A 54,818-nucleotide genomic window follows, 5' to 3' on the forward strand; every position below is an offset into this window, starting at 1 on the left:
ATCACGATTTGCTTGCCCGCCGCGATCGCCGCGCGCGCATGGCGGATGCCGACGGCGGGATTGCCGGTCGCTTCCACCACCACATCCATCGCGCCGCCGGCGATGGCACGTGCGCCGTCATCGGTGAAGACGGTGGCCGCGATTCGCTCGGCGCTCCAGCCCACGGTCCGGCAGGCCTCGCGCGCGCGGTCGCGGTCGATGTCGATGATGATCGGCACCTCCAGCCCCGGCGTATGCGGCACCTGCGCCAGAAACATCGAGCCGAATTTACCGGCGCCGATCAGCGCGACACGGACAGGCTTGCCGGCGGATGCGCGGGCCTGGAGGAGACGGAAGAGGTTCATGGCAATGTCCTGCGAAACTGTCGTGTCCCGGACGCGGTGCGGCGCGAAGTGCCGCTCCGCAGAGCCGGGACCCAGAAAGAAAACTATCCATATGGCATGGGCCCCGGCTCAGCAGCGCACCGCTTGCGCGCTGCGCTGCATCCGGGGCACGAGACCTATCTACTCCGCCGCCTGCCGCGGCGCTCGCGCAAGCCGCACCAGCGCATCGTCATCCACCGTCTTGATTGGCGCGAAATCGCGATGCGCGATGTACTCCGGCCGCGTCGGGGTGCGGATGTAGTTCGAGACCGCGTTCAGCGTCAGGTACACGATCTTGCGCGGGTAGGGCGTGATGTTGCCGCTTGAGCCGTGCACGAGATTGCCGTGGAACATCAGCATGCCGCCGGGCTTGCCGGTTGGCGCGACGATGCCGCCTTGCTTGACCAGCCGCGTCACCGTGTCCTCGTCGAGCGTCCACAACGGGTACGACGTGGTGGAAAGGTCATGCGAGGCCTGGAGATCGCCGGCGTTCTGGCTGCGCGGCACCAGCATCAGGGGCCCGTTGATCGGCATCACCTCGTCGAGGAAGATCGCGATGTTCATCGCGCGCGGCTCCGGCATGCCGTCGTCGCGCTTCCAGGTGCCGTAATCCTGGTGCCACTGCCAGACGTCGCCCGTAAAAGCCGATTTGGCGTTGATCTTGAACTGGTGCATGTAGACCGGCTCGCCGAACAGCTGCTCGACGGGATCGATCATGCGCGGATGCGCGCCCAAGATGCCGAAGGCCTCGTTGTAGAGATGCGCGGCAAAGGCCGTGCGCGGCGCGCCGCTCTTCTCGCGCCAGACCTCCGGCCGGTTGGCGTCGTAGATGCCGACCGCCTCGCGCGCGAGGAGGTCGACCTCCTCTTGCGCAAACAGTTCGGGCAGGAACAGCCAGCCCTCGCGGTGGAAGAAGTCCAATTGCTCCTGAGACAGTTTCATGGGTGGTCCTCCTTGGCTTGTTTTGTTTTTCTCGTCGTGGCCGGCGCGCGTGATCGCTATGCCGCCACCTCGTCCGTCTCCCTCAACCTTTCCTCGGTCATCCGTCCGGCCGTCTGCGCATGCGCCAGCGCCGCGCGTTCGGCCGCATTCGCGTCGCCAGCGAGAATGTGCGCGGCAATGTCAGCGTGCTCGGCCCAGGCGCTGCCGCGATAATCGAGCTCGGAGAGCACGGTCGCCATCGAGCGGCGCATATGCGGCCATTGCGGCGTGATCGTCTCCTCGATCACGGGGTTGCCGGCGAGCTGATAGATGGCGCGATGAAATTCGACGTCGAGCGCGATCAGATCAGTGAGCGTCGTCTTGCGATCGATGCGGCGTCCGGCTGCGAGCGCCGCCTCAAGCCGCGCGCGTCCGGCTGCGTCGGTTGCGGCACGCATCGCGGCAAGCCGGGCTGCGAGCGCGTCGATGGCGCCGCGCACCTCATAGAGCTGGCGGATGCGGGCGGGATCGAGCTGGGTGACTTCAAAGCCGCGCTTGCCGCTCTCGGCGACGAGACCCTGCCGGTGCAACAGATGCAGTGCATGCGATACCGGCTGGCGCGAGACGCCGAGCTTGTCGGCAAGCTCGTTCTGCCGGATGCGCTGGCCGGGTTGCAGCGTGCGATCGGAGATCGCCTCCAGGATCCGGGCATAGACCTGGTCGATCAGGTTCGGGAGCGGGTCGAGAGGGATCACGCCGATGGCTCCGAAAATGGAATACGGAATTCCGTATTCGAAACTACGGTCACGCGTCGGAAGCGTCAAGCGCTACCCAGGTACCTCCGAGGGTATCGTGGTTTGAACCGGCTAAGCTATTGATGTTGCTTAGGCCGGCTACTGTGCATGGGGTTGTTTTCGCGAAATAGAGCTGGGCCTACTTCTTCTTGCCCTGCTCGATCAGCATCCGGCTCATCAGATAGAGCCGCGGCACGATCGAGTTGGTGTCGATGAACTCGTCGCGCGCGTGATAGCCGAAGCCGGCGAGACCAAAGCTTTCGACCACGACGGCCTTGCCGCTGCGGTTGGCGTAGCCCGCGTCGGTGGCACCACCGGTCATCTCGACGATGTCGAGCTTGCGGTCGATCTCGGCGTAGATCGCTTGCCCTTCCTGCGCCAGCGTACGGCCGCGATCGCTCGCAACGAAGGGCGGGCGCCCCGGCGTGATCGTCACCGTCGTCTCGGTGTCGGCGACCAGCTTTTCCTTCACCTTCGCTTCGAGTGCGGCCTGCAATTTGGCGACGCCATCGGGAATGGTGAGGCGGATGTCGGCGCCGGCTTCGGCCTTCTCCGGAATCTGGTTGCGCACCGTGCCGGCCTGCGCCGTGGTCCAGTTCAGCTGCGTGCCCGGAATGGATTTTGCGACGTCCCGGGTCTGCACCAGTTGATGCGCGAGCTCGATCAGCGCGTTGCGGCCGAGATCGGGAGCGGCGCCGGCGTGCGAGGCGCGTCCCTTCACTTCGATCTTTCCAGTCGCGGTGCCGCTCGCGCCGAGCAGCAGCCCGTCGTTCTTGGCGATTGGCGCCGCGACAGTCGGCTCGCAGGACAGGACGACGTCATGCTGGTCGGCCAACTGCGAGATGATCTCGCCCGATCCGATCGAGCCGACTTCCTCGTCCGGATTGAAGGACACGGTCAGCTGCGCGTAGTCCTGCCAGCCAGCGTCCTTGAGCATCTTCAGCGCGTGCAGCACCACCGCGATGCCGCCCTTGTCGTCGGCTATGCCGGGGCCATAGATGCGATCGCCGTCGACATGATACGGCTCGGTAGTCAGGATGCCGCGCTGATAGACCGTGTCCATATGCGCGATCAGCATCAGCTTTCGCGTGCCGCTTCCCTTGAACGTCGCGATCACCATGTCGGCGCCCGCGCCTGCGGTCGTCTTGCGCCGCTCCGTGCTGGCACCCAGCGCCTTCAGCCGTGCTTCGGTGAAGTCGGCCATCTTCTTCAGGCCCTCGACGTCGCCGCTGCCGCTCTCGATCATCACCATGTCGTGCAGCGTCTCGATCAGCGGCGCCTTCTCCTGCTCGGCCGCGGCCTTCAGCTTGTCGTCGGCCGCCGCAAACGCCGTCGTATTGACGGCAGCGAGGCCGAACAGAGAGAAAGCGAGCAGGGGAACGAGGCGGAATGTCATCGAGGTCTCCTTTACTCTGCGAGAAAACTGTGCACGGTCTCGCTGTACTCCAGCGGCGCCTGCTCGAACATCCAGTGCCCGGCATTCGGGATCACCGCCGTCTTGCTGCCGGCGATGTGCGCGGCCAGCACGCGCCACATCACCGCCAGGCTACCAGTGGTGGCGCCGCCGCCGATCAGCAGCGTCGGTGTCCTGATCGCCTGCGCATCAGCAAGCGTGTAGGGCCTGCGTTGCTCGTTGATCTGGCCGAGGAAGGTCAGCGTGTTGTCGCGCAGTTGCTGTTTTGCTGCCGCCGGCACGCGCCGCCACGAGCCGTCGCCCTCGATGCCCTCGTAGAAGATCTGCAGCGCGCCCTCGATGTCGCCGGCGCGGATCATCTCGACCGAGCGCGTCGTCTTCGCGGCGAGCGGCGGACGTGCAGGCGTGCCTTCGGGCACGCGCAGGCTGGCATCGAGATCGCCGCCCGGCTCGGCCAGCACCAGCTTTCGCAACAGATCGGGCCGCGCCTGCGCGACCCGAAACGCGATGTGCCCGCCACGCGAATGGCCCATGAGATCGACCGGGCCGGGCTTGATCTGCTCGATGAACGCGATCGTGTCAGCGACGTGCTGCGCCATCTTGTAGTCCTCGCCGACGGCGTCCCAATGCTCGGGAAAGAAGTGCCGCAGGCTGACCGAGATCACCCGATGGTTCTTCGATAGCGGGCCGAGCACCGAATACCAGGTGCGGAAATCCCCGAGCGTGCCATGCACGCAGACCAGCGGATGGCCCTGTCCGACCTCGAGATAGGCCATGTCGTAACCGTTGACGCGAAAGCTCTGCATGATCAGCTCGCCAGGAAATCCAGAACCACTTCGGAATATTTTTGCGGCGCCTGCTCGAACATCGGATGCGTCGCGTTCGGGATGACCGCCGTCTTGGAGTAGGGCACATGCGCGGCCAGCGCATGCAGCACCTTGGGCAGCAGGCCCTTGGTTCGCGCGCCCAGGATGAACAGCGTCGGCATCTTGATCGATTCCGCATCCGCTTTCGAGAAAGGCGGGCGGTTGTCGCGAACCTGACCGATCAGGGTGGTGGCGTTGTCACGTAGATTCTGCTTCACCATCGCCGGCAGCCGCGGCCAGGTGCCGGGTCCTTCCAGCGTGTCGACGAAGACGGCGAGGCCGCCATCGACATCGCCGGCTGCGATCTTCTCGGCCGAGGCCGTGAAGCGAGCCAGCAGCGGCGAGGGGCCGCCGGCATAGTCCGGGTCGAGGCTCGCATCGAGCTCGCCGCCGGGTTCCGCCAGGACCAACCGCCGCAACAGGTCTGGCCGCTGCTGCGCGACGCGGAAGCAGATGTGGCCGCCGCGGGAATGGCCCATCAGATCGACCGGCCCGAGGTCGAGCTTCTCGATAAAGGCGATGACGTCACTGACATGCTGGGCAATCGAATAGGTGTCGCCGACGCCGTCCCAGCGGTCAGGAAAGAAGTGCCTCAGGCTAGGAACGATCATCCGGTGCCGCTGCGTCAGCGGCCCGAGCACGCAGCCCCAGACGCGGAAGTCAGAGAGCGAGCCGTGCACGCAGACCAGCGGCGGGCGGTCTCTGTCCTCGCCCACGTCGAGATAGGGCATATCGTATCCGTTGACGTGGAGGCTTTGCATTCTGGGCTCGCGGAAAGGGGGCGGAACTCCTGTGCAAGATTCCCGGAAACCGGGTGGATCGCAACTATTTCCAAGCCTAGATTTAGGCCGAGATCACAATGGGGGCATGCGACGAAAGCGCAACCCAGGAACCAAGCCATGACCGACCAGCATTTTGCCCTGTTCGACACCAGGATCGGCCTTTGCGCCATCGCCTGGGGCCCGCGCGGCATCAACGGCACGCAACTCCCGATGGGCGGCGAGGAAAAGATCCGCACCCGCATCAGCCAGCGCCACGCTGACGCCAGCGAGGCAGAGCCGACCCCTGACGTGCAGCAGGTGATCGACCGCATCGTCAAACTGCTCGCGGGTGAACCGGATGACCTCACAGACATCCCGCTCGATCTGGATGGCGTGCCCGACTTCAACCGCGGCGTCTACGAGATCGCCCGCGCCATTCCGCCCGGCAAGACCATGACCTATGGCGACATTGCCAAGCGTCTCGGCGGCGTCCAGCTGTCGCGCGATGTCGGCCAGGCGCTCGGGCACAACCCGTGCCCGATCGTCGTGCCCTGCCACCGCGTGCTCGCGGCCGGCAACAAGCCTGGCGGCTTCTCGGCCAATGGCGGCGTGGTGACCAAGCTGAAGATGCTCGAGATCGAAGGCGCGCTGGTGAATCACACGCCGAGCTTGTTTGATTGAGGCGCTAAATCTTTGCCGCCGTCTTCGGCCAATATCGATCCCTCAGATGCCGCTTCACCAGCTTGCCCGTGGGCGTGCGCGGCAGCTCGGCTTCGAAATCGATCGAGCGCGGGCATTTGATGGCGGAGAGTCGCGTCTTGCAGTAGGCGATCAGGTCGGCCTCGAGCGCCTTGCCTGCGCGCTTTATGTCGTGCGGCTGCACCACCGCCTTCACCTCCTCGCCCATCTCCTCATTCGGCACGCCGAACACGGCGACGTCGGCGATATCAGGGTGGGCGATGAGCACGTCCTCGGTCTCCTGCGGGTAGATGTTCACGCCACCCGAGATGATCATGTAGGACTTGCGGTCGGTGAGGAAGAGGAAGCCGTCCTTGTCGAGATAGCCGACATCACCGAGCGTCGACCAGCCCTTGGCGTTATGGGCTTTCTTCGTCTTCTCGGGATCGTTGTGATAGGTGAACGCGGGCGCATCGGCGAAATAGACCGTGCCGATCTCGCCGGTTGGCTGATCCTCGTCGTTCTCATCCAGAATCTTGATCTTGCCGACCACGGCGCGGCCAACGCTGCCGCGATGCTCCAGCCATTGCTGCGAATTGCAGACGGTGACGCCGTTGCCCTCCGAACCCGCGTAATACTCGATCAGGATCGGTCCCCACCACTCGATCATCTTTGCTTTGACGTCGACCGGGCAGGGCGCAGCTGCGTGGATCGCGCCTTTCAGTGTCGAGACGTTGTACTTGGCACGGACCTCGTCCGGTAGCTTGAGCATGCGCACGAACATGGTCGGCACGAGCTGGGATTGCGTGACCTTGTACTTCTCGACCAGCTTCAAGAAGTCTTCGGCGTCAAAATGCTCCATGATGATGGAGGTGCCGCCGAGCACGATCGCCATCATGTTGAAGCGCAGCGGTGCCGCGTGATAGAGCGGCGCCGGAGAGAGGTAAGTGCTTTCGGTGTTCATGCCGCACATGTCGGCGCAGAGCACGCGCAGGAACGCGTTCGGCACGTCGATCTTGTTGCCCTCGAACGCCTTCTTGATGCCCTTCGGCCGGCCGGTCGTGCCCGATGAATACAGCATGTCGTAGCCGGCGACCTCGTCGGCGATCGGTGTCATCGGCTGTGCGGCCGCTTCCTTGTCATAGGAGCGGAAGCCGGGCAGGGGCTCGTCGACCATGTAGAAGATCGGCTCGCCCGCCGCACCCTTGACCAGGTCCTTGATCTGGTCGGCGCATTTCGGCGTGGTGATCACGACCTTGGCGCCGCAATCGCCGATGATGTAGTCGATCTCGTCCTGTTTCAGGTAGCGGCTGATCGCGGTGTAATAGAGTCCGCTGCGTTGCGCCGCCCAGCAGATCTCCATGAAGGCGAGGCGGTTTTCCATCAGCAGCGCGATGTGGTCGCCGGCCTTCAGGCCGAGCGAGCGGAACAGGTTTGCGCCCTGGTTCGAGAGCTCGTCGAGCTCGCGATAGCTGATTGCCTTGCCGGTCCCTGCCATCTGGTAGGCGATTTTGCTCGGCGTGGTGCGGGCGTAGATGGAGGGGTGAGTCATGGGCGCAGGTCTCTCAACAAGAAAGGTGTCATCCCGGCGAAGGCCGGGATCCATAGCCACAGGCCTCGGTTGTTGAAACGAGATGGGGCTTCAGCGCGGCATAACCACAGCCTTCTGTGGTTATGGGTCCCGGATCGGCGCGCGCTTTAGGCGCGCTTGTCCGGGACGACACCATCTGTGTGGAACAAGGCTTACAGCCGCTCCACGATCGTCACGTTGGCCATGCCGCCGCCTTCGCACATGGTCTGCAGGCCATAGCGCTTGCCGCGCTGGTGCAGGGCGTGGACCAGCGTCGTCATCAGCTTGGTGCCGGAGCCGCCGAGCGGATGGCCGAGCGCGATCGCGCCGCCGTTGACGTTGAGCCGGGCCGGATCGGCGCCGGTGGTCTTCAGCCACCCGGTCGGCACCGAGGCGAAAGCCTCGTTGACCTCGAACAGGTCGATGTCGTCGATCTTCATGCCGGCCTTCTCCAGCGCACGCTTGGTGGCGTGCAGCGGCGCATCGAGCATGATGACGGGATCGCCGCCGGTCATGGTCATGTGGTGGATGCGCGCCAGCGGTGTGAGGCCAAGCTGCTTGAGGCCGCGCTCGTTCACGACCATCACGCCGGAGGCGCCGTCGCAGATCTGGCTGGCGCTCGCCGCGGTGAGCTTGCCGTTCTCGGCGATCAGCTTGACGCCCTTGATGCCGTCGAGCGTGGCATCGAAGCGGATGCCTTCGTCGATGTGATGGGTGTCCTTGGAACCGTCGGCTCTGACGATCTCGAGCGGCACGATCTCCTTCTTGAAGTGACCGGCCTGGGTGGCGGCAATCGCGCGCTGATGGCTGTTGTAGGAATATTCGTCGAGATCATCCTTCGACAGGCCGTACTTCTCGGCCATCATCTCCGCGCCGGTGAACTGGCTGAACACGATGTTCGGATATTTGTGCTCGATGCCCGGGCTCTTGTAATTGCCGAACCCGTTCTTGGCCGGAAGCTGCGACGACAGGCCCATCGGCACGCGCGTCATCGATTCCACACCGGCCGCGATCACCACGTCCATCGTGCCGGACATCACGGCTTGCGCGGCAAAATGCAGTGCCTGCTGCGAGGAGCCGCACTGACGGTCGATCGAAGTGCCCGGCACGCTCTCCGGCAGCTTCGAGGCCATGATCGCGTTGCGCGCGACGTTGTTGGACTGCTCACCAACCTGCATCACGCAGCCCATGATCACGTCCTCGACCACGGCGGGATCGACCTTGGTGCGGTCAACCAGCTCGTCGAGCACTTTTGCGGCGAGATCGGCCGGATGCCAGCCGGCGAGGCGGCCCCCCTTGCGCCCGCCCGCGGTACGCGCAGCGGCGACGATATAAGCCTCGGCCATTTCGGTCTCTCCCATGATTGTTCTGAATTGGGTTGTCGGGGGCGGATTTAATGGGCGAGATATCGTTTAGTCAATCGATCAATTAACTCTTGTGGGGAGGCGCTGCTTGGGCTTATCTGCGGCCCGCCTCAAGCGGCGAGAACAAGGGATCTCCGTGACTACCAGCGTACCGAACAGGCTCCCCAGCGGAAAGAATTCCACGGCAGAGAAATTGCTCGTGGCCGCAAGCGAGCTGATGATCGAACGCTCCTCGATCGAGATCTCGCTCTCCGACATCGCGCAGAAGTCGGGCGCCAATGCCGCGCTGGTCAAATATCATTTCGGCAACAAAGACGGCCTGTTGCTGGCGCTGCTCGCGCGGGATGCCGCGACAGAAATGTCTAATCTGGAATATCTGCTGGCACAGCAGATCACCTCGACGGCGAAGCTGAAGCTGCATATCGCCGGCATCATCCGCGCCTATCACCGGTTCCCCTACATGAACCGGTTGATCCACTATCTTCTGCATGAGAGCGTTGCCGGCTCCGCCGACGAAGTCTCGAAATTCTTTGTCGCGCCGCTGCTCGACTTTCATCGCCGCCTGCTCGCTGAGGGCGTCAGCCGCGGTGAGTTCCGCGCCACCGATCCGGTGCTGTTCTACACCAGCCTGATCGGCGCCTGCGATCACCTGTTCTTCGGCCGGCACGCGATGTCTCGCGCGACCGGCGTCGGTCCGGTCACCGATGACGTCTGCCGGCAATACATCAAGCACATGGAAACGCTGATCTGCGGTGGCATCCTCACGCAAGCCGAGGAAGCCGCCGCGGCCGGATAATCCGGCCGAGACGTTCAAGTCTAGAGAAGAAACGCCCAAGGAAAGGTAGCCTGTCATGGAATTGAAAGACGTAGCCGTTCTCATCACCGGTGGTGGTTCGGGTCTTGGTGAAGCGACCGCGCGCGCCATGGCCGCCAAGGGCGCCAAGATCGGCGTGATCGACCAGAACAAGGACAACGCCGAGAAGGTCGCCACTGAGGTGAAGGGCGTGGCGCTCCATGCCGACGTCACCAGCGAAGAGCAGATCAAGGCGGCGATCGCCAAGGCGGAAGCCGCGCATGGCGTCGCCCGCGTGCTGATGAATTGCGCCGGCATCGGCGGCTCGCAGCGCATCGTCGGCCGCGACGGCGTCTATCCGCTGGAGAAGTTCGCGCGCATCATCAACGTCAACCTGATCGGCACGTTCAATTGCCTGCGCCTGTTCGCCGAGCGCCTCGTCACGATCGAGCCGATCGGTGAAGAGCGCGGCGTCATCATCAACACCGCCTCGGTTGCCGCTTACGAAGGCCAGATCGGCCAGATTGCTTATTCGGCCTCGAAGGGCGGCGTTGTCGGCCTCACGCTGCCGGCCGCGCGCGATCTCGCCAGCCAGAAGATCCGCGTCAACACCATCGCGCCCGGCCTGTTCTTCACGCCGCTGCTGATGGGTCTGAACGAGGAAGCCCGCAAGAGCTTAGGGGCCCAGGTGCCGCATCCCTCGCGCCTCGGCGACGCCAAGGAATACGGCGCGCTCGCCGTGCACATGGTCGAGAACCCGATGCTCAACGGCGAGACCATCCGTCTCGACGGCGCCATTCGTATGGCTCCGCGGTAGGGCCTCTTCCCTTCTCCCCTTGTGGGAGAAGGTGGCGCGAAGCGCCGGATGAGGGGTTCTCTCCGCGGAGACAGACCCTCACCCAAGTGAGTATGTGGCTAGCGATGTACATGCCCTCTCCCACAAGGGGAGAGGGCGCAGCAATCGGCGCCGCGACTGGCGGCAAGCACGAGGCCCCATGTCCCAACCGCTGCTGATCGAGCATGACGACGGCGTCGACCGGGTGACGCTCAATCGTCCTGACAGTCTCAACGCGCTCGATCCCGCGCTGATCGATGCGCTCAACGCCTATTTCCAGGGTCTCCAGCGCAACCGCGACACGCGCGTCGTCGTGTTGAAAGGGGCGGGCAAGAATTTCTGCGCCGGCCTCGACCTCAAGGCGGCGATGGCGCGTCGTGCCGGGCAGCAGGAGCCGCCCGGGGTCACCGAGTCCCTGGACTCGCAGCGGCGCATCGCCGACATCGTGATGCTGATGCGGCGCTGTCCGCAGCCGATCCTGTCGCTGGTGCAGGGCGCGGCGGCCGGCGGCGGCTTTGCGCTGGCGCTGGCCTCCGATATCCGCATCGCAACGAAGTCGGCGCGCATGAACTGCGCTTTCATCAAGCTTGGCCTTGGCGGTTGCGACATCGGCACCAGCTACTTCCTGCCGCGCCTCGTCGGAGTTTCCGTCGCTTCCGAGCTGATCCTGACAGGGCGCTTCATCGGCGCCGAGCGCGCGCTTGCGGTCGGGCTCGTCTCGGAGGTCGTGGATGACGACAAGCTCGATGCGGCGGCCGAACCCTACGTCGACGCGATGATGACGGCCTCGCCGGTTGGGCTGCGCCTGTCAAAGGAATGTCTCAACATGAGCGTCGATGCAGGATCACTGGAAGCTGTTATCGCGATGGAGGACCGCAACCAGGTCCTGTGCAGCCGCTCCGAGGAATTTTCGGAAGGCATCAGGGCCTTCCTTGAGAAGCGAAAGCCTGTCTATATCAAGCGCTGAAACAACGAAGATCCGCAAAGGACAATAATTCCGGGAGACGCAAAATGAGTGGAAGCGCGGCGGCGGTGATGGCGAAGCCCGCCTTTCGCAAGGTGGGGTGGCTCGCGCGCGATATCAATGTCGAGCGCCGCGCCGACGGCACGGTGGTGCTGAAGTCGCGCATTCCGCTGCAGGCTTACGAGAAGCATCTTCCGGCCTCGCTCGCGAAATGGGCGAAGGAGGCGCCGGAGCGGATCTGGCTCGCGCAGCGCGGCGGTCCGAACCGCGAATGGCGCAAGGTGTCTTATGGCGAAGCCAAGCGCACCGTGGATGCGCTGACGCAGGCGCTACTCAATCTCAGGCTCGAAGGGCGTCCGGTCACGATCCTCTCCGGCAATTCAATCGAGCATGCGCTGATGACGCAGGCCGCGATGCAGGCGCGCGTCCCGGCGGCACCGGTGTCGCCGGCCTATTCCCTGATGAGCCACGATCACGTCAAGCTGAGGTACCTGTTCGACCTGATCAAACCGGCCGTGGTGATGGTACAGGACGGTCCGACCTTCGAGAAGGCGCTGAAAGCGCTCGACCTCACTGGCGTCACTGTCGTTCACGTCGTGCGGCCCTGCGAGGGCATCAAGAGCGTCAGCTTCGGTGAGCTTGCAGCCACGCCGGTGACGCCTGATGTCGAGGCATCAATCGCGAAGATTACGCCCGACACCGTCGGCAAGCTGCTGTTCACGTCAGGCTCGACCGGCATGCCCAAGGCCGTCATCAACACGCAAGAGATGATGTGCGCCAATGCTGCGATGATGATGCAGGTGCGGCCGCGCACGCCCGGCGGTCCGCTCGCCACAGTGCTGGACTGGATGCCCTGGAATCACACCATGGGCGGCAATGCCGCGTTCCACCCGGTGCTGGTGGATGGCGGCACGCTCTATATCGACGACGGCCGGCCGATGCCGGGGCAGTTGGAAGAGACCATCAAGAACCTGCGCGAAATCTCGCCGACCTATTACGCCAACGTGCCGGCCGGCTACGCAGCGCTCGCGGCTGCCATGGAAAAGGACGATGCGCTGTGCCGGTCCTTCTTCAAGAACCTCTCGATCATGGCCTATGGTGGCGCGCGGCTGCCCGACGACCTCTACGACCGCATGCAGGCGCTCGCCGTGAAGACCACCGGCGAGCGCATCGTGTTCTACACCGGCTGGGGCTCGACCGAGACCGCGCCGACCTCGACCGGCACCTATTGGGATACCGAGCGCGTCGGCCTGATCGGCCTGCCGTTCCCCGGTGTCGAACTGAAGATGGTGCCGTGCGGCTCGAAATATGAGCTGCGCCTGCGCGGCGTCAACGTCACGCCCGGCTATTTTGGCCAGCCTGACCTCACGAAGAAAATGTTCGACGAGGAAGGCTTTTACTGCATCGGCGATGCCGGCATTTTCGTCGATGAAGCCGATCCTGTGAAGGGCATTATCTTTGCGGGGCGTGTGGTGGAAGACTTCAAGCTCACCAGCGGCACTTTCGTTCATGTCGGTTCGCTCCGTACCGACACGATCGCGGCCGCGACGCCCGTCGTGCATGACGCGCTGGTGGCCGGACAGGATCAATGCTCGATCGGCCTGCTGGCATGGCCGAACCTGCACGCCTGCCGCCAGCTCGTCGGCAATCCCGATCTAAGCTTCGAGGACGCGGTGAAGCACCCCGAGGTGATTGCCTGCTTCAGGCGCGGGCTCGAAGCACACAACACGGAATGTAGGGGCGCCAGCAGCCGCATCATCGCGCGCGCGATGCTGATGGCCGAGCCGCCCTCGATCGACGGCAACGAGCTCACCGACAAGGGCTACATCAACCAGCGCGCCGGCCTCGAGCGCCGCGCGGCGTTGGTCGAGCGGCTCTACGCGGACAGACCGGATCAGGATGTGATCGTGCTGCGATGAATCAAGACTCTCTCCAATCGTCATTCCGGGGCGCGCGTAGCGCGAACCCGGAATCCATCGGGCCGCAAGCGCGTGGCGAAATGGATTCCGGGCTCGCGACTTCGTCGCGCCCCGGAATGACAGCAAGACAAAGGTAGCCCGCCATGAACTTCGATTTCTCTGACGACCAGAAGCAGCTCCGCGACCAGGCGCGCAAATTCCTCGCAGAAAAATGCTCGCCCAAGGCGGTGCGCGTCGTGCTCGACGGCAAGGCGCCCTATGACAAGGAGCTCTGGAAGGGCCTCGCCGAGATGGGCTTTCTCGGTGTCGCGATCCCCGAAGAGTTCGGCGGTGCGGGCGCGGGTCATCTCGAGCTTTGCGTGATTGCGGAGGAGATGGGCCGAGCCAACGCGCCGGTGCCGTTCTCTTCGACGGTGTACCTTGCCGCCGAAGCGCTGCTGATTGCAGGCAGTGACGCGCAAAAGAAGAAATGGCTCCCCGCGATCGCCTCGGGCGACGCGATCGGCACGCTTGCGCTGTTCGAGGGCAAGGGCAATCCGGCGCCGAAGAACGTCAAGCTGACCGCTGCGAATGGCGTGCTCAACGGCGTCAAGAAGCCGGTGGCCGATGGTGCCATCGCCGACTTCGCGGTGGTTGCTGCGCGGACGGGCACGAGCGGGCGCGAAAGCGACATCTCGCTGTTCCTGGTCGACCTCAAGGCCGATGGTGTCGAGGTGAAGAGCCTGACCAATCTCGATCCGACCCGTGGGCAGGCCGAGATCGCTTTCAGGGATTGCAAGGCGGAGCCGCTCGGTGCCGCCGGCGAAGGCTGGAGCATTTTGACTCAGGTGCTCGACCGCGCCGCGGTGCTCTGTGCCTTCGAGCAGGTCGGTGGTTCCGACCGCGCGCTGGAGATGGGCCGCGACTACGCACTCGACCGGATCGCTTTCGGCCGCCAGATCGGCTCGTTCCAGGCCGTGAAGCACATGCTGGCCGACATGTATGTCTCCGCGACGCTGGCGCGCTCCAACAGCTACTATGGCGCCTGGGCACTGTCGACGAATGCGTCGGAATTGCCGGAAGCCGCCGCCGCCGCGCGCATCAGCGCAACCCAAGCGTTTCAGCACTGCGCCAAGAACAATATCCAGGTTCATGGCGGCATGGGTTTCACCTGGGAGTTCGACTGCCACATGTACTACCGCCGCGCCAATGCGATGGCGCTTGGCCTCGGCAGCCTCACCTATTGGGAAGATCAGCTGATCGACCGCATGCGCAAGAAGAACGCTGCGTGAGTCGCCGCACGTGTCCCGGACGCGATGCGGCGCCACCAGCGCGTTTACGCGCGTCTGAGACGCGCTATGGTGCCGCTTCGCAGAGCCGGGACCCAGGGGCCGCAATGGGCCCCGGATCTGCAGCGCACCACTTCGTGCTGCGCAGCGTCCGGGGAAAGAACCGAGAGATGAGACCATGAACTTCGACGACACCCCGCAGGAAGCCGAATTCCGCAGCGTGGCCCGCGCCTGGATCGGCGCCAACGCGCCCAGGCAATACGAGGAGGAGCTGCGCAAATCCTCGCTCGGCCGCACCCAGCTCAAGAACGCTGACATCCTCGAGGTCGCAAAGACCTGGCAGAAGAAGAAGGCCGATGCCGGCTGGGCGTGCCTGCATTGGCCGAAGGAATATGGCGGCCGCGGCTCGTCGCCGATCGAGCGCGTGATCTGGCAGCAGGAAGAGGGCGCGTTCGGCAAGCTCTCTCACATGTTCATCATCGGCCACGGCATGTGCGGGCCGACCATGATGGCGTTCGCGCGCGAGGAGCATAAGCGCAGCTATCTGCCGCCACTCGCTTCCGGCGAGAAGGTCTGGTGCCAGCTGTTCTCCGAACCGGCCGGCGGCTCGGACGTCGCAGGGCTCCGCACGCGCGCGGAGAAGGATGGTGACGACTGGGTCATCAACGGCCAGAAGATCTGGACGTCGGGCGCGCATTATTCCGATTACGGCATCCTGCTCACCCGCACCGATCCGACGGTGCCCAAGCACAAGGGCCTCACCATGTTCTTCCTGGACATGAAGAGCCCGGGCGTCGAGGTGCGGCCGATCAAGCAGGCGAGCGGCGCCTCCGACTTCAACGAGGTCTATTTTACCAATGTGCGCATCCCCGATCACCAGCGCCTCGGCGAGGTCGGCGACGGCTGGAACGTCTCGCTGACCACGCTGATGAACGAGCGCATGTCGATCGGCGCTGGCGTGTCGACCGGCTTTCCGGAGCTGTTCGAGTATTGCTCGAGCCTGATGCTCGATGACGGCCCTGCGATCGAGGATCGCGCGGTGCGTTCGAAGCTCGCGAACTGGGCAGTGAAGGCGAGTGGCCTGCGCTACACCAGCATGCGCGCGATCTCGGCGTTGTCGAAGGGGGAGCGGCCGGGTCCGGAAAACTCCATCGGCAAGCTGGTGGCGGGCTCGATGATCCAGGACGTCGCAACCTACGCGCTGGATCTGCAAGGCGCGAGCGGCGTGGTGAGCGGTCCGGAGGATGCCGAAGTCGCCGGCCGTTTCCAGGCGATGCTGCTGCGTGCGCCGGGCACGCGCGTGGAAGGCGGCACCGACGAGATCATGCGCAACATCATCGCCGAGCGGGTCTTGGGCCTGCCCGGCGATATCCGTGTCGACAAGGACGTGCCGTTCAACAAGATCCCGACCAAGGGAAGAGGGTAGAGGTCCGCCATGAATTTCGACGATACCCCGCAGGAAGCCGCATTCCGCGAGACCGCGCGCAAATGGGTCGCCGCCAACGCGCCGAAGGAGTTCGAGCAGGAGCTGTCAAAATCCTCGCTCGGCCGCATCAGGCTTGCCAAGCACGACATGGTCGAGGTCGGCAAGGCCTGGCAGCAGAAGAAGGCCGAGGGCGGCTGGGCCTGCCTGCACTGGCCGAAGGAATATGGCGGCCGTGGCGCCACGCCGATCGAGCGTGTGATCTGGCAGCAGGAAGAGGGCGTCTACGGCAAGCTGACGCAGCCGTTCCAGATCGGCGAGGGCATGTGCGGCCCGACCGTGATGGCCTGGGGCAGCGAGGATGCCAAGCGCCGGTACTTGCCGAAGCTCGCTTCGGGCGAGGAGATCTGGTGCCAGCTGTTCTCCGAGCCGTCGGCTGGCTCCGACGTTGCTGGCCTGCGCACGCGCGCGGAGAAGAAGGGCGACAATTGGGTCGTCAACGGCCAGAAGATCTGGACCTCGGGCGCGCATTATTCCGACTACGGCCTGTTGATCGCGCGCACCGATCCCAACGTGCCCAAGCACAAGGGCCTCACCATGTTCTTCCTGGACATGAAGAGCCCTGGCGTCGAGGTGCGCCCGATCAAGCAGGCCAACGGCATGCAGGAGTTCAACGAGGTCTATTTCACCGACGTCGTGATTCCCGACAGCCAGCGGCTCGGCGCCGTCGGAGAGGGCTGGAGCGTGTCGCTGACCACGCTGATGAACGAGCGCATGTCGATCGGCTCGCGGCTCGCGACCGGCGTCCCCGAACTGTTCGAGTTCTGCTCCAATCTGATGCTGGAGGATGGGCTTGCCATCGACGATCCCGCCGTGCGCTCAAAACTTGCGAGCTGGGCGGTGAAGTCGAGCGGGCTGAAATATACCAGCTATCGCGCGATCTCGGCGTTGTCGAAGGGCGAGCGGCCCGGTCCTGAAAACTCCATCGGCAAGCTGGTGTCGGGCATGATGCTGCAGGATATCGCGACTTACGCGATGGACCTCCAGGGCGCGGCCGGCGTTCTCACGGGGGCGGACGAGGAGACGGTGCACGGCCAGTTCCAGCAGATGCTGCTGTCCTCGCCCTCGATGCGCATTGCCGGCGGCACCGACGAGATCTTGCGCAACATCATCGCCGAGCGGGTGCTGGGGCTGCCGGGCGACATTCGCGTCGACAAGGATGTGCCGTATAACAAGATCCCGACCAAGGGACGGTGATTTTGGATTGTGGAATCGTAGGGTGGGTTAGCCCCGCGGATTGCGCGAAGCGCAAACCGCTAGGCGTAACCCACCTCTTTGGTTTCCGCAGAGACAGAAGTGGTGGGTTACGCCTTCGGCTAACTCACCCTACGAAGCAAGAGCGCGAGCTGATTCATGGACGCAAAAGTAAATCAAGCCGACCGCATCGGCGTGCTCGAAGAGCTCCTCAACGAGCGCTACTCCGTCCGCGCCTTTCTTCCCAAGGACGTCGATCGCGCCACCATCGAGCATGTGCTGACCACCGCGCAGCGCACCGCGTCCTGGTGCAACAGCCAGCCCTGGCAGGTCATCATCGCCAGCGGCGAGGCCAAGGAGCGCTTCCGCCAGTTGATCTACAAGGAGGCCTCAGGCGGCCTCGGCGACGACTATGATTTCACGCCGCCGCGCGAATATGTCGGCGTCTATCTCGAACGCCGCCGCGAGAGCGGCTTTCAGCTCTACAACACGCTCGGCATCGCCCGCGGCGACAAGATGGCCTACGCAAAGCAGGCGCTGGAGAATTATAATTTCTTCGGCGCGCCGCATGTCGCGATCATTCACACCAACGAGCCGCTCGGCATCTACGGCGCGATCGATTGTGGGGCCTACGTGTCGAACTTCATGCTCGCAGCGCAAGCACTCGGGCTCGGCACGATTCCGCAGGCAGCACTTGCGCGCCATTCCGGCCTGATCCGCCGCCACTTCAATCTGCCGGACGATCGCCGTGTCGTCTGCGGCATCTCGTTCGGCTATGCCGACGACGCCCACAAGGTCAACAGCTACCGCACCTCGCGCGCGAGCCTCGCCGATACGGTGACGTTCGCTGAGGAGTGATCAGACGCATGCGAAAACGGCCGCGCGAACGGCCGCCTTCACAGCTGTCGCCTTTGGTCGATTGACGCGCTATCCGCTGCTGCCGCCGATCACGGCGCGCACGGTCTCGTCGGGCCCGAAGTCCTCGGCGCCATCGACATAAAGCAGCGCGGCGAGCTTCGAGCGTGCGCGGTTGACGCGGCTCTTGATGGTGCCGACCGCACAGCCGCAGATCGAGGCCGCATCCTCATAGGAGAAGCCGGAGGCGCCGACCAGGATCAAGGCTTCACGCTGGTCCTGCGGAAGCTTCTCGAGCGCGGCGCGGAACTCTTCGAACTCGAGGTGGGCGTTCTGCGAGGGCTGCGTCTTCAGCGTCTTGGCATAATTGCCCTCGGCATCCTCCACCTCCCGGCGCCGCTTGCGATAGTCGGAGCGGAACAGGTTGCGCAGGATCGTGAACAGCCATGCCGGCAGGTTGGAGCCGGGCTGGAACGAGTCGATGTTGGCGAGTGCGCGCAACAGCGTTTCTTGCACCAAATCATCGGCGCGGTCGGCATTGCCGCTGAGCGAGATCGCGAACGCGCGAAGGCTCGGCACGGCCGCAAGGATGTCGTCACGCAGGGAGTTCGTGAGAGGCATTAATCCCTCCCATTGTTGTCGTTGGAGCCCCCAGCCCCATTCTCGTTCTGGGATCCACTTCCCGGCGCATCAAGCTTTTTGATGAGCTCCGCGAACCGGTCCGGAACCCCCTGCCGCACGACGTCGTCGTACATGGCGCGCAGTTGATGCCCGATCCGGGATTGGATCTCCGGAGTGAGGCCTCCCTTGCCGGGGGTCGTGCTTTTGCTGGCTTGAGACTTGAGATCTTTCATGACCTGTTCCACGTTTCCCCGAGTTAAGTGACTGCAAAATAGAGAAGTTTTCTCAACCGGGAGCCGTTCCCTGGATGAGTTCAATTCCAGGTTCGACAAAAAGTTCCCAGGTCAGGGGAACTTTTCTTGTCCTGAAGCGTAATCAGCCCCAGTAGGGGAACCCGGGCCTCCCCTCGCGGTTCCTTATTTTTGCGGTTGGCCCGAAATGAATGGAGTCGGGATGTCCCGTTCGCAGCTTGTTGCTGAGCACTTGCCGTTGTTGCGCCGGTATGCGCGCGCCCTGACGGGCAGCCAGGCCTCCGGTGACGCCTATGTCGCAGCCATGTTGGAAGCCATGCTGGGGGATCCGTCGGTGCTCGACGAGAGCCACGGGCCGCGCGCCGGCCTGTTCCGGCTGTTCACCCAGATCTGGAATTCGGTCTCGGTCAATGACGATTCCGAGGTGGCGACGCTGCCGATGCCGCCGGAGCGGCGGCTGTCCAACATCACGCCGCTGCCGCGGCAGGCGTTCCTGCTGCTCTCGCTCGAAGGATTTTCGGAAGAGGAAGTCGCCTATGTTCTCGCGACCGATGTCGCCGAGACGCGCCGGCTGGCTGATGCCGCCGGCCGCGAGATGGCGGCCGAGATCGCGACCGACGTCCTGATCATCGAGGACGAGACCTTCATCGCCATGGACCTCGAGAGCCTGGTGAAGAATCTCGGCCACAACGTCGTCGGCGTCGCGCGCACCCATGCCGATGCGGTGGCGCTGGCCAAGAACAGGCGGCCGGGCCTCATCCTCGCCGACATCCAGCTCGCCGATGGCTCGTCGGGCCTGGATGCCGTCAACGAACTGCTCCGCACCTTCGAGGTGCCGGTGGTGTTCATCACCGCCTATCCGGAGCGTTTCCTCACCGGCGAGCGTCCGGAGCCGGCGTTCCTGATCTCAAAGCCGTTCCAGCCCGCGATGGTGTCGGCGGTGGCGAGCCAGGCGCTGTTCTTCCAGCGCAACTCGCGCAACCGCACGCCGAAGGCGCCGGCGGCGTAAGAGGCGCCGGGGCAAGCCATCTGGCGATGACGATCTGATCCGGCGTGCTCCAAGGCACGCCGGATTTTTTTGCGCTCCGGCCGCGCTTGACGGCCATCGCGTTCGCCGCTCATACCTCGCGCATCGCCCCGAACCGGAGACGTGACCATGGACCAGCAACTCCTCGACCGCCTCGCCATCCGCGACCTCGTCGAGAACTGGGCGGTGTGGCGCGACGCCGGTGACTGGGAGCGCTTTGCCACCGTCTGGCACGAAGAGGGCTGGATGTCCGCGACCTGGTTTCAGGGGCCGGCGCGGGATTTCATGCGCGTCAGCCAGGAGGGCTTTGCCAAGGGCGTGCGCATCCTGCATTTCCTCGGCGGCACCAGCATCGATCTTGCGGGCGAGCGGGCCATCGCGCAAACCAAGATGACGATTTCGCAGCGGGCCCAGGTGCATGACGTGCTCTGCGACGTCGTCTGCACTGGGCGGTTCTACGATTTCCTGGAGAAGCGGCAGGGCAAATGGGGCATCGTCCGCCGCCAGCCGATCTACGAGAAGGACCGGATCGATCCGGTCGATCCTGCCGCGACGCTCCGCCTCGACCAGCAGGCGCTGGCCGCGCTGCCCGAGGGCTATCGCCATCTCGCCTACATGCAGGAGCTGATCGGCTACAAGGTCAAGCGCGACATGCCTGGCCTGATCGGCCCCGAGGTCGAGAAGCTCTATGGCGAGGGGCGGGACTGGCTTGCAGGGAAGGCCAAATAGTCTGCGAGCAAAAGTGAGCCCCAGACAAAAGTAAGGCGCGACTGGCATCACCACAGTCGCGCCCTACGTCGCCGGCTTATGGGGCAGGGGGGAATAGCCGGCTGTTGAGACGACTCCCGGGCGCGGGAGTCGTTCCAGGCGGTCTGCAAAATTTTTCGCCGGCACCCCGCCGTTTCCGCACACGGTTAAGTGATCTTAACGTCTGGGAAACTCTGCTCCTCCCCTTGCGTTGTTCCCGCGATCGCCATGGGGCGAGGGACCGACAGCCATGCCACAGATTCAGAAGGTATTTTTTGGTGCCGTCGCACTCGCCGCGACGCTTGGCGCCGTTCAGGTTGGCGCCGTGCAACTGGCCTCGGGCCAAGATCTGGCCGACCGCTGGCAGGCGCTCGCCGACCAGCCGGGCCAAACCTCAGGGCGCAATGTCGCAACTCATAACGTCAATCGCGCCAGCAAGTCCGACCGGCTCACTGAGCTGAAGCCGGCGGCGGTTCCCACCCGCACCGTCTCGATGCGGCTGAACGATCTGGCCGACACGTCCGTGCTGCTCCGGGTCCCCGCAGTCATCGAGACGGGCAACGCCAAGCCCGCGCCCACGCTGCTGAAGCCGGGCCGCAAGCCGACAGTCGCCTGCGAGCCGATGGTCAGCTCCCTGACCGAGGTCGCCAAGCTGCTGCAGCCCGGCCGTTGCGTGACCTGATCGGCCTCGTAACGCATGCAAAACCGCCCTCCCGCCGAAGGGCGGTTTTGCGCGTGCACTTGATCCGCTATCCCATCGCGTTATATCCCGGGTTTCTCCATTTCCGATTGACCGGGTAAACGCATGACGACGTCCGATACGGCCACGCATACGCAGCCTTTCCAGGCCGAGGTTTCCGAGCTGCTGCACCTGATGGTGCACTCCGTCTATTCGGAGACCGACATCTTCCTGCGCGAGCTGGTCTCCAACGCCTCGGATGCCTGCGACAAGTTGCGCTATGAGGCGATCGCTAATCCGGCCCTGCTGGGCGAGGACGACGCGCTCAAGATCCGGATCATCCCGAACAAGACGGCGGGGACGCTGACGATTGCCGACAACGGCATCGGCATGGAGCGGCAGGAGCTGATCGATCATCTCGGCACCATCGCCCGCTCCGGCACCAAGGCCTTCGTGTCGAAGCTGAGGGAGGCCAAGGACGGCCTCGGCCTGATCGGCCAGTTCGGCGTCGGCTTCTATTCCGCCTTCATGGTCGCCGAGAAGATCGTCGTCGTCAGCCGCCGTGCCGGCGAGAGCGATGTCTGGACCTGGACGTCATCGGGCGGCTCTGGCTTCGAGATCGCACGCGCAGGCGACGAAGAGGCGGCCCGTGTGGCGCGCGGCACCGAGATCGTCCTGCACCTGAAGGACGATGCGAAGAAATATCTCGAGACCTACGAGATCGAGCGCATCATCAGCGCCTATTCCGACAACATCCTCTTCCCGATCGAGCTCGTCCCGGAAGAAGGTGAGCCGCGTCAGATCAATTCGGCGAGCGCGCTGTGGCAGCGCTCGAAATCCGAGCTCTCCGCGGAAGACTACAAGAAGGCCTATCAGCAGATCGCGTCCGCCTTCGACGATCCCGCGATGACGTTGCATTATCGCGCCGAGGGCCGCTACTCCTACGCCGTGCTGCTGTTCGCACCGTCGACCAAGCCGTTCGACCTGTTCGAGCCGAACCGCAAGGGCCGGGTCAAGCTTTATGTCCGCCGCGTCTTCATCACCGACGATGCGGATCTCTTGCCGGGCTATCTCCGCTTCATCCGCGGCGTCGTCGACAGCGAGGATCTCCCGCTCAACATCTCGCGCGAGATGCTCCAGAACAACCCGCAGCTGGCGCAGATCCGCAAAGCCGTGGCGACCCGCGTCGTCAACGAGCTCGAAGGCCTCGCCGAGAAGGATGCGGAGAATTTCGCAAAGATCTGGGACGCCTTCGGCGCGGTGCTGAAAGAGGGCATCTACGAGGATTTCGAGCGCCGCGAGAAGCTGCTCGCGCTGTCGCGCTTCACTACCACCACGGGCGAGAAGCGCTCGCTGAAAGAGGTGATTGCCGATTTCAAGCCGAACCAGACCGAGATCTATTATCTTGTCGGCGACAGCATCGAGCGGCTGAAATCCAATCCGCGGCTCGAGGCGGCCACCGCGCGCGGCATCGAGGTGCTGCTGCTGTCCGATCCGGTCGATGCCTTTTGGACCTCGATGCCGACAGAGTTCGAGGGCAAGCCGCTGAAGTCTCTGAGCCAGGGCGACCTCAATCTCGAGCTGATCCCGCGCGTCGACGAGAAGGACGAGGCGAAGAAGGACAAGCCCGAGGCGGACGAGGCCGCCACCATCGCGGTGATCAAGGCGGCGCTCGGCGAGCGCGTCAGCGACGTCAAGGCCTCGACCCGCCTCACCAGCTCCGCCTCCTGCCTCGTCGCCGACAGCCAGGGTCCGAGCCGCGAGCTCGAGCGCATCCTGGCACAGCAGAACCGCGGCATGCGCACCAAGCCGATCCTCGAGATCAACCTGCGCCACCCCATGGTCACGGCGATCACCAGGGCGCAGGCCGGCTCGAAGACGGTCGACGATCTCAGCCTTCTCCTGCTCGAACAGGCGCAGATTCTGGATGGCGAGCTGCCGGAGGATCCGGCCGCGTTTGCCGCGAGGCTGAACCGGATGGTGTTGCAGGGGCTGGGCGGCTAGCGCCACGGCGCGCTCACCTTGCCGTCATTGTCCCTAGGAACAGTCGCCTCCGGCGTGGCGTTGTGCCATAGGAGGCCGTCGGCATCAGATCCGCCGATGCCGCCAATTCGAGGAAATGTCCGATGCGCCTGCCTCTCCTGACCCTCACCGCCATTGCCGCGCTGTTCGTGGCGGCAGATGCCAGCGCCCAGACCTATGATCCGAACTACCCGGTGTGCATGCACGTCTACACGGGCGGCGGCGGCGGGTTTGGCGGTGGCGGTGGCAGCTATTTCGACTGCAGCTTCACGTCGCTGGAGCAGTGCCGCGCCACGGCATCGGGCCGCGCGGCCAGTTGCGACGTCAATCCCTATTACGCTTTCGATAAGCCGCCAGCCTCGCCACGCAAGCGTCACAAGCAGGTGTACTGACGGTCTGTGATGCGGTTTTCAGCGGCCGTCCCGACGCGCCGATGGCTCGGCCTCGTCTCGACGGTCGGGACATTGCTTGCGGCTACGCCGTCGCAAGCCCAGACTTTCGACCCCAGTTTTCCCGTCTGCATGCACGTCTATACCGGGTCGAGCGACGGCGGTGGTGGGGGCTGGTATGATTGCTCCTTCACGTCGCTGCCGCAGTGCCGTGCGACGGCGTCCGGTCGGCCGGCGACCTGCGACCCCAATCCGTATTATCGCGCGAACGTTGCACCGCCGCTTCATCTGCGAAGGCAGAACGTCCACTAGCTCCTTATGATCCGCCGCGCGATACTTCCGCCGGCGCGCGTGGCTTGCGCCCGCGGGAGAGGTTATTCCTTCTTGATCCCCGACAGCTCTACGACCTTGCGCCAGCGCTCGGTCTCGGCGGTCAGCATGCCGCCGAACTCGCCGGCATTGCCGTGCAGCGGGATCGCGCCGAGCTCGGCGATGCGGGCCTTGATCTCGGCGTCGGACAAAGCCGTGTCGACCTCGCGATTGAGCAGGTCGACGATCTCGCGCGGTGTGTCGTAGGGAGCACCGACGCCGTAGAACGAGGATGTCTCGTAGCCGGGAAGCGTGTCAGCGATCGGTGGCACGTCAGGCAAGATCTCCGAGCGTTCACGCGTGGTGACTCCGAGCGCGCGCAGCTTGCCGGCGCGCACCAGCTCGAAGGACGAGGTGACGTTGTCGAACATGCCCTGGATCTGGCCGCTCATCACATCGGTCAGGCCCGGTGCGGAGCCGCGATAGGGCACGTGGGTGAACTGGACGCCGGCCATCGACTTGAACAGCTCGCCGGAGAGATGCAGCGACGTGCCGATGCCGGACGAGGCGATCGACATCTTGCCGGGATTGGCCTTGGCGTAGGCGGTGAAGTCGGCGACGCTCTTCACCGGCAAATCGTTGTTGACGACCAGCACCAGCGGAATCCGCGCGACGCCGGCGACGGGTGCGATGCCCTTGGCGAAGTCATAGGGCAGCGCCGGATCGAACGAGGCGTTGATCGCGTTCGCCGTCGAGGTCAGCAGCAGCGTGTAGCCATCCGGCGCGGACGTGATCACCGCCTGCGTGCCGATATTGCTGCCGGCGCCGGGCTTGTTCTCGACCACGAAGGTCTGGCCGAGCCGGTCGGACAGCCGCTGGCAGATCAAGCGTGACAGCACGTCGGTGGCGCCGCCCGGTGCATAGGGCACCACCCATTTCACGCTGCGCGACGGATAAGACGGGTTGCCGATCGCGAAGGCGCGCGGAGCGATGAGTGTGGCCGCGGTACCGGCGGCGGTCTGAAGGAAATGTCGCTTGGTGATCATCGTGGCCTCCAGTTCATCTCTCGCGGGCGAGGGGACGCGCACAGCACGCCCGAATGACTGGATTTGCTATCGCAAGAATCGCGCCAGCCCGCACGACGTTCCCGTCGGCTTGGTAAAGGATGATCGCAGTTAATCGAGAGCTAACCGAGTTTTACCTTGTCTCTTAACACCTGGGCAGGGCGCGCGAGCTAAGCTGCCGGAAACAAGCAGATACCCGCCCAAAAGAATGAACGGCATGACCACCGGCGTCATCGAGCAACCCCGAGCGCGCGCACCCTCGGCCTCAAAGATCTGGCTGAAGGCGATCGAGCTGACTGCGCGGATCGACACGCTGCCGGGCCGCCTGTTCGCCGACGCCGTCGACGATTGGGCACGTCGTCAGCCCGACCGCGTCGCGCTGGTCACGGACAACGCAAGCCTCGACTATGACGGTCTGTCGAGGCGCATCAACCGCTATGCGCGCTGGGCGCTCTCGGTCGGCGTCGCCAAGGGCGACACTGTCGGCCTGATCATGCCGAACAGCATCGACTATGTCGCGGCCTGGCTCGGCATCAGCCGCGTCGGCGGCGTGGTGGCGCTGATCAATACCAAGCTTGTCGGGCGGTCTCTCGCGCATTGCGTCGATGTCGCAAAGCCCTCGCACATCATCGTCGCGCATGACCTCTCGGAGACGCTGGAGAGCGCAACGCCGTATCTGGCGACCGACGCCAAGATATGGACGCATGGTGATGCCCGCAGCGAGCGCGCGATCGATGTTGCGCTTGCCGCGCTCGAAGACGGGGCGCTGTCTCCGGAGGAGCACGGCGACGTCACCATCGATGACCGTGCGCTGCTGATCTACACGTCCGGCACCACCGGCCTGCCGAAGGCCGCCAGCATCAGCCATCGCCGCATCCTCAATTGGGGTTTCTGGTTCGCCGGCCTCACCGGCGCGACGCCGCAGGATCGACTCTATGATTGCCTGCCGCTGTTCCACTCGGTCGGCGGCATTGTTGCGCCGTGCAGCATGCTCGCCGCCGGTGGCTCGGTGGTGATCGCGGAAAAGTTCTCGGCCTCGAGTTTCTGGCCCGACGTCGTGCGTCACGACTGCACGCTGTTCCAGTATATCGGCGAGCTCTGCCGCTACCTGCTCAAGGCGCCGCCGTCCGAATACGAGAACCGTCACCGGCTGCGGCTTGCCTGCGGCAACGGCCTGCGCGGCGACATCTGGGATGATTTCCAGGGGCGCTTTGCCATTCCCCGCATCCTCGAATTCTACGCCGCGACCGAAGGCAATTTCTCGCTGTTCAACGTCGAGGGACAGCCGGGCGCCATCGGCCGCATCCCGCCGCTGCTCGCTCACCGTTTTCCCGCAAGCCTCGTCAGGCTCGATCCCGATAGCGGCGCGCCGCTGCGCAATGACGAAGGTCTCTGCGTCGCCTGCACGCGCGGGGAAGCCGGCGAAGCTATCGGCCGCATCGGCACGGCCGACCAGGGCGGTGGCCGCTTCGAGGGCTACACCGATGCCGGCGAGACCGAGAAGAAGATTTTGCGCGATGTCTTCGCCAAGGGTGATGCCTGGTTTCGCACCGGCGATCTGATGCGGCTCGATGACAAGGGCTTCTTCCACTTCGTCGATCGCATCGGCGATACTTATCGTTGGAAGGGCGAGAACGTCGCGACCTCGGAAGTCAACGACGCCGTGCGCGATTTCACTGGCGTGGTCGATGCCACCACTTATGGCGTCAGCATTCCAGGCACTGATGGCCGCGCCGGCATGAGCGCGATCGTCGTCAACGAGGGCTTTGATATCACCGCGCTGCCTGCGCATCTGGCGCAGCGGCTGCCGGCCTATGCCCGCCCCGTCTTCATCCGCATCTCGCGCGAGCTCGATGCGACCGAGACGTTCAAGCAGAAGAAGGGCGAGCTCGCGCGAGAAGGTTTTGCCCCGGCCGCGATTAGCGATCCGCTGTTCATGCTCGAGCCGAAATCCGGTGCTTATGTTGCGCTGAATGGGAAGACGTATGAGCAGATCCTGGGCGGCACGATCCGGCTGTAGGGGAGCCAAAATCCGGAGATAGGTCCAATTTTATCTGAATTGTCCAAGAGGCCATTTACCTCTGTCCGGTAAACAGACGGGCAAGGGAGGCGGTCATCAAGAGCCGCCGCAAGAAACACGATCGATTAACTAAGTATGAGGCGAGCGAGCAATGTCGGTACGATCCAAAGTCATTGAAGCGATCCAGCAGATTGCCAAAGAGCAGCACGTCACGCTTCCTGCGCTCTCGGACGATCTGTCCCTTCACGAGACGGGCTTTGACTCGCTCGCTTTCGCGATCCTGGTCGCGCGTCTCGAGGACGATACCGGCGTCGATCCGTTCACCATTTCCGAGGACGCAGCGTTCCCCGCCACCGTGGGTGATTTCGTGCGGGCCTACGAAAATGTCCCCGCGTGAGATCTTTGCGCTCCGTGACCACCTTGGCGCGGAGCTGACCGGCCGCACCCTGTCGGATGCGCACCATGTGGTGTCGCTGACCGATATCCTGTCGCAGACCGTCCTCGGCGGCCGCCTGCGCGAGCTGTCCGGCCGCGCGGTCTTGCTGAAACTGTCGGACCAGCTCCGGTCGGGCCTCGTCATGATCGAGCTCGACGGTATCGCCCGTCGCATGTTGCTGTGTCCGCCGGATCTTAATCCTGCGCATCTCGACGCGCTGATCGCCGATGCCGGGATCGATGCCGTCGTCACCGACGAGCCTGATCGCTGGGCCGTGACCGGTGTGTCGCTGGTCGTTACCGCACAATTGCCGCTTCAAGCCACGGCGCCTGCGCAGACCGAGCGCGCGACCGAATGGCTGATGCTCACTTCGGGCACATCGGGCGTACCGAAAATCGCCGGCCATACGCTGGAAGCACTCACCGGCGCCATCGTTGCCGAAGGCCCCGCCAAGGGACCCGCGCCGGTCTGGGCCACTTTCTACGACATCCGCCGCTATGGCGGCCTGCAGATATTCCTTCGCGCCATTCTCTCTGGCGGCTCGATGGTGCTGTCGGACCCGCACGAGGCGCTCGCCGGTCACGTCGCCCGGCTGAACGCGCGCGGGGTCTCCCACATCTCCGGCACGCCCTCGCACTGGCGCAAGCTTCTGATGAGTGGCTCCGCCGCGCAGTTCGCGCCGGGCTACGTCCGCCTCTCCGGCGAGATCGCCGACCAGGCGGTGCTCGACGGCCTGAAGGCGGCATTCCCCAATTCCTCCGTCGGCCATGCCTACGCCTCGACCGAGGCCGGCGTCGGCTTCGCCGTCAATGACGGGCTCGAAGGTTTTCCGGCGAACTATGTCGGCAACCGTAACGGCGTCGAGATGAAGGTCGTCGATGGCTCGCTGCGCATCCGTTCGACGCGCACGGCACACGCCTATATCGGCCGCGACGCGGCCGCACTCACCGACGGCGACGGGTTCGTCGACAGTGGCGATATCGTCGAACTGCGCGGCGACCGCTATTATTTCGTCGGCCGCCGCGGCGGCATCATCAATATCGGCGGGCTGAAAGTCCACCCGGAAGAGATCGAGGCTGCGATCAACCGTCATCCCGACGTGCGGATGTCGCGGGCGAAATCGCGGAAGAGCCCGATCACCGGCGGCATCGTCGTCGCCGACGTGATCCTCGCCGACGGCACCGATCAGGCACGCGCGAAGGAAATTCGCGACCAGATCCTGGATCAGTGCCGCGCGCAGCTGGCGTCCCACAAGGTGCCGGCGGTGATCCGCTTCGTCGAGGCGCTCGATGTCACCCCGGCCGGAAAACTGGCGCGTACCGATGCATAATGTCCTCGTCACCGGCGGCAGCCGCGGCATTGGCCTTGCGATCGGCAAGCGGCTGGTCAGCGCCGGCTACAACGTGATCGCGGCCGCGCGGCGCGAGAGCGACGAGCTCAAGGCCGCGATCGCCGTCTCCGAGGGCCGTCTGCATTTCCGCGCTTGCGATCTCGCCGTGATCGACGCGATCCCCGCCTTCGCAAAGCTCGTGCGCGATGAATTCGGCCCGACCTACGGCCTCGTCAACAATGCCGGCCTCGGCACCGAAGGCCTGCTCGCGACCATGCACAATTCCGAGATCGAGGCGCTGGTGCAGCTCAACGTGCTGTCGCCGATCATCCTCACCAAATATGTCGCGCGCCAGATGATGGCGGATGGCGCCGGCCGCATCATCAACATCTCATCGATCATCGCGACGACAGGCTATAACGGCCTCTCGGTCTATGGCGCGACCAAGGCCGCCGCCACCGGCTTCACCCGCTCGCTCGCGCGCGAGGTCGGCAAGCTCGGCATCACCGTGAACGCGATCGCGCCCGGCTTCATCGACACCGAGCTCACGCATAATCTCTCCGACGACGGCCGCAAGCGCATCGCAAGCCGTAGCGCGCTGCGCCGCCTGCCCGAGACCGATGACGTCGCGCGCATGGTGGAATATCTGCTCGGCGAGGGCGGCCGTAACGTCACCGGCACTGTGTTCACGATCGACGCCGGGAATACGGCCTAAGACGGAACTCTGCCGTCATAATCGGGTTGATCCGGCACAATGACATCACGCCGGATTTGGTCGTAAGATGCCTCGTGCTCGATTGGGTTACGTCAATCGAACTGCCCTAAACGACAGGGAGCAGTCCATGGCTTCTCAAAATATGGCCTGTCAAAATATGGCCACGCCAAACATCACCGTTGCGGGTCCCGGCCAATCGCCCGTGGAGCCATCGCCCGCGAAACTGGACGATGCCCGCTGTCCGCCGATGTCGCATCAAAACTCCGGCAGTCACGGCCACGAAATGTATCCGCAGCAATTCGTGCGGCTGATCGGCTGTCATGATGCCGCTCTCGAAGCTTTGCGCAAGCGTGAGAGCGAGAAGCTGCACTAGCGCAGGTCGGCGCTCACGTCTGATGCTTCGGCAGATCAATCCGCTGGTGCAAGAATTCCGGCGGCCCTTCGGTCAGGCGGCGAATGCGGCGCGCGCGTTCCTCCGCCGACAACTCCGGATCTAGCAGCCTATCGATCTGGTGGACCGCCAGCTCTTCGATCCTGGCGGCGTCCGATGCGGCGGTGCGCGCCGATGCTGTCGAAGTCGCGGGCGCAATCTTCAGTCCCAGTTCCACCAACCTGCATATCGCATCTGAGCGAGAAATTTGGTGAGCTTCAGCCCAGGCATCGACGGTCGCGGTGAGCCCTGCTGGCATTTTCACCGCGCTGATCGGGTCGAGCCCCGTACAGCGGCGCGGCGAAGACGTCTGGTCCTTGCTGAAGTCAGACACGTCGATCATCCTGTGCAACGATGTCAGAGCAAGCCTAGGAGCAATTTGCGCGATGTTGTTTGATGCCGATCAATGACTACGTGCGGCATTGCGGCGCGGAGCGACCTTGTTGTCCGGCGCCATTTCGGCCAATGATCGGGGCCTCGAAGGGACGCCCCGGCGAACCCCGATCGATCCTGCCACGTATCTCGTTCGGACGTGCTTCCCAACCATCCGGCATCACCCGATGATCTCAGGCGAATCCTTTTACGGCAGCATCCCTGTCTTCCGCGGCTTCACCAGCCTGATGGAGCCAAAGCTCTATTCGCCGCTGCCGGAGGACTGGAGTATCGGCGTCGCCGACATCGTCGATTCCACCAAGGCGATCGCGGCGCAGCGCTACAAGGCGGTCAACATGGCCGGCGCCGCCGTGATCGCGGCGGTGACGAATGCGCTGGAGGGCCGCGAATTTCCCTTCGTGTTCGGTGGCGACGGCGCCAGTTTTGCAGTCGCGCCGGCCGATCTCGATGCGGCACGCGAAGCTTTGGCTGCGACGGCGACCTGGGTGCGGGAAGACCTCGATCTCAAAATGCGCGTCGCGCTGGTGCCGGTGAGCGCCATCCGTGCGAAAGGTCTCGACGTGCGCGTCGCGCGCTTCGGCCCGTCGGCCAATCTGTCCTATGCGATGTTCTCCGGCGGCGGGCTTGCCTGGGCCGACGCTGCGATGAAGCGCGGCGAGTTCGCCGTCGCCGAGGCGCCCTCAGGCACGCAGCCCGATCTCTCCGGCCTGTCCTGCCGCTTCGAGGTGATACCGGCCTCGCGCGGGCTGATCCTGTCGGTGCTGGTGATGCCGGTAAGCGGCGCCGACCCGCAGGCCTTCCGCAAGGTGATCGAGGACATCATCCATCTGGTCGAGCGCAGTCCGGATTCCGGCCGTCCCGTGCCAGCGCAGGGCCCGCCGCTGAAATGGCCACCGCAAGGCCTGGACTACGAGGCGCGGGCGATCCGTGGCGGGTCGTTGTTCAAGCGCCGCGCCGGCCTGCTCGCCTATACGTTTTTCGCCTATGTCCTGATGCGCTTCGACATCAAGGTCGGCGGCTTCCTGCCGAAGGTCTACAAGCGCCAGGTGGTCGAGAATTCCGACTTCCGCAAATATGACGACGGCCTGCGCATGATCCTCGACTGCACGCCGGAGCTCGAGCGTGCATTGAGCGATCGTCTCGCGACTGCCGCGCGCGAGGGCGTCGTGCGCTATGGGCTCTATCAGCAGGATGCCGCGATGATGACCTGCTTCACGCCCTCGGCGCTGCGCAGCGACCACGTGCACTTCATCGACGGCGCGCGGGGCGGCTACGCCTCGGCGGCGACGGCGCTAAAGGCGATGGTGGCGGCCGCGACCTAACGTCCCGAGCGCGTCCAGGTCTCGCCGCCGCAGAGCGCGCCGACGCAGCCTTCGACGCGCAGCGTCTCTGCCCCCGTCACCGAGACGCTGCTCGCATAGGTGCTGCCGTCATCGGCGTTGTAGATCTCGCCCGACCATTTGCTCGGCCCTGCGGGCTGCATGCCGGAGAACAGCGGCAGGCCGATCATCGGGCGCTTGGCGAGCGCGGGGTTGGGATTCTTGCTGTCGGTTGCCGGCTGGCCGGTCGCGGTGTCGTGGGGCTCGCGCAGCCAGACGATGACGCCGCAGATGCCGCCGCCGCATTTGCTGATCTTCACGCGGGCATCGCCAGCCTGGGTGAGCCAGGTCCCGCTCGCGTCGGCACTTTGCGCCTGCGCGGCCGTCGCGCCGGACAGCGCAGCCAGGAGGACGGAGAGAATGGCGAATCGACGGGACATGGAAGGGCCTCGGAATGGAGGCGTTTCCATAGCAGCAATTCAGGATCGTGCAACGCCTGATGGAATCAAAATCCTGCGCTCGTTTGTCCCGGCGAAGCTCTCACCAGGGCAGGCCGCAAAGGTCAATGGTGCCGAGCGTCGGCGCGCGGACGATGTTGAAGACATAGGGCGCCATGTAGTCGAAGCGGATCCGCCCCTCCGGCTGCTCGCAATAGACCTCACCCTTGAAGGACAGCCAGCTGCGCGCCTCGTAGAACGCGGCATTGTGCGGCTCGCAGAACAGTATCGCGAAGCGAACCGCCTCGTTGGCGCGTATGGTATGCACCGCCGCGTCGATCGCCATGGTGGCATAGCCGCGGCCCCGGCGATCCTCACGCGTACAGACGCCGCCGATGCCGCCGACATGCACCTTCTGTCCATTCCAGGTGATGGTGCGGAAATAGATGCCGACATGGCAGACGAGGCCGTCCTCAGGCGTCTCGATCAGCACGCGCAGATCGGCATGGGCCCATGTGACGTGCCCCCAGGGCAGCTTCTCGACGATCTGCGGACCCCAGACCGCCTGATGCAGCGGCTTTGCGATCGGCCACGAGGCGTCGCCGTTCAGAATGTCGATTTCGATGCTCATGGCTTTCGCAGCTCTGCTCCGTGACGCATTCGTTCTGCCATAAGCGCTTCAAAGGCAATGATATTTTTCGGGGGTCTGAAAGTTGTGCAAATGGGCCATGCCGTCGCAATCGCGCCTTTTCGCAAATTGGCGGTATTTAACGGCGCAGGAACCTTCTATAAGGGGTGACCGTTAAAACGTTCCCCACCAGTTGCGGACAAGAACCCATGACATTCACGCTGCCCCCCCTCCCTTACGCCTATGACGCCCTCGGCCAGTTCATGTCGAAGGAGACGCTGGAATTCCACCACGACAAGCATCATCAGGCCTACGTCACCAACGGCAACAACGCGCTCAAGGGGACCGAATGGGAAGGCAAGTCCCTTGAGGAGATCGTCAAGGGCTCGTTCGGCAAGAACCCCGCGGTGTTCAACAACGCCGGCCAGCATTACAACCACATCCACTTCTGGAGCTGGATGAAGCCCAATGGCGGCGGCACCAAGCTGCCCGGCAAGCTCGAGAAGAAGATCAACGAGGACCTCGGCGGCTTCGAGAAGTTCAAGACGGACTTCCAGGCGGCCGGCGTCGGCCAGTTCGGCTCCGGCTGGGCCTGGCTCCAGGTCAAGAACGGCAAGCTCGAAATCGCCAAGACCCCGAACGGCGAGAATCCGCTGGTGCACGGCGCGACCCCGATCCTCGGCGTCGACGTCTGGGAGCACTCCTACTACATCGACTATCGCAACCGCCGTCCCGACTATCTCAAGGCGTTCGTCGAGAACCTCGTGAACTGGGAATACGTCGAGGCCCTGTTCGACAAGGTCTGAGTTAGCCTCATCGGAACAACGAAAGGCGGTCGCTCAAGCGGCCGCCTTTTTGCTGTGCGGAATTGATTGAATCAGTCCTGCACGGTGCGCGTATCGGCCTGTGATCCTACCGTTTGCATCGCTTCGGCGTCGCCCTTAATCAGGATGGGCCTCCCATCTGATCGACCCGCACCCATTGTCAGAGCCTTCCCCGAAAAGTCCTGCGCCTGTCGAGGACGCAGAGTCCGAGCCGCGGCCGGGACGTGTCCGCAAGCCGATCGGCTGGTCGACCATTATCATCGCGGCGCTGGTGGTGGTGAGCGCAGCGCTGGTCTGGCGGCGTGACGGCGCTGACGGCGTTCTCGACATTCTCACCCACGACCTCTCGCTGTTCGGCGGCATCCTGCCGCGCGTGCTGGCGGGCTGCCTGCTCGGCGCCTTCATCTCGGAGATCCTGCCGCACGAAAAAGTCTCGCGCTCGCTCGGGCCGAAATCCGGCCTGAAGGGCCTTTTGATCGGCACGGCCTTCGGCGCGATCCTGCCCGGCGGTCCCTTCACCGCCTATCCCGTGGCGAGCGCGCTGCTCGCGGTCGGCGCCGATTTCGGCGCCACCATCGCCATGGTCGTGAGCTGGACCCTGATCGGCTATGGCCGGGCGGTCGCCTGGGAAATCCCGATCATGGGCACCGACTTCACGCTGTGGCGGATCGTGATCTCGCTGCCGCTGCCGGTACTCGCCGGCGCGCTCGGCCGCTTCGTCTATGTCCGGGTCTATCCGAAGCGCGACAGCGACGAGGACGCGGCATGAGCGCCGCACTTCTCATCGACATCCTGCTGTGGGGCTCGGTGTTCGGCGTCGGCCTGATCGCCTTCCGCCGCGGCCCTCCGGTGTTCAAGGCCTCGCTGCGCGAAGGCTCGATGGACTTCATCAACATCGTGCCGCGGATTGCGCTCGGCGTGATCGGTTCCGGCTACATCGCCGCCATCATCCCGCAGGAGGTGATCACCGGCTGGCTCGGGCCGGACAGTGGCTGGCTTGGGGTTGTAACCGCCGTGGTCGCCGGCGCCGCGACGCCCGGCGGCCCCGTGATCGGCTTTTCCATCGGCACGGTGGCCCTGAAGTCGGGCGGCGGGGTGCCCCAGGTGGTCGCCTATGTCGTGGCCTGGGCCCTGTTTGCCTTCCAGCGGGTGATTTTGTGGGAAATCCCGTTCATGCCGGCCCGGTTCGTCTGGTTCCGCTGCGCGGTTTCGGTGCCGTTCCCGTTCGTGGCGGCCGCCATCGCGATGGTGATCGGCAAGCCCTGACCCGGCCGTGGACAGGGGTAATGTTATAATATAACGTCTTAGGCATGGTTCCCGCCGCATCCCACGCCCACCATCACGACCATACCCATAACCACGCCCATGCGCATGGGCATGACCACAGCCACGCCCATGTCCACGATGCGACCTCGCCGCATCCGGCGCAGGCGGCGCCCTGGTCGATCCTGCGTATGACCATGGCCTCGCGCCTGTCGGCCGCATTGGCCGTGTGCGCCGTGCTCTGGGGCGTCGTCTGGCTGGCGATGAGGTGACCATGGCAGCGCTTCACTTTCACAACGTCACGCTCGGCTATGACCGCCATCCGGCCGTGCATCACCTCAACGGTGAGGTTGCCTCCGGCGCGCTGGTTGCCGTGATCGGTCCCAACGGCGCCGGCAAGTCGACGCTGCTGCGCGGCATCGTCGGCATTCTCCGGCCGCTCGACGGCAGCATCCATCTCGGCGGGCTCGATAGCCGCGACATCGCCTATCTGCCGCAGAGCGCGGACATCGACCGCAGCTTTCCGATCTCGGTGTTCGATTTCGTCAGCACCGGACTGTGGCGCGGGACAGGCCTGTTCGGCGGCATCGGCAAGGCCGCGCGCGACAAGATCCTGCGCGCGATCGCTTCGGTCGGTCTCAACGGTTTCGAGAACCGTCCGATCGGCACGCTCTCGGGTGGGCAGATGCAGCGCGTGCTGTTCGCGCGCGTGCTGCTCCAGGATGCGCGCCTGATCGTGCTCGACGAGCCCTTCAACGCCATCGACAGCAAGACCACGGTCGACCTGCTGGCGCTGGTGAAGCACTGGCATGGCGAAGGCCGCACCGTGCTCGCCGCGTTGCACGACATGGAGATGGTGCGCACCCATTTCAGTGAGACGCTGGTGCTGGCCCGCGGCCCCGTGGCCTGGGGACCGACAGCGGAGGTGCTGACGCCCGAAAACCTGCTGGTCGCGATGCGGATGTGCGAAGCCTTCGACGACAGTGCGGCGGCCTGCGCGGCCGATGATGCCCGCTCGCGGGCGGCGTGATCCCAGATGCTCTATGACGCGCTGATCGGTCCGTTCACCGAATTCGAGTTCATGCGGCGCGCGCTTGCTGCGGTGATCGCGCTGTCGCTGGCGGGCGCGCCGATCGGCGTGTTCCTGATGCTGCGGCGGATGAGCCTCGTCGGTGACGCAATGGCGCATGCGATCCTGCCGGGCGCCGCCGTTGGCTTCCTGCTCTCCGGCCTCAATCTGTTCGCGATGACCGCCGGTGGCCTGATCGCCGGCTTTGCCGTCGCAATCCTGGCCGGCGTGGTCGCGCGCTCGACCGGGCTAAAGGAGGATGCCTCGCTCGCAACCTTCTATCTGGCCTCGCTGGCGCTCGGCGTCACCATCGTCTCGATCAAGGGCACCAATATCGACCTGCTGCACGTGCTGTTCGGCAACATCCTCGCGATGGACGATCAAACCCTGCTAGTGGTCGCCTTCAATGCCACGGTCACGCTGCTGGTGCTGGCCGTGATCTATCGCCCCCTGGTGATCGAGAGCGTCGATCCCTTGTTTCTACGAACGGTGAGCCGCGCCGGAGGGCCTGCGCATCTCGCCTTCCTCGCGCTCGTCGTCATCAACCTCGTCAACGGCTTTCAGGCGCTCGGCACATTGCTGGCGGTGGGCCTGATGATCCTGCCGGCGGGCATCGCGCGGTTCTGGTCGCGCGATCTCACTGTGATGATCTGCATCGCGGTCGTCGCTGCCGCCATCTCGGGCTATGCCGGCCTCGTGCTGTCGTTCCAGACCCGCGTGCCCTCGGGTCCTTCGATCATTCTCGTGGCGACGGTGTTCTACATCGTCTCCGTCCTGTTCGGCCGCGTCGGCGGCATCGTCCGGCAGCTGTTTCCCGGCCGGCATCTGGAAGCATGACGATGCGGCGCCTCCTGCTTTGCGTGCTTTTGCTGATCGCCTCGCCGCTACATGCCGCGGAGCCGCTCAACGTCGTCGCCAGCTTCTCGATCCTCGGAGATTTCGTCCGTATCATTGGCGGTGATCGCGTCAACGTCACGACGCTGGTCGGCCCCGACAGCGACGTCCATGTCTACACACCGGCCCCATCCGATGCGAAGCGGATCGCGGACGCAAAACTCGTCATCGTCAACGGGCTCGGCCTCGAGGGCTGGCTGCCGCGGCTGGTGCAATCCTCCGGCAGCAAGGCGACAATCGTGACCGCGAGCGCCGGCATCGCGCCGCTGAAGCTCGGCTCGGCCGCAGACCCCCATGCCTGGCAGTCCGTGCCCAATGCCAAGGTTTATGTGACTGACATCGCCAACGCGCTGGTCGCGGCCGACCCTGACGATGCCGATTTCTTCCGCACCCGGGCAAAAGCCTATCTGGAAAAGCTCGATGCTCTCGACCGCGAGGTCCGTGAGGCCGTCGCCAAAATCCCGGCCGAGCGGCGCAAGGTGATCTCGACCCACGATGCCTTCGGCTATTTTGCCGCCGAATACGGCGTTCAGTTCGTGGCCCCCCTGGGCGTCTCCACAGAAACCGAGCCCAGCGCACGGGATATCGCGGCCATCATCGGCCAGATCAAGGCTCAAAAAATCCCGGCGGTATTTCTGGAAAATATCAGCGACGACCGCCTGATCAGGCGGATCGCGGCCGAGACCGGGGCAAAGGTCGGCGGGACCCTGATTTCGGACGGTTTGACCGGCGAAAAGGGGCCTGCACCCACTTACATTGACATGGTCAGGCACAATATAAAGGCCCTGACCAGTGCGCTTGACCACTAGGGCAGGGGGCCACCCCGCCGTGCGTCGCGCGACAAGCCCTACGTCCGGAGTTGTTATGTCTGAAGCGACCGCCTCCAAAATTCCCGTGACCGTCCTGACCGGCTATCTCGGTGCCGGCAAGACCACGCTGCTCAACCGCATCCTGTCGGAGAACCACGGCAAGAAATACGCTGTCATCGTCAACGAATTCGGCGAGATCGGCATCGACAACGACCTCATCATCGGCGCCGATGAGGAAGTGTTCGAGATGAACAATGGCTGCATCTGCTGCACGGTGCGCGGCGATCTCGTCCGCATCATGGACGGTTTGATGAAGCGCAAGGGCAAGTTCGACGCCATCATCGTCGAGACCACGGGGCTCGCCGATCCGGCGCCGGTGGCCCAGACCTTCTTCGTCGATGAGGACGTCCAGAAGAACGCGCGGCTCGACGCGGTGGTCACGGTTGCCGACGCCAAATGGCTGTCCGACCGTCTGAAGGACGCGCCCGAGGCCAAGAACCAGATCGCGTTCGCCGACGTCATCGTGCTGAACAAAACCGATCTCGTCACCAAGCCTGAGCTTGCCGAGGTCGAGGCCCGCATCCGCGGCATCAACCCCTATGCCAAGCTGCATCGCACCGAGCGCTGCTCGGTCGCGTTGGCCGACGTGCTCGATCGCGGCGCGTTCGACCTCGATCGCATCCTCGACATCGAGCCGGACTTTCTGGAAGTCGACGATCATGACCACGACCATGATCATCACGGCCACGACCATCATCACCACCATGATCACAGCCACGGCCTGAAGCACTATCACGACGAGGACATGCAATCGCTGTCGCTCAAGACCGACAAGCCGCTCGACCCGAACGTGTTCATGCCCTGGCTCCAGAACCTGGTGCAGGTCGAGGGCGGCAAGATCCTGCGCTCCAAGGGCATCCTCGCCTTCCACGACGACGACGACCGCTACGTCTTCCAGGGCGTCCACATGATGCTGGAGGGCGACCACCAGCGGAAGTGGAAAGAGGGCGAGCCGCGCGAGAGCCGCCTCGTCTTCATCGGCCGCGAATTGCCCGAAGAGCTCATTCGCTCAGGCTTTGAGAGCTGCATCGTTTCGTGATGAAAGAGTTTACGCCTTCTCCCGATTCCGCCTCGATCGTTTCCGTCACCGATCGCGTCAAGCCTGTTACGCTCGGCATGGGCGTGACGTCGGTGCATTTCCTTGGCCCCCGCGCCGTCTTCGTCGGCGGTGAGGAGAACATCGCGTTCGTCGACGCCAAGGGCGAGATCGCGACGGTTGCCGTTCACAGCGGTGGCATTCTCTCGACCGCCTCCGACGGCAAGCGCCTCGTGATGGGCGGCGACGACGGCAAGGTCGTCTCGCTCGACGCCAAGGGCGAGGTGACGCTGCTCGCCACCGATCCGAAGCGGCGCTGGATCGATGCGGTGGCGTTGCATCCGGATGGTGCCTACGCCTGGTCGGCCGGCAAGACGGCGACCGTCAAGAGCGGCAAGGCCGAGGAGAAATCGCTCGAGGTGCCCTCGACCGTCGGTGGTCTCGCGTTCGCGCCGAAGGGCCTGCGGCTCGCGATCGCGCATTACAACGGCGCGACGCTGTGGTTTCCCAACATGGAAGGGTCAGCGGAATTCCTGCCCTGGGCCGGCTCGCATCTCGGCGTCACCTTCAGCCCGGACAACAAATTCCTGGTCACCACGATGCACGAGGCGGCGCTGCACGGCTGGCGGCTTGCCGACAACAGGCACATGCGCATGACCGGCTATCCCGGCCGCGTCCGCTCGATGTCCTGGAGCGCGGGTGGCAAGGGGTTGGCGACCTCGGGGGCCGACACCGTCATCATATGGCCGTTCGCCAGCAAGGACGGCCCGATGGGCAAGGAGCCCGCGATGCTCGCGCCATTGCAGGCGCGCGTCGCGGTGGTCGCCTGCCACCCCAAGAACGACATCTTCGCCGCCGGCTACAGCGATGGCACCGTGCTGATGGTGCGGCTGGAGGACGGCGCCGAGATCCTGGTCCGCCGCAACGGCACGCCGCCGGTGGCCGGGCTCGCCTGGAACGCCAAGGGCACGCTGCTGGCCTTCGCCGACGAAAATGGGGATGGCGGTCTGCTGGAGCTTTGATCTGTCATCGTTCCGGCCGTATAGGGAATCATGCGGTTCCTGACGACCTTCCAGATCGCTGATTTCGCCGACACGCTGATCAGCCTGTTCACGGCCTTCGTGCTGGGCACGCTGATCGGTGCCGAGCGGCAATATCGGCAACGCACCGCGGGCCTGCGCACCAACGTGCTGGTCGCGGTCGGCGCAGCCGCTTTCGTCGATCTTGCCATGCATCTGGATGGCGCCGACGGCGCGGTCCGGGTGATCGCCTACGTCGTCTCCGGCATCGGCTTCCTTGGCGCCGGCGTCATCATGAAGCAGGGCATGGACGTGCGCGGCCTCAACACCGCGGCGACGCTGTGGGCCTCGGCCGCGGTCGGCTCCTGCGCCGGTGCCGACATGGTCGCGCAGGCGGCCGCGCTCACCGTGTTCGTCATTGCCGGCAACACGCTGCTGCGCCCGCTGGTCAATGCCATCAACCGCATCCCGCTGGACGAGAAGGCGCTGGAGGCGACCTATTATTTCAAGGTTGCGGTTGCGTTGGACGCCTTGCCCGACATGCGTGACCGGCTCATCGACAAGCTCGAAGAGGCGAAATATCCGGTGGCCGACGTCGAGATCGTCGAAACCGGCGAAGATCTGATTGAAATCGTCGCGGAGCTGGTCGCGACCGCGGTCGATCCGAACGAGCTGAATGCGGTGGCGACCGACCTCCAGCACCTGCCGGGCGTCCGCCACGCGACTTGGGAAGTCAGCACCACCGATTGAACGCGGTGTTCTTTTGCCGCGAGTCCCAGGTTCCCGCCTCGGCGAAGAGGGAACCGCAATGGTGCAACTTCGTTGATCCCGCAGACAAAGGCGGTGATCGACATGCCCAGCCAGGATGACAAGCGCAGACTGAAGCTCGATTTGACAATCGCCGGCTCGCTGTTCGCTGCAGGCATCGCGGTGTCAGTGATGTCGCTCGCCCAAATCCGTGCCCAGAGCCGGCTGGAGCTGGCGCAGGCAACCCAGCCGCTCCAGGGCACGCCGTCCAACGATCAGGGCAAGACGCCGGCCGAGGCAAAACCCGGCGGCGACCGGCCGACCACGCCGGCCCCCGAGCCCGCGCGCCCCGATCCGCAGACGCAAGGCGCGGCCACGAAGCCGGCGTTGCCGGCGGCACCTGCCGAGAAGATCGCGCCGCCGATCAAGGAGAAGTAGGCGGCAGCATCCACTCGCTCCGTGTCATCGTCCGCCTGTGCGCAATTGCGCACTGGGGCGGACGATCCGGTATTCCAGAGGCGGCGCGTGGATACCGAGACGCCACGGTGTACGGGATGCTCCGCCTTCGCGGGGCATGACAGCGGTGTGTGGGGCGGGGCGCGTCGCGCCCCTCACCGCACCAGGATATTCCGGAACTGCCAGGGATCGCTGGTGTCGATATCTTCCGGAAACAGTCCCGGACGATCCGTCAGCGGCGTCCAGTCGGTGTAGAAGCCCTTCACCGGGCCGAGATACGGCAGCTGGATTTCCAGCAGGCGATCAAAATCCATCTCGTCGGCTTCGACGATGCCTTCCTTCGGGTTTTCCAGCGCCCACACCATGCCACCGAGCACGGCGGAGGTCACCTGCAGGCCGGTGGCGTTCTGATAGGGCGCGAGCTTGCGGGTCTCTTCGATCGAGAGCTGCGAGCCGTACCAATAGGCATTGTTGTCATGGCCGAACAGCAGCACGCCGAGCTCGTCGATGCCGTCGACGATCTCGTTCTCATCGAGGATGTGGTGCTTCTCCTGCATCTTGGCGGCGCGGCCGAACATCTCATGCAGCGACAGCACGGCATCGTCAGCCGGATGATAGGCATAGTGACAGGTCGGCCGATAGATCGCCTTGCCCGATGCATCGCGTACCGTGAAGTAATCGGAGATCGAGATCGACTCGTTGTGGGTGACGAGGAAGCCGTACTGCGCGCCGCGGGTCGGGCACCAGGTGCGCACGCGCGTGTTGGCGCCGGGCTGCATCAGATAGATGGCAGCGCCGCAGCCGGCTTCGTGGGTGTGCGCATTCTCGGGCATCCATTTTTCATGGGTGCCCCAGCCGAGCTCGGACGGCTGCACGCCTTCCGACAGAAAACCTTCCACCGACCAGGTGTTGACGAAGACATCCGGCTCTTTCGGTGTCTTGGAGCGCTGGGTGTCGCGTTCGGCGATGTGGATGCCCTTGATGCCGGCCTGCCGCATCAAGTCAGCCCATTCGGCCTTGGTCTTCGGCTTGGGGGCGTTGAGCTTCAGGTCGGCGGCGACGTTGAGCAGCGCCTGCTTGACGAAAAAGGAGACCATGCCGGGATTGGCGCCACAGCAGGAGACGGCCGTCGTCGAGCCCGCGGGGCGCGCCTTCTTGGCGGCCAGCGTCACTTCGCGGAGCGCATAGTTGGAGCGCGCTTCCGGGCCCTTCGAGGAATCGAAATAGAAGCCGAGCCAGGGCTCGTTGACGGTGTCGATATAGAGCGCGCCGAGCTCGTTGCAGAGCTCCATGATGTCGGTCGAGCCGGTGTCGACCGAGAGGTTGACGCAGAAGCCCTGGCCGCCGCCTTCGGTGAGCAGCGGGGTCAGCAATTCGCGGTAATTGTCCCTGGTCACGGCCTTCTGGATGAAGCGCACATTCTGCTTCTCGCAATGCGCCTTGCGGCCCTCGTCCTTGGGATCGATCACGGTGACGCGCGACTTGTCGTAATCGAGATGCCGCTCGATCATCGGCAGCGTGCCTTTGCCGATGGAGCCGAAGCCGACCATGACGATGGGACCAGTGATCTTCGCGTAGATCTGCGAGGGGTGGCTCATGGGATGGGTTCTCCGGAACGTGCTGGCGGACAAGGGGTGAGGAATGGATCAGGCGCTGCGGCGCTTGGCGGTGACTTCGATTTCGACCTTCATCTCGGGCTTGTAGAGCGCCGAGACGGCGACGAGCGTTGCCGCTGGCCGGATGTCGCCGAGGACTTCGCCGCAGACGGCGAAATGCGCGTCTGCATCCTTGATGTCGGTGAGGTAGTAGGTCACGCGGACCACGTCGGCCATCTCGAAACCGCCCTCCTTCAGGGCCGCTTCGATGGTCTTGAAGCAGTTGCGTGACTGGCTCGTGACATCGGCCGGCATCGTCATCGTGGTGTAGTCATAGCCGGTGGTTCCCGCGACGAAGGCGAACTCGCCGTCGATCACGGCGCGGCTGTAGCCGGCGGTCTTCTCGAAAGGGGAGCCGGTGGAAATCAGGCGACGGGACATGGGTTCGGCCTCGGCTGGAATGGGGAATTTCGTGGGGTTAAAGGGCGTTTCTGGGGCTCGCGCAACCCCAAAGGAAGTGAGCTTAAAAACGCAGGCGCGGCCGGGCACTGCCGCTCAATGCGGCTTCGGTCGTCGCCATCATGGCAATCCCTTAGGCCGCGTGCGCCTGGAGGGCGCGAACTACCCTCCGTTTGGAGAGGGCCGCGCCGGTCGGGACGATCATCCCCTCGGCGCCGTCGAGTGCACCGGCCTGGAATTCGATCGCCAGCAGACGGTCACGCTCGAACGGGCCGGGCAGCATCAGCGCGCCGGTCTTCTCGGCCGAGAAGCCGAAACGGGCATAGTAAGGCGCATCGCCGAGCAGGATCACGGCGGCATGCCTGCGCGCCCGGGCGGCGGCCAGCGCTTGTTGCATCAGCGCGGCGCCGATCCCGAGCTCGCGGCAGGCAGGGTCCACCGCCAACGGTCCGAGGACCAGAGCAGGCCTGCCTCCGGCGCTGACGTGCCACAGCCGCACGGTTCCCACGAGTGTCCCCTCGCGCACAGCCGACAGGGCAAGGCCTGCGGCAGGTGCACGTCCGTCGCGCAGGCGCTGGCAGGTGCGGCCATGGCGGTCTTCGCCAAAGGAGGCATCCAGCAGCGCTTCACGGGCGGCGGCGTCGACAGCACGCTCGCTACGGATCGCGAACGGAGCGGCATTCGAAGTGAGGGCAACTTGTGGCTTCCGAAAATCAGTCATGGCGCGTCAGTCCCCGCTTGAGCCGACGTGCGCGCAGCACGCCGGTGCAAGGCGTCGTCAGAATCAAAGATGTCAGGGAGGAGCCGGCAAGCCGGCTCCCGGGTTCGTCAGGCCTCGGAAAAAGAGAGGCTGCTTAGATGTGGTAGGTCTTCAGCGGCGGGATGCCGTTGAACGCCACCGCCGAGTAGGTCGACGTATAGGCCCCGGTGCCTTCGATCAGCAGCTTGTCGCCGATCTCGAGCGTCACCGGAAGCGGATACGGGCTCTTCTCGTACAGCACGTCGGCACTGTCGCAGGTCGGGCCGGCGAGCACGCACGGGGTCATGTCCGCGCCGTCATGCGGGGTGCGGATGGCGTAGCGGATCGACTCGTCCATGGTCTCGGCGAGACCGCCGAACTTGCCGATGTCGAGATAGACCCAGCGCACCTCGTCCTCGTCGCTCTTCTTCGAGATGAGCACGACTTCGGATTCGATGATGCCGGCGTTGCCCACCATGCCGCGGCCCGGCTCGATGATGGTCTCCGGAATCTGGTTGCCGAAGTGCTTGCGCAGCGCGCGGAAGATCGAGCGGCCGTAGGTGACGACCGGCGGCACGTCCTTCAGGTACTTGGTCGGGAAACCGCCGCCCATGTTGACCATGGTCAGGTTGATGCCGCGCTCGGCGCAGTCGCGGAACACCTGCGATGCCATCGCCAGCGCACGGTCCCACGCCTTCACCTTGCGCTGCTGCGAGCCGACATGGAAGGAGATGCCGCACGGCTCCAGGCCCAGGCGCTTGGCGACGTCGAGCACCTCGACGGCCATCTCCGGGTCGCAGCCGAACTTGCGCGACAGCGGCCATTCGGCGCCGGCGCAGTCATAGAGGATGCGGCAGAACACCTTCGCGCCGGGAGCAGCACGGGCGACCTTCTCGACCTCGGGGACGCAATCGACCGCGAATAGGCGAATGCCGAGCGCGAAGGCGCGCGCGATGTCGCGCTCCTTCTTGATCGTATTGCCGAAGGAGATGCGATCGGGCGTAGCGCCAGCGGCTAGCGCCATCTCGATCTCGGCGACAGTCGCGGTGTCGAAGCAGGAGCCCATGGAGGCGAGCAGGGCCAGCACTTCCGGCGCCGGGTTCGCCTTGACGGCATAGAACACGCGGCTGTCGGGCAGCGCCTTGGCAAAGGTCTGGTAATTGTCGCGCACGACTTCGAGGTCGACCACGAGGCAAGGCTCGGTGTCCCGGCCCTCGCTGCGGCGGTTGCGCAGGAATTCCTGAATACGTTCGGTCATAGCACTCTCCCAAACGGCCCAGCGACGGGGATCCGTTCAAAAAATGTCGTCGGATAAGAGCACTCCGGCCAGATCACGCGATGGAGGCGTGACGAGCCAAAGACTCACATCAGACTGTGCTGCCGTGGATTGGTTGGGAATTTTCCCGCCCGCACACCTGGCAATGAAGGACAAGCCTTTTCAGTAGCCCGCGCCGGCGTTGGACTGCCGGTAGAGACCAAAAAAGCCCGATCCGTCGTTGCTTTAAGTCGCGTCCCCCGTTGAGAGCGGGGTGCGCCGGTTCGCCTCCGGCTGCCAGTCACGGTTGCAAAAAGTGAAGTCACCTTCGACATGGCATCTCTTTGAGAGAGATGCTGGACACTCCGGGTTTGCTGAGATCTTCTGACTTCTTCAGTCTTCCGACTTCGGCACTTCCGAAGAGCCCCTCGGCTTCTTCACCCCTTGGCGGCTGTCCGGCCTCTTGTCCGGATACCTACCGACTGACACACGACCACAGGCACGTGCGAAATTGGGCAAGTCCGCACATAAGCGTTTTGACTCTGCTTCGCAAGAATTTTTTTAGGCTGCGGACAGAATTGCCTAACATCTGCTTGCGCGGTGTTGCGCGAGCGACGCTGAAGATGAACGTGCGTTAAGTTTTCTGTGTCGTGCGCGTCTGTCGCGCGTGAGGAAGCGTCAGCCGCGCTTGAAGAACGGCTCGACGCGCTGAGCTGCACGGATGAAGGCCGTCATCACCAGCACGCCGAGTGCGAACAGCACGGCCTGAAGGATGTGTGCGCCCTGGTCGCCGAGCCCGATCAGAATGGCGAGCGCCCAGCCGCCGGCAAACGCTGCGCCGAACACCTCGGCGCCGATCAGGATCGCGGCGCTGATGACGGTGATGACGCTCGGCCAGACGATCTGACGGGAAGACGAGGAGGGCGCGTTCATGGGCTGTGGGGTCCGTGGCTTCGAGGGCCGCAATCTCCCCGAAAAGGCGGGCGGGAGCAAGGCCAAATGGCCCAAAAAAGCCCGATCGCGTGCTATAGCTGGACCCAACAAATCGGCTCAAAACACGGACTTGCGATGTCAGATCCCCGCCAGACTACGGACTCCGAGACCAATCCGCTGCTGAAGGCCTGGGTGACGCCGTTTGCGACCCCGCCCTTCGACGAGATCAAGCCGGAGCACTTCCTGCCCGCCTTCGAGCAGGCCTTTGCCGATCACTCCGCCGAGATCGCGGCGATCACCAACGATCCGGCCGCGGCCGACTTCGCCAACACCGTCACGGCGCTGGAGCGCTCCGGCAAGCTGCTCAACAAGGTCGCGTCCGTCTTCTACGACCTGGTCTCGGCGCATTCCAACCCGGCCATCCTGGACATCGACAAGGAGGTCTCCTTGCGAATGGCGCGGCACTGGAATCCGATCATGATGAACGCCGTGCTGTTTGGTCGCATCGCCCAGCTGCACGAGAACCGCGCCAGTCTCGGCCTGACGCCGGAGCAGCTCCGCCTGCTGGAGCGCACCTACACCCGCTTCCACCGCGCCGGCGCCGGCCTGTCCGATGAGGCCAAGACGCGCATGGCCGAGATCAACGAGAAGCTGGCCCAGCTTGCGACCGGCTTCAGCCATCATCTGCTCGGCGACGAGCAGGACTGGTTCATGGAGTTAGGAGAGGCCGATCGCCAGGGCCTGCCGGAGAGTTTTGTCGCCGCGGCCAAGGCTGCGGCAGAAGATCGCGGCATGGAAGGCAAGGCCATTGTGACGCTGTCGCGCTCCTCGACCGAGCCGTTCCTGAAGAGCTCGGCGAGGCGCGATCTGCGCGAGAAGGTCTACAAGGCTTTTACGGCGCGCGGCGACAACGGCAATTCCAACGACAACAACACGACCATCGGCGAGATACTGAAGCTGCGCGAGGAGAGCGCCAAGCTTTTGGGCTACCCGACCTTCGCCGCCTACCGGCTCGAAGACTCCATGGCCAAGACGCCGGATGCGGTGCGCGGCCTCCTGGAGCGGGTCTGGAAGCCGGCGCGCGCCCGGGCGCTCGCCGACCGCGACGAGATGCAGGCGCTGATCACGGAGGAGGGCGGCAATTTCAAACTGGCGCCCTGGGACTGGCGCTTCTATGCCGAGAAGCTCCGCCTCCAGCGCGCCAATTTCGACGACGCCGCGATCAAGCCGTATCTGACGCTCGACCATATGATCGCCGCCGCCTTCGACTGCGCCACCCGCCTGTTCGGCGTCACCTTCGCGGAGCGCAGGGACGTGCCGGTCTGGCACCCCGACGTGCGGGTCTGGGAGGTGAAGGGCCCCGACGGCAAGCACAAGGCGCTGTTCTACGGCGACTACTACGCCCGGCCGTCAAAACGCTCCGGCGCCTGGATGACCTCGCTGCGCGACCAGCAGAAGCTCGATGGCGAGATCGCGCCGCTCGTCATCAATGTCTGCAATTTTGCCAAGGGCACCGGAGCCGAACCCTCGCTGCTGTCGCCCGACGATGCCCGCACCCTGTTCCACGAGTTCGGCCACGGCCTGCACGGCATGCTGTCCAACGTGACCTATCCGTCGCTGTCGGGCACCTCGGTATTCACCGATTTCGTCGAGCTGCCCTCGCAGCTCTACGAGCACTGGCAGGAGCGGCCCGAGGTGCTGCAGCAGTTCGCCCGCCACTACCAGACCGGCGAGCCGCTGCCGGACGATCTGCTCAAGCGCTTCCTTGCCGCGCGAAAATTCAACCAGGGCTTTGCCACCGTCGAGTTCGTCTCCTCGGCGCTGGTCGATCTCGAATTCCACTCCCAGCCCGCCGCCGCCGTGCAGGATGTCCGCGCCTTCGAGAAGAAGGAGCTGGAGAAGATCGGCATGCCCGAGGAAATCTCGATGCGGCACCGGCCCACGCAATTCGGGCACATCTTCTCCGGCGATCACTATGCCGCGGGCTATTACAGCTACATGTGGTCGGAGGTGATGGACGCCGACGCCTTCGGCGCCTTCGAGGAGGCCGGCAACATCTTCGATCCGGCGGTAGCCAAGCGCCTGCACGACGACATCTATTCGAGCGGCGGATCGGTCGATCCGGAAGCCGCCTACGAGGCCTTCCGCGGCCGCCCGCCTGAGCCCGACGCGCTGCTGCGCCGCCGCGGCCTGCTCGACGACGCCAAGGCGGCCTGACCGGCATGCGTGCCCTGCTGGGATGGCTGCTCGCCGCTGGCCTGTTGCTCGGAGCCGGCTCGGCGAGCGCGCATCCGCATGTCTGGATCACGGCGACGAGCGAATTGCTTTACGCCGAGGATGGCTCGATCACCGGCGTCCGCCACGCCTGGACGTTTGACGACATGTTCTCGGCCTATGCGGTGCAGGGGCTCGAGGCCAAGAAGAAGGGCGCCTATACGCGCGAGGAGCTGGGGCCGCTGGCGCAGACCAATGTCGAGTCGCTGAAGGAATATGCCTACTTCACCTTTGCGCGAGCCGACGGCAAGAAGGAGCGCTTCAGCGAGCCGGTCGACTATTATCTCGACTACAAGGATACGGTGCTGACCCTGCACTTCACCTTGCCGCTGAAGACGCCGCTCAAGCCGAAGCAACTGATGCTGGAAGTGTTCGACCGCTCCTTCTTCATCGACTTCCAGATGGCCAAGGACGATCCGGTCAAGCTGGTCGGCGCGCCCGCGGGCTGCCAGATGAAGCTCGATCGTCCCAGCGACGGTACCGCGACGGCGCAGAAGCTCAACGAGCAGACGTTCATGGACGGCCCGAACGCCAATTTCGGCATGATGTTCGCCAACAAGATCACGGTGGATTGCCCTTGAAGCCGCACCTCTCGCCTCTCGGGCGCGGGCTCCTCGCCTGCGCCGCTGTTCTCCTCGTCGTCGGCGTGGCCGATGCTGCGCTTCACGATGTCCTCGCGCAAAATCCGTTCGGGGCGCCGAAGCCGGCGCAGGCAGCCGAGCCCGAGGCCAGCGGCCTGATTGGCTGGCTGCTGGCCAAGCAGTCGGAATTCTATCGCCAGATGTCGTCGACCATCCGCGCCGCCAAGACCGACGGCTCGGCGGTGTGGACGCTGCTCTTTATCTCCTTTGCCTACGGCATCTTCCATGCCGCAGGTCCCGGCCACGGCAAGGCGGTGATCGCCTCCTATCTCGTCGCCAACCGCGAGACCGCGCGGCGCGGCATCGCGCTGTCGTTTGCTTCGGCGCTGATGCAGTCGGTGGTGGCGATCCTGATCGTCGGCATCTCGGCCTGGATTCTGAATGCGACGGCCAAGACGATGTGCAAGGCGGAGGGCGCGATCGAGATCGGGAGCTACGCCCTGATCGCGCTGTTCGGCCTGCGCCTGGTTTGGGTCAAGGGCCGCATTTTCATCCGCACGCTCCAGGCGACGCAGCCGGTGCCGGCCATGGCGGGCGTGCCGCATGACCATCATGATCACGGCCATCACCATCATCATGATGCGCATGATCATCACGATCACGACCACCATCATCACGACCACGGCCACGTGCACGCCCACCACGACGCTCATGACCACGTCCATGACGAGCATTGCGGCCATTCCCACGGCCCCACCCCGAGCGAGCTCGCCGGTCCCGGCGGCTGGCGACGCGGGTTTGCTGCGATCCTCACCGTCGGCATCCGCCCCTGCTCGGGGGCGATCCTGGTGCTGGTGTTCGCGCTCGCCCAAGGCCTGTTCTGGGCCGGCATTGCTGCGACTTTCCTGATGGGATTGGGCACCGCGATCACAGTCGCGGCGATCGCGGTGATTGCCGTCTCTGCCAAGGACATCGCCGGCCGCCTGAGCGCGGGGCGCGACGGCGGCGGCGCGCTGTTCATGCGCGGCATCGAGTTCGGCGCCGCCGCCCTCGTGCTGCTGTTCGGCACGGGCCTGCTGCTCGGCTACATCGCGGCCGAGCGGACGACGTGTTTTTGATCTCAGCCTTGTTTCCCTTCTCCCACAAGGGAGAAGGAAGAAATCTCACACCGGCAGCAGCCGCTTCAGCAACGGCATGAAGAAAATCCCGAGATTGATCGCAAAGCCGATGCTCCAGAGGATGGAGCGCAGCGTCGGGCGGTTGCCGAGATAGGTCAGCACATAGGCGATCCGCACGATCAGGAACAGCACCGCGAGCTCGTCGATCAGGCGCTGCGGCGAGTCCCGGAATTCGGCGAGCAGCACGGCAAAGGCGAAAAACGGAAAGGTCTCGATCCCGTTCTGGTGCGCGCCAAGCGCGCGCTGCGCGATGGCGTCCTCATAGAAGGCGGGATCGCGCGGCCGGGAATTGTCGAAGCCGCGAAACCGGATCCATTTGATCGAGACGATCGTCAAGAGATAGAGCAGCAGCGCTCCGAGAACGCACCATTCCGCGAGTGTCATCTTCCCTCCCCCGCTTGGGGGCGACCCTAGCGAAACCGGGCTCACCTTGACAAGTTCGGGGCAACGCGCGACGCAACTGATCATGACGACCATTGCCCCCATTGTTTCAGCAAAACCGGCCGCGCCGTCGGCCCAGCCGCGCGTCGGCGTGCTGCTGGTCAATCTCGGCACGCCCGATACCGCTGATGCCCCGGGCGTGCGGGTCTATCTCAAGGAATTTCTCTCGGACGCCCGCGTCATCGAGGACCAGGGCCTGATCTGGCAGCTGGTGCTGAACGGCATCATCCTGCGCAGCCGTCCCCGCACCAAGGCGCTCGACTACCGCAAGATCTGGAACACGGAAAGGAACGAGTCGCCGCTGAAGACCATCACGCGGTCGCAAGCCGACAAGCTCGCCGCCGCGTTGTCGGACCGCGCCCATGTCGTGGTGGACTGGGCGATGCGCTACGGCAATCCCTCGATCAAGGCGGGGATCGATGCGCTGATCGCGAAGGGCTGCGATCGCATCCTCGCCGTGCCGCTTTATCCGCAATATTCCGCCTCGACCTCGGCGACCGTCTGCGACGAGGTGTTCCGCGTGCTCGCCCGCCTGCGCAATCAGCCGACGCTGCGGGTGACGCCGCCCTATTACGAGGACGAGGCCTATATCGAGGCGCTCGCCGTCTCGATCGAGACGCATCTGGCGACGCTGTCGTTCAAGCCCGAGCTGATCGTCGCCTCCTTCCACGGCATGCCGAAATCCTATGTCGACAAGGGCGATCCCTATCAGAGCCACTGCATCGCCACGACCGAGGCGCTGCGCCGCCGCCTCGGCATGGACGACACAAAACTGCTGCTGACCTTCCAGTCGCGCTTCGGCAATGATGAATGGCTCCAGCCCTACACCGACAAGACGATGGAGCGTCTTGCGAAAGAAGGCGTGCGCCGCATCGCGGTGGTGACCCCGGGCTTTTCCGCCGACTGTCTGGAGACGCTGGAGGAGATCGCGCAGGAGAATGCTGAGATCTTCAAGCACAATGGTGGCGAACAGTTTTCCGCGATCCCCTGCCTCAACGACAGCGATCCCGGCATGGATGTGATCCGCACGCTGGTGCTGCGCGAGCTGCAAGGCTGGGTCTGATGTGTCTGGATCTGAGGAGCGCTCCATGAACCGCCGCGAATGTCTGGCGCTTCTTGGGGCGATCACCGCGTTGGCGCCCTCCGCTCTGGCGCAGCAGCCCACGATGCGACGGCTCGGCGTGCTCGCGGTTACCGAAGACGACGTGATCGGGCAGGCTCCCCTTGCCGAGGCGCTCGCTGCTCATGGTTGGAAGGAAGCGGCCAATCTCCAGATCGACTGGCGCAGCGGCGACGGCGACCGGCAGCGGATCGCGAAGTTCGCAGACGAGCTGGTCGCGCTCAAGCCCGATGTCTTGTTCGCGATCGGTACGCCCTCGGTCGAGGAGCTGCAGAAGCGTGCGGCGACGACGCCGATCGTCTTCGCCGTGATCACCGACCCTGTCAGCCAGGGCTTTGCCAAGAACCTCGCCCATCCCGGCGGCAATCTCACCGGCTTCACCGATTATGACGGTCCTCTCGCCGGCAAATGGCTGGACCTGCTGACGCAGATCCAGCCAAGGGTCTCCCGTGTGTTTGTCGTCTACAATCCCGCGACTGCGCCTTTCGCCGGCCTCATGTTGCACACGATCGAGCAGGCAGGACGCGCGCTTCATGTGACAGTCGAGCCCGCGCCGGTCCACGACACAGCCTCGCTTGCTGCGCTGGCCTCGCACAGAGATGGCGGCTTCCTGGTGCTGCCCGACTTCTTCACCATGGCCAATCGCGCGCCTCTGCTCGCGGCCATCGCGCAAGCGCGGGCGCCGGCGATGTTCTGGAGCCGCGTCTTTGTCGACGAAGGCGGGCTGATGTCCTACAGCACCGATAGCGCCGAGCAGCTGCGCCGCGCCGCCAGCTATATCGATCGCATCCTCAGGGGCGCGCAGGCGGCCGACCTGCCGGTCCAGAATCCCACCAAGTTCGAATTGGCGATCAACCTGAAAACGGCCAAGGCGATTGGCGTTACGCTTCCCCCAAGCCTGCTCGCAACCGCGAACGACGTCATCGAGTAGCGGCGCAATTTCTTAACCTTTGCCGGTAGGTCTACGCCTGGACGCTTTCAAGGGCCGTTCGCAAATACATAATCGTGACCGTTCCCTCGCGTCGCGTCTTGTGCAGAATGGCGTGGATGCCGACGTGAAAGGCAACCGCTGAACCGGTAGGGTCCTGGTCCCGACCAATGGCAGCGCGGGAAGTTTTTTTCCGCCTTGGAGGAAATATGAGCGGTTTTGATATTTTCGCGATTGTTCTGGTGTTGCTCGTCATCGTCACGCTGATTGCCGGCGTCAAGACGGTGCCGCAGGGCTATGACTGGACCATCGAGCGGTTCGGCAAATATACCCAGACGCTAAGCCCCGGGCTCAATCTGATCGTGCCTTATTTCGATCGCGTCGGGCGCAAGATCAACATGATGGAGCAGGTGATCAACATTCCCGAGCAGGAGGTGATCACCAAGGACAACGCCACCGTGACGGTCGACGGCGTCGCCTTCTTCCAGGTGTTTGATGCAGCCAAGGCGAGCTACGAGGTCGCCAACCTCGAGCAGGCGATCATCGTGCTGACCATGACCAACATCCGATCGGTGATGGGCTCGATGGATCTCGATCAGGTGCTCTCGCACCGTGACGAGATCAACGAACGCCTGCTGCGCGTGGTCGATGCCGCGGTCTCGCCTTGGGGCCTCAAGGTCAATCGCATCGAGATCAAGGATATCGTGCCCCCCGCCGACCTCGTCGAAGCGATGGGCCGGCAGATGAAGGCCGAGCGTGTCAAGCGCGCCGACATCCTTCAGGCCGAAGGTGCGCGCCAGTCCGAGATCCTGCGCGCTGAGGGCGCCAAGCAGGGGCAGATCCTGCAAGCGGAAGGCCGCCGCGAGGCCGCTTTCCGCGACGCCGAAGCGCGCGAGCGATCGGCCGAAGCCGAGGCCAAGGCCACGCAAATGGTCAGCGAGGCCATCGCCAAGGGCGACGTGGCGGCGTTGAACTATTTTATCGCCGACAAATACATCAAGGCGTTCGGCCAGCTAGCCGAGTCGCCGAACCAGAAGGTTATCATGCTGCCGGTCGAAGCGATGGGCATGCTGGGCTCGCTCGCCGGCATCGGCGAGATCGCCAAGGCGACGTTCGGCGAAAGTGCCGTATCCGCTGCTGCCGCCGCCCGTCGTGGCGGTTCGGTGCCATCCTCCGCTCCGACGCCGCCGGCGGTGCCGCCGCGGCAGGGATAGGATCAGCGCATGGCCTTCGCTAAGGGCCTGCGCCAATTTGAAGAGGTCGTGTCATGACCAACATGTTCGTATCGCTCGGCACCTGGAACTGGTTGATCTTCGGCTTCATCCTGATGGCGCTGGAGGTGATTGCGCCGGGCGTGTTCCTGTTCTGGCTGGGGCTGGCCGCGTTGCTAGTGGGGCTGATCTCGTTCGCCGTCGTCATATCGTGGCAGATCCAGCTCGTGATGTTCGCGGTGTTCGCAGCCGCCGCGGTGCCAGTGTGGCGCCGGCTCGCCCGGCCGAAGGCGGACGCAAGCGCCAGCCCCTTCCTCAACAAGCGCAGCGAGGCGCTGCTGGGCCGCGAGTTCACGCTGGAGAAGCCGATCATCGACGGCAACGGCACCATGCGCATCGGTGACACCGTGTGGCGCGTGGCGGGCCCGGACACGCCGGCGGGGACAAGGGTGAAGGTGGTGCAGGTGGATGGTGCGAATCTGACGGTGGCCGCGGAGTAGTTGTTGCCAACACCCGCCTCATCGTTAAATTGCAGTGGCGGCGGTTTGCTCTATCGGCGTTTGCCGCGCTGGGGGAAGCATGGAAGGTGAAGTAACTCCGCTTACGGAGCAGGACGCTGCGGGCCTTGACGAGATGCGAATTTGGCTTCGCGGCCTGTTCAGTCCGGATGCACAACGCAGTTTTGATACGGTGGTCGGAAAGCTGGCTGTGATCGACGTCGTTTTGCGTGATCGCAATTTGGACCGAAGCAACGTCACGCTGCTTCAAGCGCTGGGTCTTTGTTTCGGTGACGCTCTTGCGCAGCAGCTTGGTATGAGGTGGGCGATCGTGACAGACGACTTGGGGCGGACTCCCGCCCTTGTTTTGCCAGGCACCAGTCTGAAGCTGTTTGTCCTTACGACGATTCAGAAACGTGTAGAGAGCGACGAACAGGTCGACGCGGCCTCGCTCTTTGAGGCGTTCTGCCACCAAGTCCAGACCATCGCGCAGCCCAAGCGGTCGTGGCTCGGCCGGCTGTTCGGCCCGCGCCTCAGTTGAGGCGGTTCCCTCTCGGCCATCGCCGTCGTTC

60 protein-coding genes (1 of these 60 only partly in view) are annotated in these 54,818 nt (G+C 64.4%); 40 read left to right on the forward strand and 20 right to left on the reverse strand.

Annotated elements, in window-relative coordinates; translation table 11 throughout:
- From ACLFLU_RS05470 to ACLFLU_RS05495, 6 genes are all read right to left on the reverse strand, one after another.
- Positions 1–344, reverse strand: partial view of an NAD(P)H-dependent oxidoreductase gene (locus tag ACLFLU_RS05470; protein ID WP_426411306.1) — the 5' end (the start) only. 970 nt of this gene lie to the left of the window's left edge; 344 of the gene's 1,314 nt are visible here — the first part of the coding sequence; it begins with the start codon at positions 342–344; its stop codon lies off the left edge, out of view.
- A gap of 159 nt (positions 345–503) precedes the next feature.
- The gene (locus ACLFLU_RS05475) at positions 504–1,304 is read right to left on the reverse strand and encodes a phytanoyl-CoA dioxygenase family protein (RefSeq protein WP_426411307.1); all 801 of its coding nucleotides are present in this window, start codon (positions 1,302–1,304) and stop codon (positions 504–506) included.
- Positions 1,305–1,360: 56 nt separating this feature from the next.
- Positions 1,361–2,038: a GntR family transcriptional regulator gene (locus ACLFLU_RS05480; protein ID WP_426411308.1), complete on the reverse strand. Its 678-nt coding sequence runs from the start codon at positions 2,036–2,038 to the stop codon at positions 1,361–1,363.
- Between the two features lie 178 nt (positions 2,039–2,216).
- Positions 2,217–3,473, reverse strand: coding sequence for a M20/M25/M40 family metallo-hydrolase (locus ACLFLU_RS05485; RefSeq protein ID WP_426411309.1), 1,257 nt, complete (start codon positions 3,471–3,473; stop codon positions 2,217–2,219).
- Positions 3,474–3,484: 11 nt separating this feature from the next.
- The gene (locus ACLFLU_RS05490) at positions 3,485–4,297 is read right to left on the reverse strand and encodes an alpha/beta fold hydrolase (RefSeq protein WP_426411310.1); all 813 of its coding nucleotides are present in this window, start codon (positions 4,295–4,297) and stop codon (positions 3,485–3,487) included.
- Positions 4,298–4,299: 2 nt separating this feature from the next.
- A complete protein-coding gene (locus tag ACLFLU_RS05495; protein ID WP_426411311.1) occupies positions 4,300–5,118 on the reverse strand; it encodes an alpha/beta fold hydrolase in 819 nt (272 codons plus the stop codon).
- Positions 5,119–5,256: 138 nt separating this feature from the next.
- On the opposite strand from ACLFLU_RS05495, the gene ACLFLU_RS05500 reads away from it, so the two are divergent.
- Positions 5,257–5,799 carry a methylated-DNA--[protein]-cysteine S-methyltransferase gene (locus tag ACLFLU_RS05500; protein ID WP_426411312.1) on the forward strand — a complete coding sequence of 181 codons (543 nt, stop codon included), beginning with the start codon at positions 5,257–5,259 and terminating at the stop codon, positions 5,797–5,799.
- A 4-nt stretch (positions 5,800–5,803) separates the two neighbouring features.
- On the opposite strand, the gene ACLFLU_RS05505 is transcribed toward ACLFLU_RS05500, so the two are convergent.
- A complete protein-coding gene (locus ACLFLU_RS05505) occupies positions 5,804–7,348 on the reverse strand; it encodes an acyl-CoA synthetase (RefSeq protein ID WP_426411313.1) in 1,545 nt (514 codons plus the stop codon).
- A 191-nt stretch (positions 7,349–7,539) separates the two neighbouring features.
- On the reverse strand, positions 7,540–8,712 hold the full coding sequence (locus ACLFLU_RS05510; protein WP_426411314.1) for an acetyl-CoA C-acetyltransferase: 1,173 nt from the start codon (positions 8,710–8,712) through the stop codon (positions 7,540–7,542).
- Positions 8,713–8,923: 211 nt separating this feature from the next.
- On the opposite strand from ACLFLU_RS05510, the gene ACLFLU_RS05515 reads away from it, so the two are divergent.
- The 8 genes from ACLFLU_RS05515 (at position 8,924) to ACLFLU_RS05550 (ending at position 18,044) form a co-directional block, all read left to right on the forward strand.
- Positions 8,924–9,526, forward strand: a complete 603-nt coding sequence (locus ACLFLU_RS05515) for a TetR family transcriptional regulator (protein ID WP_426413911.1) — start codon at positions 8,924–8,926, stop codon at positions 9,524–9,526.
- A gap of 55 nt (positions 9,527–9,581) precedes the next feature.
- Positions 9,582–10,340, forward strand: coding sequence for an SDR family NAD(P)-dependent oxidoreductase (locus ACLFLU_RS05520; RefSeq protein ID WP_426411315.1), 759 nt, complete (start codon positions 9,582–9,584; stop codon positions 10,338–10,340).
- Between the two features lie 178 nt (positions 10,341–10,518).
- A complete protein-coding gene (locus ACLFLU_RS05525; protein ID WP_426411316.1) occupies positions 10,519–11,325 on the forward strand; it encodes an enoyl-CoA hydratase/isomerase family protein in 807 nt (268 codons plus the stop codon).
- 44 nt (positions 11,326–11,369) lie between these two features.
- A complete protein-coding gene (locus ACLFLU_RS05530; RefSeq protein WP_426411317.1) occupies positions 11,370–13,241 on the forward strand; it encodes an AMP-binding protein in 1,872 nt (623 codons plus the stop codon).
- 143 nt (positions 13,242–13,384) lie between these two features.
- Positions 13,385–14,512 carry an acyl-CoA dehydrogenase family protein gene (locus ACLFLU_RS05535; RefSeq protein WP_426411318.1) on the forward strand — a complete coding sequence of 376 codons (1,128 nt, stop codon included), beginning with the start codon at positions 13,385–13,387 and terminating at the stop codon, positions 14,510–14,512.
- A 175-nt stretch (positions 14,513–14,687) separates the two neighbouring features.
- Positions 14,688–15,935, forward strand: a complete 1,248-nt coding sequence (locus ACLFLU_RS05540; protein WP_426411319.1) for an acyl-CoA dehydrogenase — start codon at positions 14,688–14,690, stop codon at positions 15,933–15,935.
- 9 nt (positions 15,936–15,944) lie between these two features.
- Positions 15,945–17,189 (forward strand): acyl-CoA dehydrogenase, encoded by a 1,245-nt coding sequence (locus ACLFLU_RS05545; RefSeq protein ID WP_426411320.1) that lies wholly within the window; start codon positions 15,945–15,947, stop codon positions 17,187–17,189.
- Between the two features lie 156 nt (positions 17,190–17,345).
- Positions 17,346–18,044, forward strand: a complete 699-nt coding sequence (locus ACLFLU_RS05550) for a nitroreductase (protein WP_426411321.1) — start codon at positions 17,346–17,348, stop codon at positions 18,042–18,044.
- A 69-nt stretch (positions 18,045–18,113) separates the two neighbouring features.
- Here the strand turns inward: ACLFLU_RS05550 and ACLFLU_RS05555 are convergent, their stop codons facing one another.
- Together ACLFLU_RS05555 and ACLFLU_RS05560 are read right to left on the reverse strand one after the other, a co-directional pair.
- Positions 18,114–18,662 carry a sigma-70 family RNA polymerase sigma factor gene (locus ACLFLU_RS05555; RefSeq protein WP_426411322.1) on the reverse strand — a complete coding sequence of 183 codons (549 nt, stop codon included), beginning with the start codon at positions 18,660–18,662 and terminating at the stop codon, positions 18,114–18,116.
- Positions 18,662–18,895: a NepR family anti-sigma factor gene (locus tag ACLFLU_RS05560; protein ID WP_164933683.1), complete on the reverse strand. Its 234-nt coding sequence runs from the start codon at positions 18,893–18,895 to the stop codon at positions 18,662–18,664. Before ACLFLU_RS05560 ends, ACLFLU_RS05555 begins: the two co-directional genes overlap by 1 nt.
- A gap of 220 nt (positions 18,896–19,115) precedes the next feature.
- Here ACLFLU_RS05560 and ACLFLU_RS05565 point away from each other — a divergent pair, with 220 nt between their 5' ends.
- The 6 genes from ACLFLU_RS05565 to ACLFLU_RS05590 all read left to right on the forward strand — a co-directional run bounded on the left by ACLFLU_RS05565 (position 19,116) and on the right by ACLFLU_RS05590 (position 24,089).
- Positions 19,116–19,922 (forward strand): response regulator, encoded by an 807-nt coding sequence (locus ACLFLU_RS05565; protein WP_426411323.1) that lies wholly within the window; start codon positions 19,116–19,118, stop codon positions 19,920–19,922.
- Between the two features lie 147 nt (positions 19,923–20,069).
- Entirely contained in the window at positions 20,070–20,669 is a 600-nt protein-coding gene (locus ACLFLU_RS05570) for a nuclear transport factor 2 family protein (protein ID WP_426411324.1), read from the forward strand.
- Positions 20,670–20,937: 268 nt separating this feature from the next.
- Positions 20,938–21,369, forward strand: a complete 432-nt coding sequence (locus ACLFLU_RS05575) for a hypothetical protein (RefSeq protein ID WP_426411325.1) — start codon at positions 20,938–20,940, stop codon at positions 21,367–21,369.
- Positions 21,370–21,492: 123 nt separating this feature from the next.
- Complete coding sequence (gene htpG, locus ACLFLU_RS05580) at positions 21,493–23,370, forward strand: molecular chaperone HtpG (protein ID WP_426411326.1); 1,878 nt, start codon at positions 21,493–21,495, stop codon at positions 23,368–23,370.
- Positions 23,371–23,492: 122 nt separating this feature from the next.
- Positions 23,493–23,780: a DUF3551 domain-containing protein gene (locus ACLFLU_RS05585; protein ID WP_426411327.1), complete on the forward strand. Its 288-nt coding sequence runs from the start codon at positions 23,493–23,495 to the stop codon at positions 23,778–23,780.
- A 9-nt stretch (positions 23,781–23,789) separates the two neighbouring features.
- The gene (locus tag ACLFLU_RS05590; protein ID WP_426411328.1) at positions 23,790–24,089 is read left to right on the forward strand and encodes a DUF3551 domain-containing protein; all 300 of its coding nucleotides are present in this window, start codon (positions 23,790–23,792) and stop codon (positions 24,087–24,089) included.
- A 62-nt stretch (positions 24,090–24,151) separates the two neighbouring features.
- Here the strand turns inward: ACLFLU_RS05590 and ACLFLU_RS05595 are convergent, their stop codons facing one another.
- Positions 24,152–25,132, reverse strand: a complete 981-nt coding sequence (locus ACLFLU_RS05595; protein ID WP_426411329.1) for a Bug family tripartite tricarboxylate transporter substrate binding protein — start codon at positions 25,130–25,132, stop codon at positions 24,152–24,154.
- Positions 25,133–25,358: 226 nt separating this feature from the next.
- On the opposite strand from ACLFLU_RS05595, the gene ACLFLU_RS05600 reads away from it, so the two are divergent.
- From ACLFLU_RS05600 to ACLFLU_RS05620, 5 genes are all read left to right on the forward strand, one after another.
- Positions 25,359–27,170: a long-chain-acyl-CoA synthetase gene (locus tag ACLFLU_RS05600; RefSeq protein ID WP_426411330.1), complete on the forward strand. Its 1,812-nt coding sequence runs from the start codon at positions 25,359–25,361 to the stop codon at positions 27,168–27,170.
- A gap of 151 nt (positions 27,171–27,321) precedes the next feature.
- Positions 27,322–27,567, forward strand: a complete 246-nt coding sequence (locus ACLFLU_RS05605; RefSeq protein WP_246919009.1) for an acyl carrier protein — start codon at positions 27,322–27,324, stop codon at positions 27,565–27,567.
- Positions 27,554–28,936 (forward strand): class I adenylate-forming enzyme family protein, encoded by a 1,383-nt coding sequence (locus ACLFLU_RS05610; protein WP_426411331.1) that lies wholly within the window; start codon positions 27,554–27,556, stop codon positions 28,934–28,936. Before ACLFLU_RS05605 ends, ACLFLU_RS05610 begins: the two co-directional genes overlap by 14 nt.
- A complete protein-coding gene (locus tag ACLFLU_RS05615) occupies positions 28,929–29,651 on the forward strand; it encodes an SDR family NAD(P)-dependent oxidoreductase (RefSeq protein WP_426411332.1) in 723 nt (240 codons plus the stop codon). The genes ACLFLU_RS05610 and ACLFLU_RS05615 overlap by 8 nt, the downstream gene beginning before the upstream one ends.
- Before the next feature lie 157 nt (positions 29,652–29,808).
- The gene (locus ACLFLU_RS05620; RefSeq protein WP_426413912.1) at positions 29,809–30,024 is read left to right on the forward strand and encodes a hypothetical protein; all 216 of its coding nucleotides are present in this window, start codon (positions 29,809–29,811) and stop codon (positions 30,022–30,024) included.
- 13 nt (positions 30,025–30,037) lie between these two features.
- On the opposite strand, the gene ACLFLU_RS05625 is transcribed toward ACLFLU_RS05620, so the two are convergent.
- Positions 30,038–30,424, reverse strand: a complete 387-nt coding sequence (locus ACLFLU_RS05625; protein ID WP_426411333.1) for a hypothetical protein — start codon at positions 30,422–30,424, stop codon at positions 30,038–30,040.
- Positions 30,425–30,641: 217 nt separating this feature from the next.
- Here ACLFLU_RS05625 and ACLFLU_RS05630 point away from each other — a divergent pair, with 217 nt between their 5' ends.
- Entirely contained in the window at positions 30,642–31,796 is a 1,155-nt protein-coding gene (locus tag ACLFLU_RS05630) for a DUF3095 domain-containing protein (RefSeq protein ID WP_426411334.1), read from the forward strand.
- Here the strand turns inward: ACLFLU_RS05630 and ACLFLU_RS05635 are convergent.
- Both ACLFLU_RS05635 and ACLFLU_RS05640 read right to left on the reverse strand, forming a co-directional pair.
- On the reverse strand, positions 31,793–32,233 hold the full coding sequence (locus tag ACLFLU_RS05635; protein ID WP_426411335.1) for a DUF2147 domain-containing protein: 441 nt from the start codon (positions 32,231–32,233) through the stop codon (positions 31,793–31,795). The genes ACLFLU_RS05630 and ACLFLU_RS05635 overlap by 4 nt on opposite strands.
- 100 nt (positions 32,234–32,333) lie before the next feature.
- A complete protein-coding gene (locus tag ACLFLU_RS05640) occupies positions 32,334–32,861 on the reverse strand; it encodes a GNAT family N-acetyltransferase (RefSeq protein ID WP_426411336.1) in 528 nt (175 codons plus the stop codon).
- Between the two features lie 206 nt (positions 32,862–33,067).
- Here ACLFLU_RS05640 and ACLFLU_RS05645 point away from each other — a divergent pair, with 206 nt between their 5' ends.
- The 11 genes from ACLFLU_RS05645 (at position 33,068) to ACLFLU_RS05695 (ending at position 41,017) form a co-directional block, all read left to right on the forward strand.
- Positions 33,068–33,664: a superoxide dismutase gene (locus ACLFLU_RS05645; RefSeq protein ID WP_426411337.1), complete on the forward strand. Its 597-nt coding sequence runs from the start codon at positions 33,068–33,070 to the stop codon at positions 33,662–33,664.
- Between the two features lie 175 nt (positions 33,665–33,839).
- Positions 33,840–34,451: a permease gene (locus tag ACLFLU_RS05650; RefSeq protein ID WP_426411338.1), complete on the forward strand. Its 612-nt coding sequence runs from the start codon at positions 33,840–33,842 to the stop codon at positions 34,449–34,451.
- Positions 34,448–34,948, forward strand: a complete 501-nt coding sequence (locus ACLFLU_RS05655; RefSeq protein ID WP_426411339.1) for a hypothetical protein — start codon at positions 34,448–34,450, stop codon at positions 34,946–34,948. Before ACLFLU_RS05650 ends, ACLFLU_RS05655 begins: the two co-directional genes overlap by 4 nt.
- A 44-nt stretch (positions 34,949–34,992) precedes the next feature.
- Complete coding sequence (locus tag ACLFLU_RS05660; RefSeq protein ID WP_426411340.1) at positions 34,993–35,217, forward strand: hypothetical protein; 225 nt, start codon at positions 34,993–34,995, stop codon at positions 35,215–35,217.
- A gap of 2 nt (positions 35,218–35,219) precedes the next feature.
- Complete coding sequence (locus ACLFLU_RS05665) at positions 35,220–35,975, forward strand: metal ABC transporter ATP-binding protein (RefSeq protein ID WP_426411341.1); 756 nt, start codon at positions 35,220–35,222, stop codon at positions 35,973–35,975.
- A 6-nt stretch (positions 35,976–35,981) separates the two neighbouring features.
- Complete coding sequence (locus tag ACLFLU_RS05670; protein ID WP_426411342.1) at positions 35,982–36,851, forward strand: metal ABC transporter permease; 870 nt, start codon at positions 35,982–35,984, stop codon at positions 36,849–36,851.
- 2 nt (positions 36,852–36,853) lie between these two features.
- Positions 36,854–37,717 carry a metal ABC transporter substrate-binding protein gene (locus ACLFLU_RS05675; RefSeq protein WP_426411343.1) on the forward strand — a complete coding sequence of 288 codons (864 nt, stop codon included), beginning with the start codon at positions 36,854–36,856 and terminating at the stop codon, positions 37,715–37,717.
- A gap of 55 nt (positions 37,718–37,772) precedes the next feature.
- Positions 37,773–38,816, forward strand: coding sequence for a CobW family GTP-binding protein (locus ACLFLU_RS05680; protein ID WP_426411344.1), 1,044 nt, complete (start codon positions 37,773–37,775; stop codon positions 38,814–38,816).
- A complete protein-coding gene (locus ACLFLU_RS05685; RefSeq protein WP_426411345.1) occupies positions 38,816–39,835 on the forward strand; it encodes a WD40 repeat domain-containing protein in 1,020 nt (339 codons plus the stop codon). Before ACLFLU_RS05680 ends, ACLFLU_RS05685 begins: the two co-directional genes overlap by 1 nt.
- 30 nt (positions 39,836–39,865) lie before the next feature.
- Positions 39,866–40,582, forward strand: a complete 717-nt coding sequence (locus ACLFLU_RS05690) for an MgtC/SapB family protein (RefSeq protein ID WP_426411346.1) — start codon at positions 39,866–39,868, stop codon at positions 40,580–40,582.
- A gap of 102 nt (positions 40,583–40,684) precedes the next feature.
- Entirely contained in the window at positions 40,685–41,017 is a 333-nt protein-coding gene (locus ACLFLU_RS05695; protein WP_426411347.1) for a hypothetical protein, read from the forward strand.
- A 173-nt stretch (positions 41,018–41,190) separates the two neighbouring features.
- Here the strand turns inward: ACLFLU_RS05695 and ACLFLU_RS05700 are convergent, their stop codons facing one another.
- The 5 genes from ACLFLU_RS05700 to ACLFLU_RS05720 form a co-directional block, all read right to left on the reverse strand.
- Positions 41,191–42,633 (reverse strand): homospermidine synthase, encoded by a 1,443-nt coding sequence (locus ACLFLU_RS05700; protein ID WP_426411348.1) that lies wholly within the window; start codon positions 42,631–42,633, stop codon positions 41,191–41,193.
- A 48-nt stretch (positions 42,634–42,681) separates the two neighbouring features.
- Positions 42,682–43,071, reverse strand: a complete 390-nt coding sequence (locus ACLFLU_RS05705) for a RidA family protein (RefSeq protein WP_426411349.1) — start codon at positions 43,069–43,071, stop codon at positions 42,682–42,684.
- 151 nt (positions 43,072–43,222) lie between these two features.
- Positions 43,223–43,810: a GNAT family N-acetyltransferase gene (locus ACLFLU_RS05710; RefSeq protein WP_426411350.1), complete on the reverse strand. Its 588-nt coding sequence runs from the start codon at positions 43,808–43,810 to the stop codon at positions 43,223–43,225.
- Between the two features lie 133 nt (positions 43,811–43,943).
- Positions 43,944–45,086, reverse strand: coding sequence for a type III PLP-dependent enzyme (locus ACLFLU_RS05715; protein WP_426411351.1), 1,143 nt, complete (start codon positions 45,084–45,086; stop codon positions 43,944–43,946).
- Between the two features lie 675 nt (positions 45,087–45,761).
- Positions 45,762–46,016: a hypothetical protein gene (locus ACLFLU_RS05720; protein WP_426411352.1), complete on the reverse strand. Its 255-nt coding sequence runs from the start codon at positions 46,014–46,016 to the stop codon at positions 45,762–45,764.
- 135 nt (positions 46,017–46,151) lie between these two features.
- On the opposite strand from ACLFLU_RS05720, the gene ACLFLU_RS05725 reads away from it, so the two are divergent.
- The 3 genes from ACLFLU_RS05725 to ACLFLU_RS05735 are packed head-to-tail and all read left to right on the forward strand — an operon-like array spanning position 46,152 to position 49,989.
- The gene (locus ACLFLU_RS05725) at positions 46,152–48,233 is read left to right on the forward strand and encodes a M3 family metallopeptidase (RefSeq protein WP_426411353.1); all 2,082 of its coding nucleotides are present in this window, start codon (positions 46,152–46,154) and stop codon (positions 48,231–48,233) included.
- A gap of 5 nt (positions 48,234–48,238) precedes the next feature.
- A complete protein-coding gene (locus tag ACLFLU_RS05730; protein WP_426411354.1) occupies positions 48,239–48,871 on the forward strand; it encodes a DUF1007 family protein in 633 nt (210 codons plus the stop codon).
- On the forward strand, positions 48,868–49,989 hold the full coding sequence (locus ACLFLU_RS05735; RefSeq protein ID WP_426411355.1) for a nickel/cobalt transporter: 1,122 nt from the start codon (positions 48,868–48,870) through the stop codon (positions 49,987–49,989). The genes ACLFLU_RS05730 and ACLFLU_RS05735 overlap by 4 nt, the downstream gene beginning before the upstream one ends.
- 45 nt (positions 49,990–50,034) lie before the next feature.
- On the opposite strand, the gene ACLFLU_RS05740 is transcribed toward ACLFLU_RS05735, so the two are convergent.
- Positions 50,035–50,433: an MAPEG family protein gene (locus ACLFLU_RS05740; RefSeq protein WP_426411356.1), complete on the reverse strand. Its 399-nt coding sequence runs from the start codon at positions 50,431–50,433 to the stop codon at positions 50,035–50,037.
- 82 nt (positions 50,434–50,515) lie between these two features.
- On the opposite strand from ACLFLU_RS05740, the gene hemH reads away from it, so the two are divergent.
- The 5 genes from hemH to ACLFLU_RS05765 all read left to right on the forward strand — a co-directional run bounded on the left by hemH (position 50,516) and on the right by ACLFLU_RS05765 (position 54,787).
- On the forward strand, positions 50,516–51,553 hold the full coding sequence (gene hemH / locus ACLFLU_RS05745; RefSeq protein WP_426411357.1) for a ferrochelatase: 1,038 nt from the start codon (positions 50,516–50,518) through the stop codon (positions 51,551–51,553).
- 25 nt (positions 51,554–51,578) lie between these two features.
- Positions 51,579–52,541, forward strand: coding sequence for an ABC transporter substrate-binding protein (locus ACLFLU_RS05750; RefSeq protein WP_426411358.1), 963 nt, complete (start codon positions 51,579–51,581; stop codon positions 52,539–52,541).
- A gap of 206 nt (positions 52,542–52,747) precedes the next feature.
- Positions 52,748–53,752, forward strand: coding sequence for an SPFH domain-containing protein (locus ACLFLU_RS05755; protein WP_234684448.1), 1,005 nt, complete (start codon positions 52,748–52,750; stop codon positions 53,750–53,752).
- 53 nt (positions 53,753–53,805) lie between these two features.
- A complete protein-coding gene (locus tag ACLFLU_RS05760; RefSeq protein WP_426411359.1) occupies positions 53,806–54,249 on the forward strand; it encodes an NfeD family protein in 444 nt (147 codons plus the stop codon).
- A gap of 79 nt (positions 54,250–54,328) precedes the next feature.
- Positions 54,329–54,787, forward strand: coding sequence for a DUF3806 domain-containing protein (locus ACLFLU_RS05765; protein ID WP_426411360.1), 459 nt, complete (start codon positions 54,329–54,331; stop codon positions 54,785–54,787).
- Positions 54,788–54,818 lie beyond the last annotated feature (31 nt).

This window comes from Bradyrhizobium ganzhouense, assembly GCF_049949285.1.
GTDB lineage: Bacteria > Pseudomonadota > Alphaproteobacteria > Rhizobiales > Xanthobacteraceae > Bradyrhizobium > Bradyrhizobium ganzhouense.

Coding starts and splice junctions, on each gene's coding strand:
- ACLFLU_RS05505 (WP_426411313.1), bottom strand. CDS start 7,348: ATGACTCACCCCTCCATCTACGCCCGCACCACGCCGAGCAAAATCGCC.
- ACLFLU_RS05750 (WP_426411358.1), top strand. CDS start 51,579: ATGAACCGCCGCGAATGTCTGGCGCTTCTTGGGGCGATCACCGCGTTG.
- ACLFLU_RS05510 (WP_426411314.1), bottom strand. CDS start 8,712: ATGGCCGAGGCTTATATCGTCGCCGCTGCGCGTACCGCGGGCGGGCGC.
- ACLFLU_RS05705 (WP_426411349.1), bottom strand. CDS start 43,071: ATGTCCCGTCGCCTGATTTCCACCGGCTCCCCTTTCGAGAAGACCGCC.
- ACLFLU_RS05755 (WP_234684448.1), top strand. CDS start 52,748: ATGAGCGGTTTTGATATTTTCGCGATTGTTCTGGTGTTGCTCGTCATC.
- ACLFLU_RS05615 (WP_426411332.1), top strand. CDS start 28,929: ATGCATAATGTCCTCGTCACCGGCGGCAGCCGCGGCATTGGCCTTGCG.
- ACLFLU_RS05605 (WP_246919009.1), top strand. CDS start 27,322: ATGTCGGTACGATCCAAAGTCATTGAAGCGATCCAGCAGATTGCCAAA.
- ACLFLU_RS05635 (WP_426411335.1), bottom strand. CDS start 32,233: ATGTCCCGTCGATTCGCCATTCTCTCCGTCCTCCTGGCTGCGCTGTCC.
- ACLFLU_RS05575 (WP_426411325.1), top strand. CDS start 20,938: ATGCCACAGATTCAGAAGGTATTTTTTGGTGCCGTCGCACTCGCCGCG.
- ACLFLU_RS05710 (WP_426411350.1), bottom strand. CDS start 43,810: ATGACTGATTTTCGGAAGCCACAAGTTGCCCTCACTTCGAATGCCGCT.
- ACLFLU_RS05565 (WP_426411323.1), top strand. CDS start 19,116: ATGTCCCGTTCGCAGCTTGTTGCTGAGCACTTGCCGTTGTTGCGCCGG.
- ACLFLU_RS05555 (WP_426411322.1), bottom strand. CDS start 18,662: ATGCCTCTCACGAACTCCCTGCGTGACGACATCCTTGCGGCCGTGCCG.
- ACLFLU_RS05720 (WP_426411352.1), bottom strand. CDS start 46,016: ATGAACGCGCCCTCCTCGTCTTCCCGTCAGATCGTCTGGCCGAGCGTC.
- ACLFLU_RS05695 (WP_426411347.1), top strand. CDS start 40,685: ATGCCCAGCCAGGATGACAAGCGCAGACTGAAGCTCGATTTGACAATC.
- ACLFLU_RS05600 (WP_426411330.1), top strand. CDS start 25,359: ATGAACGGCATGACCACCGGCGTCATCGAGCAACCCCGAGCGCGCGCA.
- ACLFLU_RS05655 (WP_426411339.1), top strand. CDS start 34,448: ATGAGCGCCGCACTTCTCATCGACATCCTGCTGTGGGGCTCGGTGTTC.
- ACLFLU_RS05760 (WP_426411359.1), top strand. CDS start 53,806: ATGACCAACATGTTCGTATCGCTCGGCACCTGGAACTGGTTGATCTTC.
- ACLFLU_RS05620 (WP_426413912.1), top strand. CDS start 29,809: ATGGCCACGCCAAACATCACCGTTGCGGGTCCCGGCCAATCGCCCGTG.
- ACLFLU_RS05535 (WP_426411318.1), top strand. CDS start 13,385: ATGAACTTCGATTTCTCTGACGACCAGAAGCAGCTCCGCGACCAGGCG.
- ACLFLU_RS05665 (WP_426411341.1), top strand. CDS start 35,220: ATGGCAGCGCTTCACTTTCACAACGTCACGCTCGGCTATGACCGCCAT.
- ACLFLU_RS05570 (WP_426411324.1), top strand. CDS start 20,070: ATGGACCAGCAACTCCTCGACCGCCTCGCCATCCGCGACCTCGTCGAG.
- ACLFLU_RS05660 (WP_426411340.1), top strand. CDS start 34,993: ATGGTTCCCGCCGCATCCCACGCCCACCATCACGACCATACCCATAAC.
- ACLFLU_RS05585 (WP_426411327.1), top strand. CDS start 23,493: ATGCGCCTGCCTCTCCTGACCCTCACCGCCATTGCCGCGCTGTTCGTG.
- ACLFLU_RS05740 (WP_426411356.1), bottom strand. CDS start 50,433: ATGACACTCGCGGAATGGTGCGTTCTCGGAGCGCTGCTGCTCTATCTC.
- ACLFLU_RS05500 (WP_426411312.1), top strand. CDS start 5,257: ATGACCGACCAGCATTTTGCCCTGTTCGACACCAGGATCGGCCTTTGC.
- ACLFLU_RS05715 (WP_426411351.1), bottom strand. CDS start 45,086: ATGACCGAACGTATTCAGGAATTCCTGCGCAACCGCCGCAGCGAGGGC.
- ACLFLU_RS05645 (WP_426411337.1), top strand. CDS start 33,068: ATGACATTCACGCTGCCCCCCCTCCCTTACGCCTATGACGCCCTCGGC.
- ACLFLU_RS05540 (WP_426411319.1), top strand. CDS start 14,688: ATGAACTTCGACGACACCCCGCAGGAAGCCGAATTCCGCAGCGTGGCC.
- htpG (WP_426411326.1), top strand. CDS start 21,493: ATGACGACGTCCGATACGGCCACGCATACGCAGCCTTTCCAGGCCGAG.
- ACLFLU_RS05670 (WP_426411342.1), top strand. CDS start 35,982: ATGCTCTATGACGCGCTGATCGGTCCGTTCACCGAATTCGAGTTCATG.
- ACLFLU_RS05525 (WP_426411316.1), top strand. CDS start 10,519: ATGTCCCAACCGCTGCTGATCGAGCATGACGACGGCGTCGACCGGGTG.
- ACLFLU_RS05475 (WP_426411307.1), bottom strand. CDS start 1,304: ATGAAACTGTCTCAGGAGCAATTGGACTTCTTCCACCGCGAGGGCTGG.
- hemH (WP_426411357.1), top strand. CDS start 50,516: ATGACGACCATTGCCCCCATTGTTTCAGCAAAACCGGCCGCGCCGTCG.
- ACLFLU_RS05485 (WP_426411309.1), bottom strand. CDS start 3,473: ATGACATTCCGCCTCGTTCCCCTGCTCGCTTTCTCTCTGTTCGGCCTC.
- ACLFLU_RS05675 (WP_426411343.1), top strand. CDS start 36,854: ATGCGGCGCCTCCTGCTTTGCGTGCTTTTGCTGATCGCCTCGCCGCTA.
- ACLFLU_RS05730 (WP_426411354.1), top strand. CDS start 48,239: ATGCGTGCCCTGCTGGGATGGCTGCTCGCCGCTGGCCTGTTGCTCGGA.
- ACLFLU_RS05495 (WP_426411311.1), bottom strand. CDS start 5,118: ATGCAAAGCCTCCACGTCAACGGATACGATATGCCCTATCTCGACGTG.
- ACLFLU_RS05630 (WP_426411334.1), top strand. CDS start 30,642: ATGATCTCAGGCGAATCCTTTTACGGCAGCATCCCTGTCTTCCGCGGC.
- ACLFLU_RS05685 (WP_426411345.1), top strand. CDS start 38,816: ATGAAAGAGTTTACGCCTTCTCCCGATTCCGCCTCGATCGTTTCCGTC.
- ACLFLU_RS05550 (WP_426411321.1), top strand. CDS start 17,346: ATGGACGCAAAAGTAAATCAAGCCGACCGCATCGGCGTGCTCGAAGAG.
- ACLFLU_RS05680 (WP_426411344.1), top strand. CDS start 37,773: ATGTCTGAAGCGACCGCCTCCAAAATTCCCGTGACCGTCCTGACCGGC.
- ACLFLU_RS05590 (WP_426411328.1), top strand. CDS start 23,790: ATGCGGTTTTCAGCGGCCGTCCCGACGCGCCGATGGCTCGGCCTCGTC.
- ACLFLU_RS05625 (WP_426411333.1), bottom strand. CDS start 30,424: ATGATCGACGTGTCTGACTTCAGCAAGGACCAGACGTCTTCGCCGCGC.
- ACLFLU_RS05545 (WP_426411320.1), top strand. CDS start 15,945: ATGAATTTCGACGATACCCCGCAGGAAGCCGCATTCCGCGAGACCGCG.
- ACLFLU_RS05640 (WP_426411336.1), bottom strand. CDS start 32,861: ATGAGCATCGAAATCGACATTCTGAACGGCGACGCCTCGTGGCCGATC.
- ACLFLU_RS05725 (WP_426411353.1), top strand. CDS start 46,152: ATGTCAGATCCCCGCCAGACTACGGACTCCGAGACCAATCCGCTGCTG.
- ACLFLU_RS05690 (WP_426411346.1), top strand. CDS start 39,866: ATGCGGTTCCTGACGACCTTCCAGATCGCTGATTTCGCCGACACGCTG.
- ACLFLU_RS05610 (WP_426411331.1), top strand. CDS start 27,554: ATGTCCCCGCGTGAGATCTTTGCGCTCCGTGACCACCTTGGCGCGGAG.
- ACLFLU_RS05765 (WP_426411360.1), top strand. CDS start 54,329: ATGGAAGGTGAAGTAACTCCGCTTACGGAGCAGGACGCTGCGGGCCTT.
- ACLFLU_RS05595 (WP_426411329.1), bottom strand. CDS start 25,132: ATGATCACCAAGCGACATTTCCTTCAGACCGCCGCCGGTACCGCGGCC.
- ACLFLU_RS05490 (WP_426411310.1), bottom strand. CDS start 4,297: ATGCAGAGCTTTCGCGTCAACGGTTACGACATGGCCTATCTCGAGGTC.
- ACLFLU_RS05520 (WP_426411315.1), top strand. CDS start 9,582: ATGGAATTGAAAGACGTAGCCGTTCTCATCACCGGTGGTGGTTCGGGT.
- ACLFLU_RS05560 (WP_164933683.1), bottom strand. CDS start 18,895: ATGAAAGATCTCAAGTCTCAAGCCAGCAAAAGCACGACCCCCGGCAAG.
- ACLFLU_RS05530 (WP_426411317.1), top strand. CDS start 11,370: ATGAGTGGAAGCGCGGCGGCGGTGATGGCGAAGCCCGCCTTTCGCAAG.
- ACLFLU_RS05700 (WP_426411348.1), bottom strand. CDS start 42,633: ATGAGCCACCCCTCGCAGATCTACGCGAAGATCACTGGTCCCATCGTC.